This is a genomic window from Paractinoplanes aksuensis (genome assembly GCF_024137025.1).
GTDB classification, from domain to species: domain Bacteria; phylum Actinomycetota; class Actinomycetes; order Mycobacteriales; family Micromonosporaceae; genus Actinoplanes; species Actinoplanes aksuensis.
In genome coordinates this window covers 56,725-111,038 of record NZ_JAMYJR010000017.1, presented here as the reverse complement: position 1 = coordinate 111,038, position 54,314 = coordinate 56,725, and the positions used below count along the sequence as shown (strand labels likewise).

Genomic DNA, 54,314 nt, shown 5'->3' with positions numbered 1-54,314 from the left:
GCCCGGCCACCGTGCCGGCCACCGCGAACCCGCTCATCACGAGCGCCGTGACCAGCCGGGGCAGCCGGATGCGATGGGGCATGAGCAGCACCAGACCGCCGGCCGCGAGGACCGCGCCGACCGCGGCGTCGAGCGCCGCGGTCGCGACGTGCAGGTTGAGCAGGGCCCAGGTGAGCCCGCCGACCAGCGACAACGCGCCCAGGACGAACCGCAGGGCCCGCCCGGTGACCACCCACCACGGCGCCAGTTCGACCGTCTTGTCCCGCTGCTCCTCGTCAAGCATCCGACGAGTATCCCGAGCGGCCGCCGTCCGGTCGAGCCCCGTGTGCGTAGCCTGTGGATGACCCGCTGTGGCCCATATCGCAGCCCGGGCCGCGTGGGCCGGGGCCACGTACGATGGCCGGGTGAGCGATCCTCGGAAGCGTGTCCTGCTGGCCAAGCCGCGCGGCTACTGCGCGGGTGTCGACCGTGCGGTCCAGACCGTCGAAGAGGCGCTGAAGCTCTACGGCGCCCCGGTCTATGTCCGTAAGCAGATCGTGCACAACAAACACGTGGTCAACACGCTCGAGGGCCTGGGCGCGATCTTCGTGGAAGAGAACGAAGAGGTGCCCGAGGGCTCGACCGTGGTCTTCTCGGCCCACGGCGTCGCGCCCGAGGTGCACGAGCAGGCCAAGGCCCGCAACCTCAAGGCCATCGACGCCACCTGCCCGCTGGTCACCAAGGTTCACCACGAGGCCAAGCGCTTCGCCAAGGACGACTACGACATCCTGCTCATCGGTCACGAGGGTCACGAAGAGGTCATCGGCACCTCCGGCGAGGCGCCCGCGCACATCCAGCTCGTCGACGGCCCCGACTCGGTCGACAGCGTCGTCGTGCGCGACCCGTCCAAGGTGGTCTGGTTGTCGCAGACCACGCTCTCGGTCGACGAGACGATGGAGACCGTGGCCCGCCTCAAGACCCGGCTGCCGCTGCTCCAGTCGCCGCCGAGCGACGACATCTGCTACGCCACGTCGAACCGCCAGCACGTGGTCAAAGAGATCGCGCCCGAGTGCGACGTCGTGATCGTCGTCGGCTCGACCAACTCCTCCAATTCCGTCCGCCTGGTCGAGGTCGCGCTCAGCGCCGGTGCCCGCGCCGGCCACCTGGTCGACTACGCCTCCGAGATCCAGGACGAGTGGCTCGAGGGCGCGACCACGGTCGGTGTCTCGTCCGGCGCCAGCGTCCCCGAAGACCTGGTCATGGAGGTTCTGGGACACCTGGCCACCCGCGGCTTCGGCGAGGTCACCGAGTTCACCACCGCCGAGGAGCGCCTGACCTTCTCCCTGCCGCAAGAGCTGCGCCGCGACATGAAGAAGGCCCAAGCGGCCAAGGCCTAACGGGGTTCCAACAGCTCAGGGGCCTGGGGCTGACGCGGGGCGACCTCGAGTTGGGCCGGGGTGGGGATGTCGTCGTCCGAGACGCCCATTTCGGCCAGCCGGCGCGCGCTCACCAGCACGCGTGATTCCAAAGACCCCACTGCTTTGTTGTACGCGGTGACGGCCCCACCCAGCGACGCGCCGAGCTTGCCGACGTGGTCGCCGAGGGTGGACAGCCGGGCATAGAGCTCGCGCGCGACGCTGTGCACCTCGACCGCGTTGCGGGCCAGCTCCTCTTGCCGCCACGAGAAGGCCACCGTGCGCAGCAGCGCGATCAGCGTGGCCGGGGTGGCCAGCACGACGTTGCGGCGGAAGGCGTGCTCCATCAGCGTCGGGTCGTGCCGCAGGGCGACGTCGAGGAACGGGTCGGCCGGCACGAACAGCACCACGAAGTCCGGGGCCAGGTCGAACGCGGTCCAGTACTGCTTGGCCGCCAGCGCCTCGATGTGGGCCCGCAGGTGGCGGGCGTGTTGGTCGAGGAAGCCGTCGCGGCTGCGCTCGTCCCGGGCCTCCAGGGCCGAGAGATAGGCCTCCAGCGGCGCCTTCGCATCGACCACGACCGTGCGTCCGCCGTGCAGACGGACGATCAGATCGGGGCGTACGCCGGAATTGTCGGTTGCCGCCGTGACCTGTTCAGCAAAGTCACAGTGTTCCAGCAGGCCGGCCGCTTCGACGATGCGACGCAGTTGATGTTCGCCCCACCGGCCCCTCGTCTGCGGTGTGCGCAGGGCCGCCACCAGCTGTTTGGTCTCGGTGCGGAGCTCGCCCGAGACGGCACTCATGGCCCGCACCTGCTCGCGCAGCTCGGCGTAGGCGTCGACCCGCTCCCGCTCCAGCTCGGCCACTCTTTCCTCGTAGCGGCGCAGGGTCTCGTGCAGCGGCGCCACGGCTCGGGCCACGGCCTCTTGCGACTGGGCGGTGGCCTCGTACGTCAGCGAACGCAGCGACTGCTCGAGGCGCTCCTCACCGTCGGCCCGGGCCTGGATGGTGGCCTCGAGCCGGGCGATATCGGCCGCCGCCCGCAACCTGGCTGTGAGCCAGCCGAGAGCGCCCCCGGCAGCGAGGCAGACAAGCACTACGACCAGCGTCGAAACAGTCACATACCGGAGATTGCCAGACCGGGCTTTCGTGAATCACGAGGGTACCGTTGAAACATGAGCGTGTTGCTGATCCTGGGCATCGTCATCGTCGTCCTCCTCGTGATCGTCCTGGCCCGGCGCAACGGCGCCGCGTCCCAGCAGACCAAGCTGGAAGACGCGCGGGCCGAGGCCCAGCGGTGGTACGAGCGGCTCGGCGGTCAGCTGATGAACCTGCACGGCAACGACGAGGCGGCCCGCCAGGCGCTGTCCGACGCCGGTGAGCGTTACAACGCCGCCGGCGGCCAGTTGCAGCAGGCCAACACCGTGCGCCAGTTCGAGCTGGCCCGCGAGTCGGCGCTCGAGGGCCTGCAGTACGTGCGGGCCGCCCGCCTCGCCATGGGCATCGACCCCGGGCCCGACCTGCCCGCGCTCGCCTCGGCCCAGGGCGTGGGCCAGCTGACCAAGGAACGCGAGGTCAGCGTGCAGGGCCACAGCTACAAGGCGGGCCCGCAGCCCGGCAACGACACGCCCTACTACTACCCCGGCGGCCGGGTCCAAGGCCGTCCGGTGCCAGCGGGCTGGTATTCGACCCCGGTCTGGAAGACGGCGCTCGGCGCCGGCGCCGGTGTGCTCGGCGGCATGCTGATCTTCGACGCGCTGCTCTCGCCCGGCTTCGGCGACATGGGCTACGGCGACGGCTTCTCCGACGGCTACGCCGACGCCGCGCAAGACTTCGGCGGCAACGACATGGGCGGCGGCGACATGGGCGGGGACATGGGCGGCAGCGACTTCGGCGGCGACGGCGGCTGGGGCGGCGGCGACTTCGACTTCTAGGCCGCGGTGGCCTCGTCCGGTGGCAGGTGTTTGGCCAGCTCGCGGCGTAGGCGGCGCGGGCTGGGCCAGACCTCGCTGAGGTCGGCGGTGAACGACTGCCCGTCCGGGGTCTCGGCCAGGGGTGGCGGGCCGGCCTCCTCGCCCTGCACCGGGTGCACGCGGTCCATGTCGACCGGGGTCACCTCGAGCAGGTTCTTCAGGCCGTCCCGGCGCACGGTCACGTGTTTGATGTCGGCCCAGGCCAGCATGATCGGGTCGCTCTCTTGCGCGGCCAGTTCCAGCCCGCCCGAAGAGACCCGCACCCACGTGCGCAGCGACCCCCGCGTCGAGAAGACGTAGGCGCCGGACGCGAGCGCCGCGATCACCGCCGCCTGGCCCGCGGTCACCCACCAGCGGCTTCCGGAACCGGTGGAACCGAGCAGCGCGGCCAGCGGCGCCACCAGGGCGAACGAGATCATCAACAGCAGGAAGAGCGCGAGGAACGTCCGCACCGGCGACGACTTGAACAGCACGGCGTCGCGGGCGGGCGCCTCGACCTGCTCGGGCGCGATCGACATGCCTACATGCTGCCCTGCCGGCGGCCCCGGCTCCGGCGATTTCGCCAGAGCCGAGGCCCGCCGAGCATTCCCGCACCGGCCCGCCAGGCCCGTCGGCCCGCGCCAGGCCCGTCGGCCCGCGCCGGGCCCGCCGGTCTGCGCCGGGCCGCCGGTTCGTGCCGGCGGGTGGGTCGGCTCAGAAGGCGCTGGCGATCACCAGTTCGGGCGTGCGGCCGGGCAGGGTGTCGAGCTTGGCGATACGACCGGCTGCCTTGAGGTCACCCTCGACCAGGGCCAGCCTTTCCAGCACGTCGGCCGGGCCCAGCGCCTCGGCCAGCGGCACCTCGGCCTTCATCGACAGCTTGCGGTCGGACTTGGCCCGCCGGACCTGGCGCAGCGCGTCACCGGCCAGGTCGAGCAGCGTGGCGTCACCCTCGCCGGCCACCCGCGTCAGCTCGTAGGTGGTCGGCCACGTCGCCTGGTGCACCGAGCCGTACCGCCACCACGACCAGACTTCTTCGGTCACGTACGGCACGAACGGCGCGAACAGCCGCAGCAGCACCGACAGCCCGGAGGCCAGGGCCGCCCGGGCCGAATCGGCCGCCGGCCCGGTCGCGTACGCCCTCTCCTTGACCAACTCGATGTAGTCGTCGCAGAACGTCCAGAAGAACGCCTCGGTCGCCTGCAGCGCGTCGGTGTGGTCGTAGCGGTCGAACGCCTCGGTGGCCGTGGTGACGACGGTGGCCAGCCGGGCCAGCATCGCCCGGTCGAGCGGCTCGGTGACCGGCTGCCGCAGCGAGTCGGCCGCGCCCAGCCCGAGCGCGAACTTCGACGCGTTCAGGATCTTGGTCGCCAGCCGCCGGCCGACCTTGATCTGGGCCGGGTCGAAGGCCAGGTCGGCGCCGGGCCGGCCGTTCGCGGCCCAGTAGCGGACGGCGTCGGACCCGTTCTGCACCAGCAGGTCCATCGGGGTGACGACGTTGCCCTTGGACTTCGACATCTTCTTGCGGTCGGGGTCGAGGATCCAGCCCGACAGGACCGCCGTCTTCCACGGCAGGACATCGCTCTCGAGGTCGGCCCGCAGGACGGTCGAGAACAACCAGGTGCGGATGATCTCTTGCCCCTGCGGCCGCAGGTCCATCGGGAAGACTCGCCTGAACAAGTCTTCAGTCTGGTTTTGGGTGGCGGGCGGGGCGGTTGGATGGGCATCGTCGCCCTGCCAGCCGCCGACGATCTGCGGGGTCAGCGACGAGGTGGCCCATGTGTCCATCACGTCGGGGTCGGCCGTGAAGCCGCCCGGGACGTCCCGCTGGGATTCGTCGTAGCCCGGCGGGCACTCCGAGGACGGGTCGACCGGTAGGGCTGATTCATCCGGTATGAGAAGCTTGTCGTAATCCGGCTCGCCAGCGTCGTCGAGCCGGTACCAGATCGGGACCGGCACGCCGAAGAAACGCTGACGACTGACCAGCCAGTCCCCGGTCAGACCGGTGACCCAATGCTCGTAGCGGTGCCGCATGTGCTCGGGGAACCACTGCAGCTCACGGCCCCGGGCCAGCAGCCGGTCGCGCAGCTCGGGCTCGCGCCCGCCGTTGCGCAGGAACCACTGCCGGCTGGTGACGATCTCGAGCGGCGAGTCGCCCCGCTCGTAGAACTTGACCGGGTGGGTGATCGGCTTCGGCTCGCCCAGCAGGTCGCCGGTCTCGGTGAGGATCCGGACGATCTCGCGGCGGGCCGCGTTGACGGTCAGGCCGGCGAAGTCGCGGTAGGCCGCGTCGGAGACCCCGGCCGGGCGGTCGGGCAGGAACCGGCCGTCGCGCCCGAGCACCACCCGCGTCTCGAGCTGCAGGTCGCGCCACCAGGTGACGTCGGTGATGTCGCCGAACGTGCAGACCATGGCGATGCCGGTGCCCTTGTCCTTCGCGGCCATCGGATGGGCCAGGACAGGAACTTCGACATCGAAGTACGGCGTACGGACCGTGCTCAGGCCCTCGTAGCGCTCGTCACCCGGGTGGTAGACCAGCGCGACACAGGCCGGCAGCAGCTCGGGCCGGGTGGTGTCGACCTCGACCGGGCCGTCGGGGCCGTGGAAGCGCAGCCGGTGATAGGCGCCGGGACGTTCCCGGTCTTCCAGCTCGGCCTGGGCGACCGCGGTGCGGAACCCGATATCCCACAGCGTCGGCGCCTCGGCCGTGTAAGCCTCGCCGCGGGCCAGATTGTTGAGGAAGGCCCGCTGCGAGACGGCCTGGGAGCGCTGCCCGATCGTCGTGTACTGCAACGCCCAGTCGACTGAGAGCCCGAGCCGCCGCCACAGCGCCTCGAACACCTTCTCGTCCTCGGCGGTCAGCCGGCCGCAGAGCTCGACGAAGTTGCGGCGGCTGATCGACAGGGGCTGCTTGGGCGCGGTGGCCGGCGGCTCCCACTGCGGGTCGTACGGCAGCGCCGGGTCGCAGCGGACGCCGTACACGTTCTGGACCCGGCGCTCGGTCGGCAGGCCGTTGTCGTCCCAGCCCATCGGATAGAAGACGGTCTTGCCCCGCATGCGCTGGAAGCGCGCGACAGTATCGGTGTGGGTGTACGAGAAGACGTGCCCCATGTGCAGCTCGCCCGATACGGTCGGTGGAGGCGTGTCGATCGCGTATACATCCGCCCGCTCCTTCGAGCGGTCGAACGCATACGTGCCCTCCTCCTGCCAGGTGCGCGCCCACTTGTCCTCGAGGCCGTCGAGCGACGGCCGCTCGGGCAGACCGGCGCGCCCGGTCGTTCCCGTATCAGTCATGGCTGAATGCTACGGCGACGATCGGGCGACGACCGCTTAATAATGCTCACGCCAGGGCAGCCTCGTGGTCGAGCAGGAACCGCTTGACCGACAGACCCCAGCGGTACCCACCGAGCGAACCGTCGAGCCGCAGCACCCGATGGCACGGCGTGAAGGGCGCGACCGCGTTGCGGGCACAGGCGGAGGCCGCGGCCCGGATCGCGGCCGGGCGACCACTGAGCCGGGCGAACTCCGAATAGGTCACCGGTGCACCTGGCTTGATCTCGCGCATGACCTGCCAGGCGTGGCGCATGTATTCGCCGCCGTTGTGCTGCTCGACCACGACAGCCTCGAGCGCGGACCGGTCACCGTCGAAGTAGGACCGCACATGATCGGTCACCGGGCCGACGTCGTCGTTCGGCTCGAGCGGCTCCCGCAGGCTCGGGTGGATCAGATCGGTGAGGTCGGCCACGTCGGCCGTGAAACCGGCGGCGCGGACGGCGCCGGTGCCGGTGACGACCACGGTGAGCGGGCCGGCCTGGGTGTCGAGGGTTCGGTACTTCAACATCGCGTCCTCCAGGGGGTGCGGCACAGCCTGACCCGTCGTGGGCGGCCGTGGGAAAGATCTTGCTGAGCTGTGGAAAACTACGCCGCGCGCCACAGCCGGATGAGGGCGTAGCTGCGCCACGGGCGCCACCTCTCGGCGTACGCGGAAAGGGTTTTGACCTGGTCGGGCAGCCCCAGAGCGCGGGCGCCGCGGCGGACGGCCAGGTCGGTCGCGAGGAAGACGTCGGGGTCGCCGATCGCGCGCATCGCGACGTAGCCGGCTGTCCACAGGCCTATCCCCGGAATGTCGGTGAGGCGCGCTACGGTCTCCTCGCGATCGGCACCGGGATTCAGGTCGAGCTTCCCGTCGGCCACCGCGTCCGCCAGTTGCCGGATGGTCTCGCGCCGGGCCGTCGGCATACCGAACGCGCTGTCCGGCAGGTCGGCGACCTCGGCCGCCGTGGGGAAGCCGACCAACGTGTCCGACCGAGAGAAAGGACGGATCAAGCGGCTCAGTGTCGTCCGCGCGCCCGACACGCTGACCTGCTGCCCGACGATCGCGCGCACGGCCATCTCGAAGCCGTCCACGGCCCGGGGCACCCGCACGCCCGGCTCGGCCCGCACCATCGCGGCCAGCGCCGGGTCCGCGCCCAGCGTCGTGTCGACCGCCTCGGGATCCGCGTCGAGGTCGAACAGCCGCCGGCAGCGGGCCACGGCCGGGGCGAGGTCGCGCACGTCGCTCAGCCGCAGGGTGGCCGAGACCCAGCGGTCGGCCGGGCTGAGCGAGACGGTCGCGCTCCCGTGGGGCAGGGTCAGACCCCGGCGGTACGTGGTCCCGTCGCGTTCCTCGACCCCCGGCAGCGCCCTCGTGCCGAGGAAGTCGAGCAGCGCCGGCGCGTGCAGCGGCGACCGGTAGGCCAGCCGCAGGCTGATCGTGCCCGGCTCGCCGACAGTGACCGTCCGGCGTTCGCGCAGCGTGCTCGGCGCCTGCGCGTAGACCTCGAGGATCGTGTCGTTGAACTGCCGCACGCTGCCGAACCCGGCGGCGAACGCGATCTCGGCCAGGCCCAGGTCGGTGGTCTCGATCAGGATGCGGGCGGTCTGTGCGCGCTGGGCCCGGGCCAGGGCCAGCGGCCCGGCGCCGAGTTCCGCGGTCAGCAGCCGGCCGAGGTGCCGCTCGGTGTAGCCGAGACGACTGGCCAGGCCGGGCACGCCCTCGCGGTCGACGACGCCGTCGCCGATCAGGCGCATGGCCCGGCCGACCAGGTCGGCCCGCACGTCCCACTCGGGGGAGCCGGGCGCGGCGTCGGGCCGGCAGCGCTTGCAGGCGCGGAAGCCGGCCCGCTGGGCGGCGGCCGCGCTCGGGTAGAAGCGGACGTTCTCCCGCTTCGGGGTCATCGCCGGGCAGGACGGCCGGCAGTAGATGCCGGTGCTGGTCACGGCGGTGCAGAACCAGCCGTCGAAACGCTGGTCCCGGCTGTCCACGGCGCGATAGCACCGTTCGAAGTCCAGTTCCATGCCCAGAAGTCTGCCCGCCGGGGCGCGGCAATTGCTGGCGGGATTCGGACATGGCCATGCGCTGTCAACTTTGGTTGACGATGACCGACGTGTCAACTACGGTTGACGCATGGAGACCTCGACGGTAACGGAGATCCGCTATCGCACGTTCGGGTCGGGCGGTCCCAAGGTCGTGCTGCTGCACGGCGGGATGCAGACCTCGGCCAACTTCACCCGGCTCGCCACGGCGCTGGCGAGCACCTTCACCGTGTACGTGCCGGACCGCCGCCGCCAGGGCCTGCGCTCCGAGATCAGCGACCTCGCGGCGGTGCTCGACGAGACCGGCGCGGGCAACGTGTTCGGGCTGAGCTCGGGTGCGGTCGTCGCCTTGCACGGCGCCCTCGAACTGCCGCGGATCGAACGGCTCGCGCTCTACGAACCGCCGTTGCGCTACGGCGGCTTCGACCCGCTGGGCTGGCGGCCGCGCTTCGAGAAAGAGCTGGCGAAGGGGCATACGGCCCGAGCGATGGTCACGGTCAGCAAGGGCACCGGCGATTTCCCGTACGTGCCGAGGGCGGCCCTCGTCCCGTTCGTCCGGCTCTGGATGCGGTCCGACCCGCGGGTGCGCGAGCTGGTGCCGACCATGCGCGGTGACGCGGCCGTGGTCGAGCAGGCCGGCGGGCCGCTCGACCGCTACGCGGCGGTCACGGCCGAGACGCTCCTGCTCGGGGGCGAGCGCTCCCCGGCGTACCTGATCAGGGTTTTGAACGGTTTGGAGCCTGTGCTGCCGAACGTGCGGCGCGTGACCCTGGACGGTGTGGGTCACGTCGCGGCCGACAACAGCGGCCAGCCCGAACGGGTTGCGGAGGAACTGCGGAAGTTCTTCCGGTAGCCGCTGCGTAGACTAGCGTTCCGTGAGCCTCACCATCGGAATCGTCGGCCTGCCCAACGTGGGCAAGAGCACCCTGTTCAACGCCCTGACCAAGAACGACGTGCTCGCCGCGAACTACCCGTTCGCGACGATCGAGCCGAACGTCGGCGTGGTCGGGCTGCCCGACGAGCGGCTGGGCAAACTCGCTGAGCTGTTCAGCAGCGAAAAGATCATCCCGGCCCCGGTGAGCTTCGTCGACATCGCCGGCCTGGTCCGCGGCGCGTCCAAGGGCCAGGGCCGCGGCAACGCGTTCCTCGCCAACATCCGCGACGCCTCGGCCATCTGCCAGGTCGTGCGCGCCTTCAGCGACCCCAACGTGCTGCACGTCGACGGCAAGGTCAGCCCGTCCGACGACATCGAGACGATCAACACCGAGCTGATCCTGGCCGACCTGCAGACGGTCGAGAAGGCGCTGCCCCGCCTGCAGAAAGAGGCCAAGCTCAAGAAGGACAAGGCCCCCGTCGTGGCCGCCGCCGAGGGCGCGTTCAAGCTGCTCAACGACGGTGTCACCCTGCACGCCGGGGCGAAGGCGGCGGGCGTCGACGTCGAGCTGCTGGGCGAGCTGCACCTGCTGACGACCAAGCCCTTCCTGTACGTCTTCAACGTCGACGAGGCCGAGCTGAACAACGCCGCCTTCCTCGACGAGCTGCGCGCCCTGGTCGCCCCGGCCGAGGCCGTCTTCATGGACGCGAAGATCGAGTCCGAGCTGATCGACCTGCCGCCGGACGAGGCGCAGGAGCTGCTCGAGTCCACCGGCCAGACCGAGCCCGGCCTCGACCAGCTGATCCGCATCGGCTTCAACACGCTGGGCCTGCAGACCTACCTGACGGCCGGCCCGAAAGAGGCGCGGGCCTGGGTCATCCCGACCGGCGCCACCGCCCCCGAGGCCGCGGGCGTCATCCACAGCGACTTCCAGCGCGGCTTCATCAAGGCCGAGATCGTCAGCTTCGACGACCTGATGACCGCGGGCTCCATGTCCGCCGCCAAGTCAGCCGGCAAGGTCCGCATGGAAGGCAAGGACTACATCATGAAAGACGGCGACGTCGTCGAGTTCCGCTTCAACGTCTGACGGGCATCCTGGGCCCGGCTCAGCCTTTGCGGCCGGGCACCAGTTTGCTCAGGTCGAGTTCCATCGCGAAGGGCACGGCTGTATGCAGCCGGTCACGGTGGATTCCGGTCGGTGCGTACGACCGGGTGACGCCATCAAGTTCGTAGGTGTGGATGACGGGTGTCTCGTCGTCCTGTTCCACCCGCCAGTGATGCGGGATGCCGGCTTCCGCGTACTTGCGGAGCTTGACCGTCCGGTCGCGGTGCGCCGACTCTGGCGAGACCACCTCGATGACCAGCAACACTTGGTCAGGCATGTAGAAGGTGCGCTGCGGGTCGTAGACGGGAGCTCTTGTGGCGAGAAGGTCGGGCTCGGGACGATTGCGTTCGTCGAGACGAATGGTCATCTCGCGTTCGACCTCGACGTTCGCCGGTGCTTGGTCCGTGAGGGCGAAGAGAAGGGCGGAAACGGCCCGGCCGTGCCAAGCCCGCTGGGGAGACATCATGAAGACGAGGGCTCCATCGATCAATTCCGTATGACGGGGCGCCTCGGGCAGGTGGTCGAGGTCGTCGGCGAACCAGCCCTCGGGGCGGGGCGGATGCATCCACTCGGGCACCGTCGTCATGGCTGTCACGGTAGCAACGCCTCACCGATCGTGACGATGGAGCGAGCGCCTTCACCTCGGGACATGCGGTCGAAGGCGTCGGGGACGTCGGCCAGGGTTATGCGGTTGGTGATCAGGTGGTTGAGGGACAGGCGGCCGGAGAGGACGTCGTCGGCCAGGCGGGGGATCTCGATGTCGGGGTCGGCGGAGCCGTAGACCGAGGAGCGCAGGATGCGCGCCGACGAGAAGATGTCCAAGGCGGACAGTTGCACCTGGTCGTCGTTGGAGCCCATGCCGACGACGGTGACCTGGCCGCCGCGGCGGGTGGCGCGCCAGGCGGCTCGGATTGTCGCGGCGCGGCCCACGCACTCGAAGGCGTGGTCGGCGCCGCGGCCCGAGGTGCGGCCGCGGATCTCTTTCGACAGGGTGTCGGACGAGACCACGAAGTCGGTGGCCCCGGCCGCCTCGGCCAGGCCTTTCTTGGCCTCGGAGATGTCGACCGCGATCACGTCGGAGGCGCCGGCGGCCCGGGCCGCCGCGACCACCGACAGGCCGACGCCGCCGAGACCGATCACCACCACCGACTGGCCGGGCTGCACCTGGGCCGTGTTGCGGACCGCGCCCGCGCCGGTCAGCACACCGCAGCTGAGCAGGGCGGCGACCTCGAACTCGAGCGCCGGGGGCACCCTGATGACGGCGTTCTCGGGCGCGACCACCTGGTCGGCGAAGGCGCCCAGGCCCAGCGCCACGTGCACCGGCCCGCCGTCGAGGGTGACGCCGTTCTCGAGCGAGGCCACGCCGGACGACGTCGAGCACAGCCACGGCTCGTCGTTCTCGCAGAACCAGCACGTGCGGCAGGCGGGCTGCCAGTTGAGCACCACGTGGTCGCCGACTGCGGCCCGGGTCACGTTCGCGCCGACCTCGACGACCTCGCCCGCCGCCTCGTGCCCGAGGACCAGCGGGAAGGACGGGCGGATGGTGCCGTTGACCATGGACAGGTCGGAGTGGCAGACGCCGGCCGCGCGCACCTTGACCCGCACCTGGCCCGGCCCGACCTCGGGCAGTCGCAGCTCGGCGACCGTGGGGCGGCCGGCGGTTTCGGTGAGGACCAGGCCGTTGAAGTAGGAAGTCATCGCTGGATCGCCTTCACCTGCTGGAACTCGGCCAGGCCGAACTCGCCCAGTTCACGGCCGACACCGGACTGCTTGTAGCCGCCGAACGGCGCGGCCGGGTTGAACGAGCCACCGTTGACATCGACCTGACCCGTGCGCATTCGCCGTGCCACCGCCAGCGCCCGCTCCTCCGAGCCCCAGACGCCGCCGGCCAGCCCGTACCTAGAGTTGTTGGCGATCGTCACCGCCTCGTCGTCGGACGAGAACGGGATGATTGACAGCACCGGGCCGAAGATCTCTTCCTGCGCCAGCTCGGAGGCCGGGTCGACATCGGCGAAGACAGTCGGCGCAACGAAATGTCCCGATTGCGGCAACGGTGAATCCAATCCGCCGGCCACGAGCCGAGCCGACGCACGCGAAATGAAGCCACGCACGCGATCACGCTGCGCCCCCGACACCAACGGGCCCAGCCTGGTCTCCGGGTCGAAAGGATCACCGACCTTATAGCCGCCGGCCGTCTTGGCGGCCAGCGAAACAGCCTCGTCGTAGTGGCTGCGGTGGACCAGCATGCGGGTCCAGGCCGTGCACGTCTGGCCCGAGTTGAGGAAGGCGTTGCCGACCCCCACCTTCACGGCCCGGGTCACGTCGGCGTCCTCGAGGATGACATTGGCCGATTTGCCACCGAGCTCGAGGGCCACGCGTGCGATCCGGTCGGCCGCCGCGTGGGTGATGGCCCGGCCGGTCGCGGTCGAGCCGGTGAACGAGACCATGTCGACGTCGGGGTGCCCGGCGATAGCGGCCCCGACGATCGGGCCGGTCCCGGTCACCACGTTGAGCACGCCGGCCGGGACGCCCGCCTCTTCGGCCGCGTCGACCAGCAGGAACGCCACCAGCGGGGTGAGCTCGCTGGGCTTGAGCACGACCGTGCAGCCGGCCGCCAGGGCCGCGGCCACCTTGGCCACCACCTGATGCAGCGGGTAGTTCCACGGAGTGATCGCACCGACGACACCGACGGGCTCGTGCTCGATCAGGGAGTTGCCGATGGTGCGCGCGGCCACCGGCTGCGCGGCCAGATCGGCGTACGAACGAAGGACCGCAAGCGGAAGGCCGGCCTGGACGGCCTTGGCGATCTTGAGGGGCGCGCCCAGCTCGAGACCCACCACGCGAGCGATGTCGGCGGCGCGCTTCGAGAGCGAAGTGTGCAGGCGATCCAGAACCTCGGCCCGGTCAGGCGCGACCGACCAGGAAGAGAAGGCCGCCCGAGCCGCCGCCACCGCGCGTTCGACGTCGGCCGCAGTGCCCGCCGGCACGTGGCCCAGCACCTCTTCGGTGGCGGGATTTTCCACCGCGATGGTCTCGGCGGAGGCGGGTGGGACCCACTCCCCGCCGATGTAGAGGTGTGGCCGGTCGAGCGATGTCATCAGCGGGTCCCCATCTCGTATCGGGCCGTGAGGCCGGTGATCAGCAGGTCCAGTCCGAGTTCGAAGGCGCCCTCGTCCACGGCTACATGATGCTCCGCCAGACGGGGTGCGTGCCCCAGGTGTGGATAACGTTCGTACAGATCGGGGTCGACGTCGAAGCCGAGCGCGAACGACCCCAGCGACGAGCCCGTGACCAGGTATCTCATGAGCGCGCCGATGTGCGTGGCCTGTGCATAACTCCACCCCGCGTCGACCAGCGCCCCGTACACAGCCTCGGCCATGGCCAGCGACGCGGGCCGGCGCCCGGGGCCCTGGGCCAGCACCGGCACGACGTTCGGGTGTTCGCTGAGCACCTTCCGATAGGAGTGAGCCCAGCGACGCAAAGCGTCGGGCCAGTCGCAGACCTGAAAACCGGACAAATCAACTTGGGAGATCACGGCGTCGGCGACCGCGTCCACAATGTCGCTTTTGGTGGCGAAGTGGTTGTAGAGCGAGGGCCCTTGGACACCCAACTCGGTGGCGAGCCGCCTGGTCGAGAGCGCATCCAGCCCTTCCGCGTCGACCAGGGCCGCGGCCGCCTCGACGATCCGCTCCCGGGTCAGCAACGCCTGCCGCGGCCGGGCCATGGAATTCCCCCATCGAAAAATCTGCACTGGACGCGCTAAAACTTACACCGCTAGTTTAACGGCATGGACTTCTCGCTCACCGACGAGGAACGCGCGATTCGCGACACGGCCCGCCAGTTCATCACCCGCGAGGTCATGCCGCTCGAACAAGAGGCGCTGCTGCGCGAGCGCCGCCACGAGCCCGGCCTCGACCGCAGCGAGTTGCGCGAGCTGCAACAGAAGGCCAAGAAGTTCGGCTTCTGGGGCTTGTCCACACCGGAGGCGTACGGCGGCATGGATCTTCCGGCCGTGCTGCAGTCACTGATCTGGACCGAGGTCGGCCGCACGTTCGTGCAGTTCAAGTTTGGCGGCGAGGCCGACAACATTCTGTATTACGCCAATGAGCAGCAGAAGCAGGAGTTCCTGGTCCCCACCATCGAGGGCGACCGGATCTCGTGCTTCGCGATCACCGAGCCCGGCGCCGGCTCCGACGCGGCCAACATCAAGCTCAGCGCGCGTCCGGACGGCGACGACTGGATCCTCAACGGCGAGAAGACGTTCATCACCAACGGCAACGACGCCGACTTCGTCATCGTGGTCGCGGTGACCGATCGCGAGAAGGGCGTGCGCGGTGGCGGCACCACGGCCTTCCTGGTCGACCGGGAGATGGGCTGGCGCTCCGAGTTCATCCAGACCATGGGCGAGGGCGGCCCGGCCTCGCTGATCTTCGACGACGTCCGCGTCCCGGCCCGCAACATCCTGGGCGAGATCGGTCAGGGTTTCGAGCTCGGCATGAAGTGGATCGGCAAGGGCCGCTACCTCATCCCGTCCAACGCTCTGGGCATCGCCGAGCGGTCGCTGGGCATGGCGATTGAGTACGCCAACACGCGTGAGACGTTCGGCCGGAAGATCGGTGAGAACCAGGCCATCCAGTGGATGATCGCCGACTCCGAGGTCGAGCTGGAGGCGGCCCGCTGGCTCATCCTGCGCGCGGCCTGGACGGTCGACCAGGGTGAAGATCCGCGGCACGCGTCCTCGATGGCCAAGCTCTACGGCGCCCAGATGGTGAACAACGTGGTAGACCGGGTCATGCAGATCCACGGAGGAATGGGCTACACCCGCGAGCTTCCGATCGAACGGTGGTACCGCCAGGTGCGACTCATGCGTATCTATGAAGGTACCGACGAGATGCAGCGTCTGATCATCTCGCGCGACCTGCTCCGCGGGTACACCAAGATCGGAGGGCACTTGGCATGACGCAGTTGTCGCTCGCCACCGTCCTGGCCGAGTCGGCCCGGAAGTATCCCGACAAAATTGCGGTGATCGATAGCCTGACCACTGAGCGCATCACGTACAAAGACCTTTGGCAACAGACCTTGGCGTACGCGGGCGGGCTCGACATCAACCCTGGTGACGTGGTGGCCGTCCAGATCCCCAACCTGGCCGACTTCCCCCGCGTTTACTACGCCGTACTGGCGGCCGGCGGCACGATCGTCCCGATGCACCTGCTCCTCACCCCTGAGGAGAACGCGTACGTCCTGAAGGACAGCGGCGCGAAGCTGCTGGTGGCCCACTCCAGCCAGCTCGAGAACGCGGTCGCCGCGGCCAAGCTGGCCGACGTCCCGGTCGTATCGGTCGGTCCGGCTGTGCCCGGGATCGACCGGCTGGAGGAGGCCGGCAAGAAGCCCCTGCGGACCTACGTGAGCCGCGAAGCTGAAGACGTAGCGGTCGTCTTCTACACGAGCGGCACCACCGGCAAACCCAAGGGGGCCCTGCTCACCCATCTCAACCTCGTGATGAACACGATGGTCAACGTCTTCGACATCCACGACTTGAACGACGACGACATCGTGATGGGCTGCCTGCCGCTGTTCCACACGTTCGGCCAGACCGTGGGCATGAACGGCACGTTCCGGCTGGGCGGCACCATCGTGCTCATGGCCCGCTTCACCGGCGAGGCCGCGATCCAGCTCATGGTCCGCGAGAACGTCACGATCTTCCATGGCGTGCCGACGATGTACATCGGTCTGCTCGAAGCTGCGGCCAAGGCCGACCAGCTGCCCCGTTTGCGGCTGTGCGTCTCGGGCGGCGCGTCGTTGCCGGTGGCGGTGCTCGAGAAGTTCAACGAGGCGTTCGGTGCCACGATCTACGAGGGCTACGGCCTATCGGAGACCTCGCCCACCGCCACGACCAACCAGCCCGCGTTCGGCGCGAAGCCGGGCACGATCGGCCACCCGATCTGGGGTGTCGAGGTCGAGATCGCCCGGCCCGAGATCGACGAGCGGATCGAGCTCATGGACGACGGCGAGCTGGGCGAGATCGTCATCCGCGGGCACAACGTCTTCGCCGGCTACCTCAACAACCCGGCCGCGACGGCCGAGGCGATGGTGGACGGCTGGTTCCGTACGGGTGATCTCGGCACCAAGGACGCGGACGGCTTCATCACGATCGTCGACCGCAAGAAAGACCTGGTCATCCGGGGTGGCTTCAACGTCTATCCGCGTGAGGTGGAGGAGGCGCTGGCCCGCCACCCGGCCGTGCTGCAGGTGGCGGTGATCGGTGTGCCCGACCCGGTGCACGGCGAGGAGATCTGCGCGGTGGTGGTGCCCGACCCGGGTGGCATCACGGCCGACGAGCTGATCGAGTGGTCGCGCGAGAAGCTCGGCAAGCACAAGTACCCGCGGCAGATCCGGTTCGCCGAGCAGCTCCCGCTCGGGCCGAGCTTCAAGGTGCTCAAGCGGGAACTGCGCAAGACGTACGGGGCCGAGTCAGGCCAGTAGGGCCGGGAGCTCGGCGACGATCGGTTTGTCCGCGGGCAGCCAGTGCACGCTGTCCAGCTCGTCCTTGGCGAGCCAGCGCATGGACGTGTGCTCCAGCGCCCGCGGCACGTCGCCCTCCAGCAGGCGTACGGCGAAGACGCGCAGCACGGCGCGGCCGTGGGCCAGCGAGACGTCCGGCCCGACCCGGTCGCCGACCTCGACGCGTACGCCCAGTTCCTCGGCGCATTCGCGCGCCAGCGCCTGCTGGTCGGTCTCGCCCGGTTCGACCTTTCCGCCCGGAAACTCCCAACGGCCGGCGACCTCGACCGGTGCCGAGCGCTCGCACGCCAGAACCCGTCCATCGGTGATGATCACCGCAGCCACGATTACCCTTCGTGACTTCTGTTCCTTGACGTGCTGTTTCGGCGGCATGAATCAAGAGCTTCCCACAAAAGTTTACCGATCAGGTTGCCCGAGGCGTCCCGATCGTCACGCAAACACGGATATGTGGGCGTGGACATGATTGCCGCGGGAAGCAACACTTGTGGCACCGACCATGACGACACGGCGACAGTTTGGCCACAAGCCGGCAACGACGCCTAGGGGGTGCGGCGATGCGGGCCAGAAGACAACGGGTGAACCGCTCGGACTACCTCAGCGACGCTTTGACGCTGCTGAGCGGCTGGACGCAGGACGGCGTACAGCTCAAACGAGAACTTGTCTGCGACGACAGTCAGCATGCCGCATTGACCGAGCGGATCAAGGTGGCGGCGGACACACTGCGCATACGCCCCTCCATCCGGCGAACCGAGGGTCACACACAGATCTGTCTGGGTGACCGGGACGGCGAGACCCTCACGGACGGTGAGGTCGCCCTCGCGGCCCGGATCGAGGACTTCTATCGCACGGTCACGGCCCCGCATAGCCCTTGATCGCTACCCTCGCCCTATGAGCGAAGTGATTTACGACAGCAAGGGCCAGCTCCAGCAGATCGAGAGCGGCCTGCTGGACGGCGAGCAGATCATCGCGGTCTACGACGCGGTCGGCGCCGGGACGGGCTTCATCGGGCTGACCAACCGGCGCGTCATCATCCAGGACAAGTCGTTCGTCGGTAAGCGCGTCGCGATCACCAGCATCCCGTACTCCAAGGTCAGCAGCGTCAGCGTGGTCAGCAACAAGAGCTGGGCCGGGCAGTTCTTCTCGACCGGCACGATCGCCATCACGGTCGGCACGCACATCTACGAGGTCGAGTTCCGCGGATCCGAGAAGACTCACCACGTACACAACGTGATCTTGCATTACGCCAGCTAGAGCACCCGCGTTGGGAGCGGCGTCTCGGTCACCGAGCCGTCGGCCGCGCGACTGAGCTGATAGCCCAGCGGGCCGGGCCGGTCGGCCACCACCTCGCTCAACGTGGTGCCGCGATAGACCAGCCCGGCGCCGTCGTCGGTCGCATACCCGTCGCCCAGCGTGCCGTCGCCGATCAGCTCGTGCATCCTGGGCCGCCGCTGCGCCTCGGCGTCGTAGTGCACACCGTTCGAGTACGGCAGCAAGCCCAGCCCGTCGGTGAAGCCGCGCAGGTCGGGCCCGTAGCTGTCGGTGGTGCCACCCTGATGCCAGCAGATCGAGCCGGCCGACACGCCGCCGAGCACCACGCCCGCCTGCCACGCCTCGTGCAGGATCGTGTCGACGCCGTGGGCCCGCCACACCGCGCACAGGTTGGCCACGCTGCCGCCGTGGACCCAGATGATGTCCTGTTCGAGCAGGTGGGCGCGGATGTCGGCCACGTTCGGCATCGGGAAGAGCTGCAGGTGCGAGGGGACGAACTCGGTGCCGGCGAAGGCGGCGTAGTGCGCGCCGATGGTGGCCGGCGGGTCGCCGCTGGCCTGGGTCAGGAAGCAGATCCGGGGCCGGGACACCTGGGCCAGCTCGGCCGCGAACCGGTGGATGGGACCGGGCCGCCAGGCGAAGTCGCCGAACCGGCCGACCTCGAAGAACGCGCTGGTGGCCAGGATCGTGGGCTGGTCGGCGGTCACCGCATCATCATCGTGCACGCGTCGGTCGTGTCGAGCGCGAGGTCGGCCGCGACGTCGATGGCCAGCCGCAACCGCAGCGGGTCGCCCTCGACGGCGGCGAAGGCCTGGTCGACCCGCTCGGCGAACCGTTCGGGCGCACCGGGCAGGGCGGCCGTCGCGGCCACGGCGCCCTTCTCGTTGATCAGCCAGCGGCCGGCCGCGCCGTGCAGGGCGTGCGCGCACACGCCGACCAGCCGGAACAGGCAGCCGGCGACGAAGGCGGTGTCGGCGCGGGGCAGGCCTTTGCGCGCGATCGCGACGAGGAAGTCGGCCTCCCACAGCCCGGCCACCAGGGCCCGGGACAGCGCCGGCGGGTAGGGCTGCAGGCTGCTCCGCAGGCGGGCCAGCTCGCCCGTCGGGTCGCTCAGGAGCCTGCCGAGAGCCAGTTCCCCCGCGTACGCGTGATCGGCGAACCCGAGTGGGTGGCCACCCTGCTGATGGAAGGCGTAGCGGCCGCGCCCGACGTCGGCGCAGATCCCGCGGACGCGGTCGAGGTCGCGATAGATGAAGTCGAGCGCACCCCCGTCGACCTCGAGCCACCCGCCGCCGTCCACCCACGGCCCCCAGCCGCCGGGCGCGGTGACCTGGGCCGATGGCCCGGCGAAGGAACGGGCGACCGCGCCCAGCCGGTCCAGGTCGAGCGGGCCGCGGTAATAGAGCCCCAAGTCGGTGTCGGACTCGGGGGTGTGCGTGCCGCGGGCCCGGCTGCCGCCCAGCACCACGGCGACCACCCCGGGCACCTGGACCAGCTCGGCGGCGAGCTCGGCCAGCCGAGCGTCGCTGAGGGTCACCGGCGGGCCTCGATCAGGACGCGGGTGGCGTGGGAGACGAACATGCCTTTCACGGTGATCTCGTCGTGGACCGCTCGCAACCGGGTTCGATACTTTTCGATCGTGAAACCGGGCACTGTCCACACGACCTTGCGCAAGAAGTGCGCCACCGCGGCTATGTCGTAGAACTCGGCCCGCAGCCTTTCCCCGCGCACCTGCAGCACTTCGAGACCGGCCGCCTCGGCCGCCGCCGCGATCTGCTCGGGATGCTGGTGGTCCGGCGGTGGGAGCGGGCCCAGCATGGCCTCGGAGAGCTCCCGGTTGCTGCCCGGGCCGATCTGCTGGGACAGGAAGATGCCGCCCGGGGTGAGAACGCGCGCGATGCCGGCCCAGTCGGTGGTGACCGGGTGCCGGCTCACGACCAGGTCGAACGAGCCGGCGCGGAACGGCAGCCCGTCGGTCGCGACCACATTGCCGATCCGGCTGCGGGCCACGGGGACGTTCGGCGGCCAGGCCTCGGTCGCGACGTGCGGGCCGCGGCTGCCGGATCTGGCTATGGCGTACGCGAAGACCTCGCCACCCCCGGTCTGCAGATCGAGCGCGGCGCCGGCCCGGGTGAGCCGCTCGGCCACCAGGTCGCCGTACCCCCACGAGGGCCGCTGCTCGGTCGCCCGGCCCGCGAACCACGAGAAGTCCCAGCCCGCGAGCGGCACGGCCGCGGCCTCGTCGAGCAGAGTGTCGAAGTCCGTCACTGCGGCAGTCTGGGGATCTCCGGCTCCACGGCGCAATCCATTTGCGCCGGTTCGGCGGCCGGCACGTCCAGGTCCAGGTCAAGGTCCAGATCCAGCAGTTCGATGTCCTGGTCGAGCACACTCAACTCATCGGCCTCCGGCTCCTCGTCGGGGCACTGCGGCTGGGCCACGCGACCCAGTGGCAGGCAGAAGTCCAGCTTCCGGCCGCATTCATCGCGCCCTCGACGGGGCCGGTCACCGAAGCCCCAGCGGGAGCCGAGGGCGATCACCCGGTGCTGGGGCTCGCGGGTGACGGTGATGTCCAACAGCTTGCGGTCGGTCTCCTGGCCGTCGGTCAGCGTCACCAGGTAGCGCAGGGACTCCTCGCCGGGCACGCCGGCCACGGTGACCTTGCGGGCGCCGCGCGGCAGCGACGGGTCGCGCACGAAGCGGGTCTGGAACGGCACCTCACGCGTGTCGACGTCGGTGCGGGTGGTGATCGAGGGCGCGGCCGGGGGCCGGCTGTCCGGGACCTGGGGCTTGGCGGGAGCGGGCTTAGCCGGGCCGGGCTTGGCGGGACCAGGCTTGGCGGGACCGGGCCGGGCCGGGGCGGGCTTGGCCGGACGGGGCGGGGCCGGGACCGGTTTGGCCGGAGCGGCCGCCTGGGCCGTGGTGGTGGCGACGGGCGCGGGCGGGACCTCGGCCGGGCCGTGGGGGTCGCGCGGGCCGGTCCGGTCGGCCTGTCCGGTCGTACGGGAAAGGGTCGCCACCGGGTCGAGGCCGGGCTCGGCCGACAGGTGCGGGGGCGGCGCCGGGGCCGGGGGCTCGGCGCCGAGCACCGGGGCGGCGGCCTGGCCGATCGCGGTGACGATCCGCGGGGCGTCCGGGTTGTCCTGGGTCAGCACGGCGACGCCGGTCACCCCGGCGCCGAGCACGAGAAGCAGCGCGCTGGTGCCGGCCGTCATGCGGACGCCGAAGGGCAGCCGGGCCCACCAAGACTTTCGTGGCATTTCGAGCAATTGCTGCAATGAGTCACTAGTTGTCTGGTTTTGCACCCATGAATTGTGCGGCGCGAGGCCCCGGATGCAAGCATCCGAGGCCTCGTGGCGTTTTTGATCTTCAGCCCGCTCAGGCGGTGGCGCGCACCGGCTCGAGCGCCTTGCTCCAGGTCACGGTCTGGTCGAGGACCGCGCCGAGGGCCTGCTCCTGGCGCTCGCTGGGCAGGAACTTGCTGTAGTTCTCGAAGTCGGTCGCGAGCGACAGCAGAACCTGCGCGCGCACGTCGGCCAGCATGAGCTCGCCGGCGATCAGACGCAGGTGCTCGACGGCGCGGGCGCCACCGACCGAGCCGTAGCCGACGAAGCCGACGGCCTTGTTGTTCCACTCCTTGAAGAGGAAGTCGATGGCGTTCTTGAGCGCGCCCGAGGTGGAGTGGTTGTACTCCGGGGTCACGAAGATGAAGCCGTCGAACGAGTCGATCTTCTTCGCCCACTCGATCGTGTGCGGCTGGCTGTACTGGCCCATCGACGGCGGGATCGCCTCGTCGAGGTGGGGCAGGTTGTAGTCGAGCAGGTCGACGAGCTCGAACTCGGCGTCGGTGCGCTTGGCCGCGACGTCGTAGACCCACTTGGCCACGGCTTCGCCGTTGCGGCCGGGGCGGGTGCTGCCGAGGATGATTCCGATCTTGGTCATCGCTTTTTCTTCCTTAGCCTGGCGCTGGTCGGTGTGTCCTCGCGCTCTAACTTGCTTCGTCAAGCAACTATTCCTGCATCCTCGGCCTACGATCAACGTCATGTCCGCCACATCACCCGTTCCGCTGACCCCCCAGGAGGAGTCGGTCATGCGGGCGCTCGGCCGGCTCCTGCTCGTGCTGCCCCGGGCGATGAACGCCGACCTCGAGGCTGATCAGCGCATGACGCTCAGCGAATACAGCGTGCTGCGCCACCTCTCCGAGTCTGCCCATGGCCGCATGCGCATGAGCGAACTCGCGCAGTCGTGTGACATGTCCCTCAGCGGGATGACCCGCCTGGCCGCCAAGCTGGAATCCCTCGGCTACCTCAACCGGGTCAAGTGCGACGAGGACGCCCGCGGCTGGAACGCCGTGCTGACCGAGAAGGGCCTGGCCCGCCTGCGCGAGGCCTGGCCCACCCACCTGACCAGCGTCCGCCGCCACATCTTCGACCACCTCGACGCCCTCGACCTCGACGACCTGGCCGCCGCCCTCAACAAGATGGCCACCAGCGATGACGACCATTGACGTACGCCCCTGGGAGGATCCCGCGGGCGTGACTCTGCGCGCTGCCCAGCGGGCCGAACTCGACGCCCGCTACGGCAGCGACGATCACGAGCCCGGCGCGCCCCCGTCGGCCGCCGACATCGACGTGTTCCTGGTCGCCTCGGCCCCCGACGGCACACCCGTGGCCTGTGGCGGCCTCCGCGGCCTCGACGGCACCCACGCGGAGATCAAGCGCATGTACGTCGTCCCGTCCAGCCGGGGCAGCGGCGTGGCTACCGCAGTGCTGCGCGCTTTGGAGGCGGCCGCCGTCACCCGCGGCTGGACGACGCTGCGCCTGGAGACCGGCACGGAACAGCCCGAGGCGATCCGTTTCTACGAGCGCGAGGGCTACCGCGGGATTCCGCTCTATGGCCAGTACGTGGGCTCGGAGATCTCCCTCTGCTACGAGCGGACGTTGTAGACGGTGGATCCGCTCACCTGGGGTGTGGTGGCGAACGTCAGCCGGTACGCCTTCATCAGCCAGGGCCCGACGAAGCGGCCGGGCACGCGCCACTTCGTACCCGGGGCGAAGGTCTGGGTCATGCCGACGCTGTGGGGCGACGGCGGCGACCAGCGCTACGTGGTCGGCACCCGCCGCCGCACCGGCGGCCGCAGCCTGATCCGGCTCGTGATCAACACCGAGAACCTGGTCAACTATCGGGTGCGGCCGGTCCACAGCCCATCGGTGTACGCGGCCATGGGCCAGCCGTCGATGGCCGGCCACGAGCCGAGGCTGTATCCGTCGCGCGAAGCGGCCCAGGAGACCGCCGACTCATGGAAGTGGCAGCGGACCCGCGTGCCGCACCTGGCCCTGAACGAATGGCCGCGGGCCATGCACAACGCGGACGAGCCCTGCGAGTTCTGCGACGGCCGCGACGCCGCCATGACGGGCGGCGGGCTCGACACCAACCCGCACGAGCTCCCCGAATCGGAGCCACCGGCCACCATCGCCTGGTGGGGCACCAACCACGGATTGTGGCGGGCCGGCTGGCTCACCGAGACCAACATCAAGATCCCGGACCGGCTGGCCGACCTGGCCCTGCTGCACCTCGCCCTGGCCCGCCGCACCCAACGCAGCCGCGCCGACTGGCTGGCCCGCACGGTCAAAGGCAAAACCCTGGCCGACCTCCACGACGAGGGCGTAGGCCGCGACCGAATCAGATTCCTCCGCGGCGACCACGACCCCCGCCAACTCGACGGCATCGTCCACGCCTGGCTCGACACAGACAACCGCGTCATCCGAACCAAGTCCGGCTGACGGCCTTGCTTCACACCCTCACAAGACTGATGCGACCGCCACACAGCTTGATCATGCCGTTGGAATCGGAGGTCAGCATCACCACGGGGCGGCGCTGGCGCAGCGCCGCCCCGGCGACCGCCGCATCGATCGCATACTTGTGGCCATGCAGACCGGCGTCCATCAGTAATTTCGAGGCTGCCCTTGCCTCTTCCTCGCCCACCGGGATCACCCGCACGCCGGAGAGCACCCAGTTCAGGCGGGACTTGTTCGTGCGGGCGGGAACGGCCTCGACGATGGTGAGCGCGCTGATCACGGCTTCCATGCCACGGGCGCGGGCCGCGGCCACCAGAGCCACGACCTGCTCGTCGTCGGCGAGCAACTTCGAAAGCCCCTCGCTGTCGAGCACCAACGTTCCCTCGTGGCTCGGGCGGCGGCGGGTCACTCGACCTCAGCCTCGGTGAACACGTCGTCGAAGACCTGCCGTGCCCGCTCGCGGGCCTGCTCGGAAACCGGCCCCCGACGGCTCTCGTAGTCGGCCAGATACTCGTCGAGCACTTGCCCCCGCAACTCCCGTTCCACCGCCTCGGCGATGTAGGCGGAGAATTCGCGCTTGCCCACGCGGGCCCGGATCGCGTCGGCGGTCCCCTCCAGCAGCGAAAGGCTCACTCGTGTCGCTGGCCCCTCGCCGATGCTGAATCCCATGACGCCAGTGTCAAACGAGTAGGAAAGCGTTTATGCATTGCGGCCCGACGCGACCGGGCTGGGAGACTGCAGGGATGCGTCCACGGGCTGGGGAAGTGCTGCACTTCAGTGAGGATCCGGGTATCGCGCGGTTCGTGCCGCACGTGGCGGTGACGTCGCGGGAGGCTGAGGCGTACGTGTGGGCGGTCGGGGCCGATCGGGCGCCCGACTACTGGTTTCCGCGGCAATGTCCGCGGGCGATGGCGTGGGTGGTCGACGGCACGTCCGATGTGGATCGGGATCGTATTGTCGGGGCCGGCAGCGGGGTGCGGGTGCATGCCATCGAGTACGGGTGGCTCGAGGCGATCCGCACGGCCCGGCTCTACGCCTACCGGCTTCCGGCGGGGCCGTTCCAGCCGATCGCCTCGCCGGGCGCCGAGCCGCACGCGATGGTGGCCACCGAGGTGGTCGAGCCGCTCGGGCCGGCCGAAGAGGTGGGCGATCTGTTCGCCTGCCACGCCTCGGCTGGCATCCAGCTGCGTGTGCTCGACAACCTGTGGCCCTTCTGGGATCAGGTTGTCGAGAGCACGCTCGACTTCAGCGGCATCCGATTGCGCAACGCTAAGCCGCGCCCAGCAGGGCCGTGATTGTTCTCGACAGCGTCGACCTGGCCGCCGTTACCGACAGGTCCATGTTTTCGCGCCAGGTGGCCCAGGTCGGCCACATGCTCACCGCGGTCAGGGCGTCGAGCAGTTCGTCGTTGCCGTCGACCTCGGGGGCGAACAGGGTGGCCAGCTCTTCGCGGACCCGTTTGACGTGCATGCGGCGGTAGCGGCGCAGCGTGTCGCTGAACGGCTCTTTTATCGCCGCCGCCTTGGCCGTCGGGCCGATCTGTTCGAGCAGACGGGCCCGCTGCCGGCAGTAGGCCTCGATGCGCTCGGCCAGCGGCAGGTCGGGCGAGATGGGCCGGTGCGAGGCGTCGCGCAGTTCGAGGACCCGCTTGCCGCTCGCGGTGAACAGGGCCTCCATGTCGGCGAAGTGGCTCCACAGCGCGCGCAGCGACACGCCCGCCGTCCTGGCGATGCGGTCGGCGGTCGGGCGCAGGTCACCCTCGCCGATGAGCTGCAGGTGGGCGTCGACGATGGCGTTGCGGGTGCGTTCGGACCGGGCGGTGCGCCCGTCGACACGCTGCTGGGCTGGGCTCACGAGGCGGCGCTCCGGTAGCGGTTCAACTCCCGCCGGGCCAGCGAGCGCTTGTGCACCTCGTCCGGTCCGTCGGCCAGCCGCAGCGTACGCGCTGCCGCCCATAGTGCCGCGAGCGGCGTGTCCTGTCCGACGCCGGCGGCGCCGTGGGTCTGGATGGCCTTGTCGACGATCCATTCGACCGTCGCGGGCACGATGATTTTGATGGCCTGGATCTCGGTGTGGGCGCCCTTGTTGCCGACCGTGTCCATCAGCCAGGCCGCCTTGAGCACCAGCAGCCGGGCCTGCTCGATGCGCACGCGGGACTCCGCGATCCAGTCCTGCACGACGCCCTGCTCGGCCAGCGGTTTGCCGAACGGGGTGCGGCTCAGCGCCCGCGTGCACATCAGTTCCAGGGCACGTTCGGCCATCCCGATCAGCCGCATGCAGTGGTGGATGCGGCCCGGGCCCAGGCGCGCCTGTGAGATGGCGAAGCCGCCGCCCTCCTCGCCGATGAGGTTCGACACCGGCACCCGTACGCCCTCGAACAGCACCTCGGCGTGGCCGCCGTGATCGCCGTCGGTGTAGCCGAAGACCGTCATGCCCCGCTTGACGGTCACGCCCGGCGTGTCGCGGGGGACCAGCACCATGCTTTGCTGCACGTGCCGGGCCGCGTCGGGGTCGGTCTTGCCCATCACGATGAAGATGCGGCAGTTCGGGTTCATGGCGCCGGTGATGTAGAACTTGCGCCCGGTGATGACGTAGTGGTCGCCGTCGCGCTCGATCCGGGTGCCGATGTTGGTGGCGTCGGACGAGGCGACCTGCGGCTCGGTCATCGCGAAAGCGGAACGGATCGTGCCGTCGAGCAACGGCTGCAACCACTGCTGCTTCTGCTCCTCGGTGCCGAACTCGGCCAGCACCTCCATGTTGCCGGTGTCGGGCGCGGCGCAGTTCAGCGCGGGTGGCGCGATGTGCGGGCTGCGGCCGGTGATCTCGGCCAGCGGCGCGTACTGCAGGTTGCTCAAGCCGGCGCCGTGCTCGCCGGGCAGGAACAGGTTCCACAGACCCGCGCTTTTCGCAGCGGCTTTGAGGTCGTCCAGCAGGGGCGGCGGCGACCAGGAGTCGCTGTGGAAGCCGGCCTCGGCCGGATAGACGTGGTCGTCCATGAAGGACAGAAGCCGCTTGCGGTAGTCCTCGGTCCGCTCGTCGAAGGCGAAGTCCATCAGTGTCCCTCCAGCGCCTCGTGGCCGCGCATGACCAGTGGGCCGACCATCTGACCGATCGACTCGAAGCCCTCGCCCACGGTCTGCCCCTGAACGTATCGGTAGTGCACGCCCTCGAGAATGACGGCGAGCTTGAACGCGGCAAATCCCACATACCAGTGCAGATCGCTGACGTCGCGCCGGCTGCGTTCGGCGTAGCGAGCGCCCAGTTCGGCCAGGCTCGGGTGCCCGGGCACGCGCAGCGGCGCGGTCGGCCGGCCGCCCGCGCCCGGGTTGAGCGGCAGGTCGGCATAGATGAGCATCAGGGCGACGTCACTGAGCGGGTCGCCCAGCGTCGACATCTCCCAGTCGAGGACGGCGTTGACCTGCAGCGCGTCGCCGATCAGCACGTTGTCGAGGCGGAAGTCGCCGTGCACCACCGTGCCCGGGCCGCCGGCCGGGATGTCGACCGCGAGCCGGGCGTGCAGCTCCTCGATGCCGGCCACCTCGCGGCTGCGGGACGCGTCGAGCTGCTTCTTCCACCGCACGACTTGGCGCTGGTTGAAGCCCTCGGGGCGGCCGAAGCCCTCCAGCCCGATCGCCGCCGGGTCGAGCGCGTGCAGGTCGGCCAGAGTGTCCACGAGCGACAGCGTCAGCGCCCGCATCTGGTCGGGCCCGAGCGCTTCGAGGGCGGCGATGTCGCGATAGATGGTGCCGTCGACGTGTTCCATCAGATAGAAGGGCGCGCCGATCACCTCGGTGTCGGTGCACAGCAGCACCGGCCGAGGCGCGGGGAAGCCTGCCTTCGACAGGGCTTCGAGTACGCGATGTTCGCGCGCCATGTCGTGGGCCGTGGGCAGCACGTGGCCGAGTGGGGGACGGCGCAGCACCCAGCGCTGCTCGCCGTCGGTCACCGCGTACGTCAAATTCGACCGGCCGCCGGCGAACATGCGACCTGTCAGTTCCCGCTCGCTCTTGAGGTACGCCCGCAGGCGTTCGAGGTCGAGTCCCCTCATCGGGCCTCGCCCTCGAAGGCGCGCTGCATCTTGTTCATGCCACCCAGCCAGCGGTCGGGGTCGGCCGCCCGCAGCTGGTAGAACTCGGCCACCTCGGCGTGGGGCAGGATCAGGAAGCTGTCGCCCTGCAACGCCTCGCCGACCTTGGCCGCGACCACGTCGGGCTCCAGAGCGCTCTCGGCCAGCAGGGCGGCGCTGGCGCTGCCGCGCGCGCTGCCCCGGGTCAGCATGTCGGTGCGAACGCCCTGCGGGCACAAGGCCTGCACCGTGATGCCGCGGTGGTGGTAGGTGGCGCGCAGCCATTCCGCGTAGGCGAGGGCAGCGTGTTTGGTGACCGCGTAGGGCGCGCTGCCGAGCAGCGAGAGCAGCCCGGCCGCGCTCACGGTGATGACCAGCCGCTTCGGTTCACCCTGGTCGAGCCACCGCGGCAGCAACGCCCGCGTGACGTAGACGTGGGACATCACGTTCACGGCGAAGTCGCGCGTCCAGACGTCGTCGGGGGTGTTCTCGTCGCCCGCGGTCAGCACCCCGGCGTTGGCGCAGAACAGGTCGATGCCGCCCAGTTCGGCCCAGGCGGTGTCGATCAGGCGCTGGGTGTCCTGTTCGTTCGCCGCGTCCCCGGGCACCGGCAGGCCGCCGATCTCGCTGGCCACCGCCTCGGCCGCGGCCGGGTCGACGTCGTTGACGACGACCTCGGCCCCCTCGGCCGCGAACCGGCGGGCCAGCGCCGCGCCGATCCCGCCGCCGGCGCCGGTGACGACGACCCGCTTCACTGCATCTTCCCGGTCAGGGTGACGCCGCCGTCGAGGACGAGGGTCTGGCCGGTGATCCAGCCGGCGTCGGCCGAGCTGAGGAACGCGACCGCGCCGGCCACGTCCTCGGGGACGCCCAGCCGGGCCAGCGGATAGCCGGCCGACACCTGTTCCTCCCGGCCCTCGAACAGCGCGGACGCGAACTTGGTCTTGACCACGGCCGGGGCGACCGCGTTGACCCGCACCTTGGGCGCCAGCTCGACGGCCAGCTCCTCGGTGAGGTGGATCAGCGCGGCCTTGGTGACGCCGTAGAAGCCGATGCCGGGCGCCGGTCGGACGCCCGAGACCGACGAGATGTTGACGATCGAGCCGCCCTCGGCCAGCCCGCCGCGCAGGGCCTCTTGCACCCAGCCGACCGTGCCGAGCACGTTGACCTCGAAGATCTTGCGCGCCGCGCCCAGGTCGAGCGAGGCCAGCGGCCCGTAGACGGGGTTGATGCCGATGTTGTTGACCAGGGCTGTGACCGGGCCGAACTGCCCGAGCACGGTGTCGACGACGGCGGAGCGGTGATCGGGGTCGTCACCCTTGCCGGCCACCCCGATCGCCACCTCGGCCCCGCCCAGATCCTTGGCCGCCGAGTCGAGCGCGGCCGCGTCCCGCCCGGTGATGCAGACCTTGTATCCGTCGGCCACGAAGCGTTGCGCGATGGCGAACCCGATCCCTCTGCTGGCTCCCGTAACGATCGCCACTTGGTCCGCCATCAACACTCCCTCGTCAGTTCTGATCATGTAGTCCCGAAGCCCACCTTAGGCAGCGGGGATGCCGTTCGCTGGCGGGGCCACCGCCGCCTGCTCGTAAACCTCGACCGCGCCGTCGCCGTCGTCGGTGCGGAACGGCTTGCCGATCCACTTGGCCTGGCCGCCCTCGATGGTGGTGAGCTGCTCGCCGCCGTAGCCGGAGTGGTCGGTGGCCGAGTAGCGCGTCGGCACCAGGCCGGGCCCGGTGAAGCCACCCTTCTTGACCGCCTCGATGATGCCGTCACGGGTCAGGTCCTTGCCCGCGGCCTGCAGCGACTGGACGAACAGGTACGCGACGGACATGCCGTACACGACGTTGTTGTCCATCTCGGCACCGGAGTTGTACTCCTTGTTGACCTTCGTGTACAGCTGGATCCACGGGTTCGCGGTGTCGTTGACCAGCGGCAGGTAGTTCGCCGCCACGACGCCCTCCAGCAGCGGTGCGGCCGCCCCCAGCGTCTTGGCCAGGGTGGTCGGGTCGGAGCCGACGTTGCTCACCACGAACTGCGGCTTGAACCCGATCTTGGCGGCGGTGCCGATCGAGAGCGCGGTGAAGCCGGGCACGGTGGCCAGCATGACGACCTGGCAGCCGGCCGCCTTGAGCGCGCCGATCTGCGGCCCGACGTTGGGGTTGCTGGTCACGTACGACTGCTTGGCCGCGACCGGACCCAGGATCTTCTCGATGCCGGCCAGGCTGTCCCGCCCGAAGTCGTCGTCCTGGCCCAGGAAGCAGACCTTCTTGCCGGCGTGCTCGGTCTTGACGTGGGTGGCCAGGATCTTGCCCTCGACGGTGTAGTCCGGGTTGAAGCCGAACGTGCCGGGATACTTGTCGGGCTGGTTCCAGCTGCGGCTGCCGCTGGCCACGAACAGGTCGGGCACCCGGTTGGTCTTGAGGAAGTCGAGCACGCCGCTGTGCGTGGGCGTGCCCAGGCCGTTCAGGATGGCGAAGACCTTGTCCTGCAACACCAATTGCCGTACGACCTGCTGGGTGTTGGCCGGGTTGTAGCCGTCGTCCATGATCTTGTATGTGATCTTGCGGCCGTGCACGCCGCCGTTCGCGTTCACGTAGTCGAAGTAGGCCTTGGTGGCCGGGGCGATCTTGGAATAGCCGGCGGCCGCCGGGCCGGTGAGGGGCATGTGCGTGCCGACGACGATCTCGGTGTCGGTCACGCCCGGGGTGTCGGCGCTGCTACTGCTGCCGCCGCCGTCGGAGTTGCTGCAGCCGGAGACGGCCAGCAGCACTGCGGCGGTGAGAGCGGTCGCGGTGCGTTTCATCGGTGGCCTTTCTTCTTGAAGGGGCGCAGTGAAGCGAGCCCACCAGGCGCGGCGAGCATGACGACGACGAGAACGACGCCGAAGAAGGTGAGCGCGAGGTTGCCCTCGAGCCGTTGCGAGCCGGCCGCCTCGCCGATCTCGTGCGCGACCGCGGGCAGCGCCACCAGCAGCACCGCGCCGATCAGGGCGCCGGTGAGCCGGCCGAGCCCGCCGATGACGATCGCCATCAGCAGGAACAGCGAGAGGGTGAGCGGGAAGGCGCCGGGCGAGACACTCTGCGCGATGACCGCGAAGAGGGCGCCGGCCAGACCGGCGCAGGCCGCCGAGACGACGAACGCGGCGACCTGCGTGCGGGCGACGCTGATGCCGGCGAGACGGGCTGCTGTCTCGTCGTCACGCACGGCCCGCATGTCCCGGCCGAACCGGCCCCGGGTGAGCAGGGCCAGCGCCAGCACGGTGATCAGGGCGCCACCCCAGCAGACCCAGGCCTGCCACTGCTCGTTCGTCATGGACTCGGGCGGCGGGTTCAACATCACCGACAGGCCCTGGTCGCTGTTGAAGGTCTCGTCGAATGTGCTGGTGATCGAGGGCACGACCACGGCCACGGCCAGGGTGAGGCCGGCCAGGTAGGGCCCGCGCAGCCGGGCCGCGGCCAGGCCGATGACGGCGCCGACGGCGGTGGTGACCAGGATCGCCACGATGATGCCGACGACGAGCAGGTTGAACTTGTTCTGCCAGAGCGCCAACGTGTAGGCCCCGGTGGCCATCAACGCGCCGTGGCCGAGCGACAGCTGTCCATTGAGGCCGGTCAGCACGGTCAGGCCCGCGGTGACACAGAGGTATGCCCCCACGGTCGCCAACTGGTAGGTGCGGAACGGCGGCAGCGTGTACGTCAGGGCCACGACGATCGCGGCCCCGATCATGACGACGAGCAGGGGACTGAACCTTCTCCGCATCGGCGGCGAGGCGATGCGTGTGGCGACGCGATCCCGGACCACAGTCATGCCGTCCTCGCTTTCGATCGGGAGAAGAGACCGTCGGGACGGCTCAGCAGGACGACGACGAGCAGGGCCAGGACGGCCATCGGGGCGACCGTGGCGCCGAGGTAACCGCTGATGTACGAGAGCAGCAGGCCGACGATCAGGCCGCCGAGCACCGCGCCGATCGGGCTGTCGAGCCCGCCCAGCACGGCCGCCGTGAAGGCGGAGATGAAGACGATGTCCATCGCCGTCGGATGCAGGCCCAGCTCGGTGGGGATGACGAGCATGCCGGCCAGCGAGCCCACGGCCGCGGCGAGCGCCCAGCCCAGCGTCAGCATGCCGCCGACCGGCACGCCGAGCAGCCGGGACACGTCGGGCGCGAAGGCGGCCGCCCGCATGCGCAGCCCGGTGGGCGTACGGGTGAAAAGCAGCGTGAGCAGCACGACCACCGCGCCCACGGCGGCGAACACGAACAGGTCGTAGCGGGAGAGCAGGGCCACCCCGCCGATGTTGAAGGCGTCGCGGCTGAACGGGGCCGGGGCCGGCCGGAACTCGTTGCCGTAGATCATGCCGAGCACGCCCTGGATGATCAGCACCAGGCCGAGCGCGACGACGACGCCGTTGAGCGGGGACGAGTGGTCGACGAAGCGCATCACCACACGCTCGACGCCGGCGCCGATCAGCAGGCCGGCGACCAGCGCGACGATGAAGCCGAGCCAGTAGGAGCCGGTCGCGTCGGCCACCGAGTAGGCCACGTAGGCCGTGGCCACCGCCATCGCGCCCTGGGCGAAGTTGACGATGCGGGTGGCCCGCCAGATCAGCACCAGGGCCAGCGCGAACGCGGCGTAGACGGCGCCCCGGCTCAGGCCGTCGAAGGTGAGGAAGAGAAATCGGTCCATGTCAGAACCCCAGGTAGGCGTGCCGGAGGTCGGCGTCGTCGACGAGCGTCGCCGCGTCGTGCCGGGTGACGATGCGGCCCAGCGACAGCACGACCCCCTGGTCGGCGATCGAGAGCGCGCTGCGGACGTTCTGCTCGACCAGCAGGACGGCCAGCCCGGTGCGGTCGCGCAGGTCGCGCAGCAGAGCCATGATCTGCGCGGTGATCTTGGGGGCGAGGCCCAGCGAGGGCTCGTCGAGCAGCAGGAGCCGGGGCTGGGCGGCCAGCGCGCGGCCGATCGCGAGCATCTGGCGCTCGCCGCCCGAGAGCTGGTGACCCAGGTGGCCGCGGCGCTCGGCGAGCCGGGGGAACAGCTCGTAGATCGGCTCGAGCGGGGGCTGCGGTTTGCGCCAGAGCCCGCCGAGACGCAGGTTTTCGTCGACGGTCAGCTCGGTGACGACACCGCGGCCCTCGGGCACGTGGGCGATGCCGTGGTGCACCATCCGTTCGACCTTGATGCCGCGCAGGTCTTGCCCGTCGAAGGTGACGCGTCCGCTGGTGGCGGGCAGCAAGCCCGACAGGGTGCGCAGCAAAGTCGACTTGCCCGCGCCGTTGGCCCCCAGGACGGCCACGATCTGTCCGGGTTCGACGGTCAGGCTGACGTCGTGCAGCACGGGCGCGGCGCCGTAGCCGGCGGTCAGCCCCTCGACCTCGAGCAGCGCGCTCATGCCGCCGCCCCCAGGTAGGCCTCGGCGACCTTGTCGTTGGTGCGGATCTCGCCCGGGGTGCCGAGCGCGATCGGCTTGCCGAAGTCGAGGACCAGGATCTCGTCGCAGACCGACATGACCAGTTCCATGTGGTGCTCGACGAGCAGCACCGTGGTCTGCGCGCCCTGGATCAGCTCGGCCAGCCAGCGGATCTCGTCGGCGTCGAGGCCACCGGCGGGCTCGTCGAGCATGAGAATGCGGGGCTTCGCGGCCAGGGCGCGGGCCAGCTCGACCCGTTTGCGTTTCGCGTAGGGCAGCGAGCCCGGCAGCGCGCCGGCGTGCTCGGCGACGCCGCAGCGCTCGAGCGCCGCCCACGCGTCCGCCTCGGGCTTGCGCGACCGCGCCCCGACCAGCACGTTCTCGAGGACGGTCATGCCGCTGAACTGGCCGACCCCCTGCAACGTGCGGGCGATGCCGCGCCGCGTGAGGTGGTGCGGCTTGGGCCGGAACGCCTTGCCGTCGAGGGTGAGGGCGCCGGACTGGGGGCCCACGAACCCGCAGATGACGTTGAAGAGGGTGGTCTTGCCCGCGCCGTTGGGTCCGATGATCCCGACGATGCGACCCGGCGCGACCCGCAGGGAGACGTCGTCGAGGGCGAGCAAGCCTCCGAAACGGACGGTTATGTGGTGCAGGGCCAGGCCCTGATCGTCGTCGGGGAGCGGTTCCGCTGACATGGTCACCTCGGCTCGGAAGAACGGCGCGGCCGTCCTCTGTGGAGCGATCCCGGCAAACTATTTACACTTGCAGTGTAACTTTCTCGGCGCGCACGTCAACCGCCTGTTTCCAAGTTGTTTCCATCGACGTTTATCGCACGCCGCAGGGCGTTGCGGGCGGTCTCGGCGTCCGCTTTGCGAGGGGTGCGGAACTTGGCCCGCCGCCTTGTGTCAGGCGACGTCGACCGGGCGGAACTGGACGCTGATGCGCGGGCCGACCGGTCGGGCCGTCTTGAGGATCGCGTGTTCCCAGGTGCGCTGGCACGAGCCGCCCATGACGATCAGGTCGCCGTGGCCGAGTGGGAAGCGCACCGTGTCGTGGCCGCCGGCCCGCGGGCGCAGGGAAAGGTGGCGCGGGGAGCCCAGCGAGACGATGGCCACCATCGTGTCGTGGCGGGCCGAGCGGCCCAGCGTGTCGCCGTGCCAGGCGACGCTGTCGCGCCCGTCGCGATAGAGGCACATGCCGGCGGTGACGAACTCTTCGCGCAGCTCGGCCTCGTAGTGGGTGTTGAGCTGGGCCTTGGCCTCGGTCAGGGCGGGGTGGGGCAGTGTCTCGTCGGCGCCGAACCAGCGCAGCAGGCGGGGGACGTCGACGACCGTGTCGTACATCTGGCGGCGGTCGGCCCGCCAGTCGATGCCCAGCAGGGCCTCGAAGACGGCGTCGGAGCCGTGGAGCCAGCCGGGCAGCACGTCGACCCACGCGCCGGCGGTGAGGTGGTGGCGCTGGATGTGACCCGCGAGCGCGCCGACGCCGGGGGCGTCGGGGCCCCCGGCGTCGCCGCCCAGGTCGAACATCGATGGCTGATAGGTGCTGGTCATGCGGCCATGTTAGTACGGCTGTTCGAAGATCAGCTCGTCAGTTGCGACTCCGGCTCCTGCGGCGCAGTCTCTTCGGACGCCGGGGGCGGGGTCGGGCGCAGCACGGCGATGGCGACCACTGCCGCCACCGCGCCGCCGACGACGCCGATCAGCGAGGTCGAGGCGATGGCCGAGACGAAGGAGTCCTGGGCGACCCGGGCCAGAGCCGCGTCACCGGTGGTGGCGGCGACGCGCAGGGCGTCGCCGATCGAGTCGCGGGCCGCGCCGGTCACGTCGGCCGGCATCGCGGACCGATAGGTGGCGGTGAGCACGGTGCCGAGCACGGCCACGCTCAGCGCCGTGCCGACCTGCTGCACGGTGTCGTTCACGGCGGAGCCGACACCAACCCGCTCGGGCGGCAGCGCGCTCATCAGGGTTCCGTACGCCGCGGGCCCGGCCGTGCCGCTGCCCATGCCCATGACGACCAGCGCGAACGCCAGCTTGAGATAACCGTCGCCGGGCGTCAGCGTGGCCAGGATGCTGAAGCCGCCGGCCATGAGCAGCAGGCCCGCGGCCAGGGCGGTGCGAGTGCCGAACTTCTTGTCGACGACCACGCCCACGCCGTTGAAGACCATGGCCGTCACCAGCATCGGGATGAACGCCGTACCGGCCTTGAGGGGTTCGTAGCCGAGCACGAACTGCAGATACTGCGTCAGTGCGAGCAGCACGCCGCCGGCCGAGAACGAGAGCAGCACGATCGAGAGGCTGGCCCCGGCGAAGTTGCGGTTGCGGAACAGCTTCAGCGGCAGCATCGGCTCGGCGACCTTGCGCTCCCACAGGGCGAAGGCGGTCAGGGCGATCGCCGCGACGGCGAAACCGCCGAGGACGGAGACCGAGCCGAGACCGGCCTGGGCCGAGTGGATCACGCCCCAGACCAGGGCGGTCATGCCGATCATGGAGAGCAGCGCGCCGAGCAGGTCGGGCTTGCTGGCGTGGCCGCGCGACTCGGGAATGCTGGCCAGTGCCGCGATGATGCCGAGGATCGCGATCGGCACGTTGAGCAGGAAGATCGAGCCCCACCAGAAGTGCTCGAGCAGCAGGCCGCCGAGGCTGGGGCCGCCCAGCGCGCCGAGCATGAGCACCGAGCTCCAGATGGCGATCGCCTTCTTGCGCTCGTCCTCGGCGAAGACCGTGGTCAGGATCGACAGCGTGCCCGGCATGAGGAAGGCCGCACCGACACCCATCAGACCGCGTACGGCGATCAGTTGTTCCGGGGTGCGGCAGAGCGTGGCCAGCACCGAGGCGCCGCCGAAGACGATCAGCCCGATCACCAGCCCCCGGCGGCGGCCGTGGCGGTCCGACAGGCTGCCCGCGGTGAGCAGCAGACCGGCGAAGACCAGGATGTACGCGTCGATGATCCACTGGATCTGGGCCGTGCTCGCGCCCAGGTCGCGGATCAGCGACGGGATCGCGATGTTGAGCACCATGTTGTCGACGACGACGACCAGCAGGCTCAGGCAGAGCACGCCGAGGATCAACCAGCGCCGAGGGTTGCGCTCCGTCATGACAGCTTCTCTCTCGTACGGCGTTCGATTGACTCGCACACCGTACCAGTCGGCTCGAACAGTGTGCGAGACCCTTTAGAATGGGCTGGTGAGAAGCTCCGAGGGGTTCACCGGCTCCGTCTGGCTCCGGCCGCCGCGGGCCCAGACCGGTCAGCCCGCGCTGAGCCGTGAGCAGATCGTCCGCGCGGCGATGGAGTTGCTCGACGCCGAGGGCCCGAGCGGGCTCAGCATGCGCCGGCTCGGAACCAAGCTCGGTTCGGGCGCGACTTCGCTCTACTGGCACGTGGCGAACAAGGACGAGCTGCTCGAACTGGCCGTCGACGAGGTGCTGGGCGAGATCTACGTGCCCGAGCCGGGCGACACCACGTGGCGGGTCGGCGCGTCGATCAGCGCCAACGGCATGCGGGCGGCCCTGCTGCGGCACCCGTGGGTGATCGGCCTGCTCGGGCTGCACCCTACGCTCGGGCCCAACGCGATGCGGCTCGGGGAACGGCTCGTGGCGCTGTTCACGGCGGCGGGTTTCACCGGCATGCCGCTGTCGCACGCAACCGCGCTGCTGAACTCCCACGCCATCGGGTCGGCGACCTCCGAGGCGGCGGTCCGGTCAGCGTTGAAGCGCACGGGCAAGACCTGGGAAGAGGTGGCGCAGGACGTCGAGCCCTACCTGGAACGGCTCGCGCCCGACAATCCGAACTACGAGAAGTGGCGCCAAGAGACCGGACCCATGCGCAAAGACCCGGACCAGGTGCTCGACGAGACGTACGCATTCGGCTTGGAACGGCTGCTCGACGGGCTGGAGATGTGGTTGCGGGACGACGGCGCGCCGGCCGCCGACGGTGACATCGGCGACCGGCGCGGCTGATCAGTGGTCGTTGTCCGGCGGCTGTGCGGGCTGCTGGTAGGACACCCGGTCGGACGGCAACGGGAACTGCTGGTCGCCGAACGGTGACGGACCACCCTGGGTGGGCAGCGTGACCTCGGTGACGTCCATCTTGCCGTCCTCGCGCACCTCGGGGCCCTCGGGACCCCGGTGGGCCGAGAAGGCCCCGCCCTGGGCCGAGTCGGTGACACCGACCGAGGAGCTCGGCGCCATGCTCACGCCCCGCGCGCCGTGGGAGCCGTTGTGGCCGTCGAGCTCGTCGCGCCGGAAGATCTTGCGGCCGAGCCAGACCAGCGGATCGTAGCGGCGGTCGACGACGCGTTCCTTCATCGGGATGATCGCGTTGTCGGTGATCTTGATGTGCTCGGGGCAGACCTCGGTGCAGCACTTGGTGATGTTGCAGAAGCCCATGCCCTGGTGGGACTGCGCGTACTCCTTGCGGTCCTCGCGGTCGTCGAGCGGGTGCATGTCGAGCTCGGCGGCCCGGATGAAGTAGCGCGGACCGGAGAACGCGGCCTTGTTCTCTTCATGGTCGCGGACCACGTGACACGTGTTCTGGCAGAGGAAGCACTCGATGCACTTGCGGAACTCTTGGCTGCGCTCGACGTCGATCTGTTGCATGCGGTAGTCGCCCGGGGCCACGCCCGGCGGCGGCGCGAAGGCCGGGGTCTCGCGCGCCTTGTCGTAGTTGAAGGAGACGTCGGTGACCAGGTCGCGGATGACCGGGAACGTGCGCAGCGGCGTGATCGTGACCGTCTCGTCCTCTTCGAACGTCGACATGCGGGTCATGCAGCCCAGCCGCGGCTTGCCGTTGATCTCCATCGAGCACGAGCCGCACTTGCCCGCCTTGCAGTTCCACCGGCAGGCCAGGTCGGGGGTCTGGGTCGCCTGCAGCCGGTGGATGATGTCGAGCACGACCTCACCCTCGTTGACCTCGACGTCGAAGTCCTCGATGTCGCCGCCGGCCGAATCGCCCCGCCAGACGCGGAAGTGGCGCTTGGTGCCCATTACTTCGCCTCCGTCTTGCTGATCGCGTCGAACTGGGTGATCTCGCCCTCGGTCAGGTATTTCGAGAGCTCGGTGCGCTCGAACAGCTGGATCAGCTCGTCACGCATGCGGGGCACCGGCTTGCGCTCGAGGTGCACGTCGCCGCTGCCGTCGACCGAGCAGACCAGGTTGATCAGCCGCCACTCCGGGTTCATCTGCGGGAAGTCCTCGCGGGTGTGACCGCCGCGGGACTCCTCGCGTTCGAGCGCCGCCTTGGCCGTGCACTCCGAGACGATCAGCATGTTGCGCAGGTCGAGCGCGAGGTGCCAGCCCGGGTTGTAGCGCCGGCCGCCGACCGCCCCGACCTGGGCCACGCGCAGCTTGAGCTCCTGGATCCGCTTCAGCGCGTCGGTCAGTTCGCCGGCCCGCCGGATGATGCCGACCAGGTCGCCCATCACGGCCTGAAGATCCTGCTGCAGGGTGTACGGGTTTTCGCCGCCCTGCCGCTCGAGCGGGGCCAGCGCCGTGATCACCGCGGACTGAACGTCGGACGTGGCGACCTTGGGCCGCTTGGCCAGCGCGTCGGTGTAGGCCGCGGCGTGCTCACCGGCCCGCTTGCCGAAGACCAGCAGGTCGGACAGCGAGTTGCCGCCGAGCCGGTTCGAGCCGTGCATGCCGCCGGACACCTCGCCCGCGGCGAACAGGCCCTCGACCGTGCCCATGGCGGCCGTGCTGTCGGGTTCGACCTCGACCCCGCCCATCACGTAGTGACAGGTCGGGCCGACCTCCATCGGCTCCTTGGTGATGTCGACGTCGGCCAGCTCTTTGAACTGGTGGTACATCGACGGGAGGCGCTTGGTGATCGTCTCGGCCGGCATGCGGGTCGAGACGTCGAGCAGGACGCCGCCGGCCTTGGTGCCCCGGCCCGCCTTGACCTCGGAGTTGATCGCGCGGGCGACCTCGTCGCGTGGCAGCAGCTCGGGTGGGCGGCGGTTGTTGTCGGGGTCGGTGTACCAGCGGTCGGCCTCTTCCTCGGTGTCCGCGTACTGCTTGCGGAACACGTCGGGCACGTAGTCGAACATGAAGCGCTTGCCGTCGCTGTTGCGCAGCACGCCGCCGTCGCCGCGCACCGACTCGGTGACCAGGATGCCCTTGACGCTGGGGGGCCAGACCATGCCGGTCGGGTGGAACTGCAGGAACTCCATGTTGATCAGCGTCGCGCCCGCCCGCAGGGCCAGGGCGTGGCCGTCGCCGGTGTACTCCCAGCTGTTCGAGGTGACCTTGTAGCTGCGGCCGACACCGCCGGTCGCCAGGATCACCGCGGGCGCCTCGAGCAGCAGGAACTCGCCCGACTCGCGGTAGTAGCCGAACGCGCCCGCGACCTTGTTGCCGTCGAGCAGCAGCTCGGTGATCGTGGTCTCGGAGAACACCCGGATGCGCGAGTCGTAGTTGCCGGTCTCGGCGAAGTCCTCTTGCTGCAGCGAGACGATCTTTTGCTGCAGGGTGCGGATCAGCTCGAGGCCGGTGCGGTCTCCGACGTGCGCGAGCCGCGGATATTCGTGGCCGCCGAAGTTGCGCTGGGAGATCTTGCCGTCCTTCGTACGGTCGAAGAGCGCCCCGTACGTCTCCAGCTCCCAGATGCGTTCCGGTGCTTCCTTGGCGTGCAGTTCGGCCATGCGGAAGTTGTTGAGGAACTTGCCGCCGCGCATGGTGTCGCGGAAGTGGACCATCCAGTTGTCGCGCGAGTTGACGTTGCCCATGGCGGCGGCCGCGCCGCCCTCGGCCATCACCGTGTGGGCCTTGCCGAACAGCGACTTCGAGATGATCGCCGTCCGCTTGCCGGCCAGCCGGGCCTCGATGGCCGCGCGCAGACCGGCGCCGCCGGCCCCGATCACGACGACGTCGTAGTGGTGTCGTTCGATTCGTGCAGTGGTCATTTTGTGCGCCGCCCCCTAGCCGACGAACCGAAGATCGGAGAACCAGCCGGCTTCCAGCGCCATGATGTAGAAGTCGGTCAGGGCCAGCGTGCCGAGCGTGATCCAGGCCAGCTGCATGTGGCGGACGTTCAGCTTCGACACGAAGGTCCAGACGCGGTAACGCACCGGGTGCTTCGAGAAGTGCTTGAGCCGGCCGCCGGTGATGTGGCGGCACGAGTGGCACGACAACGTGTAGAGCCAGAGCATGACCACGTTGCCGACCAGGATGATGTTGCCGAGCCCGAAACCGAACGAGTCGCCGCTGCGGAACGCGATCACCGCGTCGTACGTGTTGATCAGCGAGATGACCATGGCGGCGTAGAACGCGTAGCGGTGGGCGTTCTGGAAGATCAGCGGGAACCGGGTCTCGCCGGAGTACTTCTCGTGCCCGTCGGGGACCGCGCAGGCCGGCGGCGACAACCAGAAGGCCCGGTAGTACGCCTTGCGGTAGTAGTAGCAGGTCAGCCGGAAGAGCAGCAGGAACGGCAGCGTGAAGGCCGCCTCGGGCAGGATCCACCAGCTCGGCAGCGGTGTGCCGAACAGCGCTGAGCCCTCGACGCACCGATCGGTGATGCACGGCGAGTAGAACGGCGTGAGGTAGTGGTATTCCTCGACGAAATACCACTTGTGCATGAAGACGCGGACGGTCGCGTAGGCGACCCATGCCCCGAGCCCGACGAAGGTGATGAGTGGGGCGAGCCACCACCGGTCGGTGCGCAGCGTCTTGGCTGTGATGGCGGCGCGTGGTTGGTGCGGACCCTCGGGTCCCACGCCCGGCCTCGTTGCCGTCGTCGTCATTCGCTCTCCTGACGTGCCTGTCCCATGTGACCCGGCCGCCGGGCGAGGGGGAGCCCGCAGCCGCCATGCTTGCGTGATGTGGGGCACACGTTACGCCGAGGGTCGGACAGTTTCGCGCTCAGGGATGGGGTATGGATCACAAAGTTCGACCCTCATCGCACCGATACGCTCGCACACGCTAGTGGATCTTGGTGGCGCTGATCCAAAACGGACGCTGAGGTAGCAGCCGGACAGCCCGGCCGGGCCGGCTCAGAGATCGGGCGCGGCCAGCCGGCGCAGGGGACCGGCGCAGGCGGCGGGTGACCACTCGACGAGGTCGTCGGCCACCGGTTTGTTGTCGCCGTTCTTCGGGGGCACGTAGAAGGCCGGGGTGCGGGACTTGGCCTGGCGGTCGAGGGCATCGGCGTACACGGCGCGGGCGTCGAGCAACTGGCGCCAGCCGTCCTGGGCCCGGGTGTCGCTGATCTCGCCGACATAGATGCGGACGGCCGAGTTCTCATCGCGGACGGCCACCGCGCGGCCGGCCGGATTCGCGGCGGCGCCGGGCGGGTTGAGGCGGTTGAGGCGTTGTTCCAGCTCGAGGCAGTTCCGGTCGCGGAGTTCGCGCGCCTCGCGAGCATCGGACGCGGTGTCGCGCACGTCCGAGACGGCGTCGACCACGGCCAGGGCGCCCGCGCAGAGCGCGATCACGATCACCGCGGCGCCGATCGAGATGCCCGCCACGAACCACTGGCGGCGGCGCCGCTGCTTCGGCTCGCCCGCGGCCGGCGTCCCGCCGAGGCTGACCATCCGCCGCCACCCGGGCCGCGCCGCCGATCCGGTCGCCGCCGCTGGCTGGTCGCCCGGCTTGGCTGCCGAGCCGGTGGAAGGTGAGGCGGTGGCCGGGGCGGGGCTGGTCGGCGTGGTCGCGGCCGACCCGTCCACGGGTGAGGCGGCGCGATCGGATCGGGGCAGACGCGTGGTGGCGTCGTCGTCCTGGTCAGGGTCGCGCGGCGTATCGCTCACCGGCTCAGTGAAGCACGCCGGTCAATGCTCCGCCTCGGGTCGGAAACCTCATGATCACCCGCAACGGCGAGCCCGCCCTCCTCAGGGGGAGCCCCCGCTGGTCATTATCGAGTAGTTGGGCGTGATCGTGTGGTGGGGATGTGGACAACTCGCCGTTGTGGATAACCAGGACGGTCAGCCGGAGGCGTTGCCGGTGAGGTTCCAGCTGGCCAGGTGCAGGGCCGGGGCCGCGAATCGAGTGCCCGACCACCGGTCGGGAAGCAGGATCGACTCGCGGCCGATGCCCAGCACCATGCCGGCGCCCAGCGCCTGCGGATAGGACTGGGTGAAGCGCATGTTGCCGACCGCCGCGGTCACCTCGCCGTTCTCGACCAGCCAGACGCCGTTGCGGGTCAGGCCGGTGATGACCAGCGTCTTCTGGTCGAGCACCCGGGTGTACCAGAGGTCGGTGATCAGCAGGCCGCGTTCCATGCGGGCCACCAGCGGACGGGCCGACGCGGCCACCGGATCGGCCGGGTCGCCGGCGGGCGCGGCGGCCGGGGCGGGCGAGGCCTCCAGCCGTACGTGGGTGGCGTAGGGACCCCACGTGCGCGACGAACCCGAAGCGTGGCCGGTGGACACCGTGCCCGCCTCGGCGGCCGACGTGCGGTCGTGGGCCACCGCCTTGGTCACGCCCTCGCGCACCAGCACCAGCGACTCGCGGGGCGTGCCCTCGTCGTCGAACGGCAGGCCCGCAGCGTGCTCGTCGCGGCTGCCCAGCGGCTCGTCGATCAGGGTCACCGACGGGTCGAACTGGTCGGCCCCGAGCTCGGCGAACGACTGCTTCTGGGCGTACGCCTTGCCGTTGAACCCGAAGACGGAGAAGTTGTCGAGCAGGTCGGCCACCGCCTCGGGCTCGAGCACGACCTCGTAGCGGCCGGGCGTTAGCTCGACCGGATTCCGCGCAGCACGGGCCTTGGCCGCCGCTCGCGCCCCGAGGGCCGTGCCGTCGAGGTCAGCCAGGCGGCCACTGGCCAGCCGAGCCACCCCGTCGGCGCCGTCGGCGCGGGCGATGCCGTCCATCGCCGCCTCGGCTGTGCGCCCCTCGGCCGACTGCCCGGCGCTGTTGGCGAAAGCGGCCGACGTGTAGACCGTGCGGCAGTAACCGGCCGTTTCCAGGCCCTCGGCGGCCCGGACGAAATCGCGGACACGGTCGGCCCGTTCGGCCGGGGTGGCCCGCGCGGTCGCCTCGTCGAAGCCGAAGTCGAGCCGGGAGTGCTCGCCCGAACCGTGGTAGCCGGCCGAGTGGTGCAGCGGGCTGGGCGGGGTGAGCCCGGGCCAGGTGCCGTCGGGCGGGCTCAGCCGGGCCGCCGCGACCGTCCGCTCGACCAGGCCCCGCAGCCCGTCGGCGTCGACGATCGTGGTGGCGCCGGACGCGGTGCGCCCGTCGAGGTGCAGCCGCAGGCCGACGGTGGTGACCGCGTCGGCCACGTTCTGGTGGATCATCGACACGGCGAACCGGGTCAGCGCCTGGGCGTCGTGACGCACCATGACCTCGGCCTCGGCCGACGGGCCCGCCGCCTGCCGCACCAGGTCGACGACCCGGGCCGCGAGATCGAGCTCGACGGAGGATCGAATGCTCTCGAGACTCATCCCCGCACCCCCACACGGACGTCGGTGAACCTGGCCGGCGCGGCCGGATGACCCGTATGACCCACCTGGCCGGGCTGGCCCTTGCCGCAGTTGGGCGTGCCCCAGGCGACGGTCTCGGACGACAGCATGTCCATCGACTGCCAGAACTTGGGGCCGATGCCGGTGTAGGTCGGGTTGCGCAGCATGCGGCCGCGCTTACCGTTCTTGATCTCGTAGCCGATCTCGCAGCCGAACTGGAAGTTGAGCCGGCGGTCGTCGATCGACCACGAGCGGTTGACGTCCATGAACACGCCGTCGTCGGTGGCCGCGATGATCTCGTCGAGCGTGTGCGGGCCGGGTTCGAGGCCCACATTGGTCATGCGGACCATCGGCAGCCGGGCCCAGCCGTCGGAGCGCACGCTGCCCGCGTAGTCGAGCCCGGCCACGGCGGCCGAGTCACGCCCGGCCAGCACGCCGACCCAGACGCCGTCGCGCACGGCGTCGCGTTTGGTGGCCGGGGTGCCCTCGTCGTCGAAGCCGAAGCTGCCCAGCGCGCCCGGCAGGCTGGGGTCGATCGTGATGTTCATGAGCTCGGAGCCGTAGCGCAGCGAGCCCAGCTTGCGCAGGTCGAGCCAGCTGGTGCCGGCGAACGCGGCCTCCCAGCCGAGGATGCGGTCGAGCTCGATGGCGTGGCCGACCGACTCGTGGATCTGCAGGGCGAGTTGTTCGCCGCCGAGCACCAGCGTCGTCTCGCCGGTGGGGCAGAGCGGGGCGGTGAGCAGGGCGCGGGCCTCTTCGGCCATGCGCGGCGCGTTACCGATCAGGTCTAGGCTGTCGACGAGTTCCCAGCCACGGGTGCCGTACTGGCCGCCGTACGAGGGCCAGGAGCGCCGCTGGATCTCACCGTCGCCGAACGCGCTGGCCCAGACCCCGGCGCCGCACTCGCGGGTGTGCTGGTCGATGCGGTGGCCCTCGCTCGAGACGAACCACTTGCGCGTGTCCCACACCGTGACCGAGCCCTGGGCGAGATCGGCGCCGGCCGCCTTGGCCGCGGCGGTGGCCGCCACCAGCAGATCGCCCTTGGTCGACAGGGGCACGCCGAGCGGGTCGATCTCGCACTCGTTGGCCCAGCTCGCCTCGACCGCGGCCGAGGACACCAGATCGACCGGCGGCCCGGGCACGGTGGCGCTGGCCGCGGCGATCTGCGCGGCCCGGCGCCCGGCCGCGCGGGCGGCCGAATCGGAGAGATCGGGCACGGCGTAGAAACCCCACGACGACCCGACCAGGGCCCGGACACCGAGGCCGGCGCTCTCGTCGGAGTAGACCTCTTCGACGTCACCGTCGCGGGCGGACATCGACTCGGTGCGCCGCACCATGACGCGGCAGTCGGCATAGCGCGCCCCGGCCTCGAGAGCGGCCTGCACCGCCGCCGAAGCCTCATCGAAGTGACTCATGGCCCGACCCTAGGCGACGGGTACGACTATTTCAGTCCGGCAGCAGCGCCGCGGGATCCAGATCGACAGCCATCGGTTCGGTGAGCCGCAGGATCTCGCCCACCTTGGTCACCGAGTGCTCCTTGTAAGCGGCCCCGGCCAACTCGTAAAGGGTGAAGGTCCCAGCCTCGGGATCGACCATCAGGTACCACGGGATGCCGGCCACGGCGTAGTAGTGCTTCTTGAGCACCTTGTCGGTGGTGGCGTTGGAGGGGGAGTGGATCTCGCAGACCAGAACCACGAACGCCGAATCGATGATCAGGTCGTCGACCTCATCGTCGGCTGCGAATACGACGACGTCCGGGATCACCATCCGGTCCGGCCCGAGCTGGACGTTCACCGCGTTGCCGACCTCGAGGTGGGCCGGATCGGCGTTCGCTTCCAGAGTGTTGGCGAGATGCCGGGCGATCCTCTGATGGGCGCGAGTGGGGTTGGGGGTCACGAGCAAGCTCCCGTCGAGGAGTTCGACTCGGGGGGAGGTCACGCCGAGCGCCAGGTAGTCGTCGCCGGTCATCGGCTGACCATCGGCGAAAATCATCCCGTTCGCAGACGGTTTGTCCGCAGTGAACACTGTGGTCATGGCGTCTCCCGAGCTGTCGGGGTCGGACTCTCCCACAAAGACTAGTCTCATGACAACTCTCCTCGCGACTACCGCTTCGACTAGCGGGCAGCCGTGCCACGTCCCTGCAGGAAGGCTAGCTCCTCGTCAAGGGTGGCGGCCTCGGCTGACGGGAGGCCGGGGGCGGTGGCGCCGATCAGGAGGATGGTGTCGGTGGGGTCGGCTTCGAGGAGGGTGTGGTGGGCGTAGATGTCGGCTGAGTCGCGGGGGTCGCCCAGGTAGCGCTCGGCCAGCGGCAGCGGCGCGTCGTGCCAGTCGATGATCGGGTTGCGGGCGGTGGCTCGGTGGAAGACGTCGGGGCGGCGCAGCACCGCCATCGCGGCCAGCCAGCCGCCGGTGCCTGTGCCTCGTACGGAAACCGCGTTGAGATCCAGGTCGGGGTGTTTGCCGACCAGGGCCTGGAGCGCGTCGGCCTGGTCGGACAGGGCCACGTCGACCAGGCGGCGGTGCACCACCTTTTCGAAGCTGGGGGCCACCCCGGGTGTGCCCCGGCCGTCGATCGAGACGACCGCGAAGCCGGCGTCGGCCCACCACTGTCTTTCCTGCCAGGCCGCGCGGCAGTTCACCACCTGCTGGCTGCCCGGGCCTTCGCCCAATGCCACCAGCACCGGCAGCTTGGTGCCGGTGACGAAGCCGTCGGGATAAAGAACAGCGGCCGGCAACCGGCGGTCGGTGACCCGCTCGAACACCGGGCGCGGGGTGTACGGCAGCGGCGCCGACTGGTTGCCCAGGGCGGCCACCCGGGCCTCGCCCCGCCACACCACGTCGTCGACGACCAGCACGTCGCCGCCGGCGACGGCCCGGTGCCAGCCCCAGGCCCCGGTGGTTTCGGTGATCTTGCGGGCTTCGGCGCCGCCACCGCCTAGCGAGGTGCGGACGCGGAAGACGTCCTGGGTGGCCGGGTCGTCCTCGGTGCCCTCGACGATCAGGTCGGGGGAGCCGCTCGGGCCGCCGGGCCGGGGCGCCGTGCCGACCACCCGCCGCACGTAGAGGCTGGGTGGGGTGAGCAGGCTGCCGTCGGCGAACAGGCATCGCGCGTCGAAGCCGTCGTGGGCGAGTTCGCCGCCGACCAGCACCCGGCCGTCGGGCAGGTGACGGGGTGTGCCGGCCACCGGTTCGACCCAGCGGGCGTCGGCCAGTTCCGCATGGACCTGGGTTTCCCCCGTACGCGGATCGACCGCCAGCACCAGGCCGTGCTGCTGCATCCGGCGCAGCACGGTGATCAGCGGCCCGCCCCCGTCGGCCCAGCGCACCCCGACCACGTGGGGGTACGTCTCGCGGTCCCAGTGCACGTCGACCCAGCCGAAGTCGAGGTCGAGCAGGTGCAGGCTGGTCGACGCGGCCGTGCGGGCGGCCAGGATCTGGCTGCCGTCGGGCGCCCACCACCAGCCGCGGTCGCGCCCGAACCGGCGGGCCGGCTCGTCGGGCAGCCCCCAGCCGATGGATCCGCCCTGTTCACGCCACGCGTTGCCCGATTCGCCGGCCAGCAGGCGGTCGCCGTCGGGGCCGACCACCCGCAGCGAGGGCGAGCCGCCGACCCGGCTGACGTAGCCGATGTTGACGCCGTCGGGGTCGGGTCGCGGGTCCTCGGCCGGCTCGTCGGTCGGCACCTCGGTCAGCGTGCCCCGGGCCAGTTCGGCCCGGTACAGACGGCCCTCGCGGGTGAAGGCGGCCACGCAGGCGTCGCGGTCGGTGGCGTACGCGTCGATGGGCCCGGCCGCGACCAGGGACTCGGTCGCGGTGGCCACGTTGAGCACCCAGAGCGACGAGATCGGGTCCTCGGGGCCGGCCGAGCGCAGGAAGACCACACGCCGGCCGTCCGCGCCGACCGTCACCGTGTGCGGCGCGCCGTGACGGAAGTGACCGGTGCGTTCCGCGAGTCCCGGAAAGTCCACCCCGACAGCATCGCTGATCAAGCCCCTCCCGCGCGCCCCAAACCGGGCACGGCGTACCGGAAGTCTGTCGGGGTCCCCGCGTACAGTTGCCGCGTGACTGACGCCCTGCCCGCCCGCCGGCTCCTGCTGGTGCACGCCCACCCCGACGACGAGGTCACCGGCACCGGCGCCACCATGGCCCACTACGCGGCCTCCGGCGCCCACGTGACGCTCGTGACCTGCACTCTCGGCGAAGAGGGCGAGATCCATGTCCCCGCCCTGGCCCAGCTCGAGGCGGCCCAGGCCGACCAGCTCGGCGGCTACCGCCTGGTCGAGCTGTCCCGCGCGTGCGCCGCGCTGGGCGTCACCGACCACCGGTTCCTCGGCGGGGCCGGCCGCTTCCGCGACTCCGGCATGATGGGCCTGCCCACCAACGACCACGAGCGCGCGTTCTGGCGGGCCGACGTCGACGCCGCGGCCGCCCTGCTGCTCGAGGTCATCCGCGAGGTCAAGCCCCAGGTCATGATCACGTACGACCCCAACGGCTTCTACGGTCATCCCGACCACATCCAGGCCCACCGGGTCGCCATGCGCGCGGCCGAGCTGGCCGGCCCCGACGGCCCGCAGAAGATCTACTGGACGGCGATGCCGCTGAGCGTGCTGCGCGACGGCATGGAGGCGTTCCGCGAGCTCTCCGACAACCCGTTCGCCGACGTGGAAAAGGTGGAAGATCTGCCGTTCGGCCACCCCGACGACGAGATCGCCGCCCGCATCGACGGCACCGACTACTACCAGCAAAAGGTCGCGGCCATGAAGGCCCACGCCACCCAGATCCCCGACGACTCGTGGCTCTACGGCATCGCCGGCGACTTCGGCGGCGAGTTCATGGGCGTCGAATACTTCACCATCGCCCAGGGCTCCCGCGGCCCCGGCGAGGGCCCCCACAACTGGGAGAGCGACCTGTTCGGCGGGCTCGACCTGGAGCAACCGGCGATATCCGACGCGGCCTCGCGATGACGGTCGACGTGCAGCCCGAGCCCGAGACGTACGAGCAGAAGGCCCGCCAGCCGTGGGCCGGCTGGGACAAGCTGATCCGCGTCGGCGGGGTGACCGTGGCGGTGGTGGCCGCGCTGGTCACCGGCCTGCTCGAGATCTTCCTGAGCACCCTGCGGGCCGGTGACGTGGTGTCGATCTGGCGCGGCGACGCGATCGGTTCGGGCGGCGGCCCGCTGCTGTGGCTGTCCGTCCCGCTGTCGATGCTGTTCAACTGGGCCATCGCCTGGTTCGCGGTCAGCACCACCCGCCGGCGCTGGTCGCTGGCCCCGCCGTGGGGCCTGTGGACGCTGCTGATGCTGTTCGCGGCGGGCGTCCGCTCCGACGAGGGCGACTATCTGCTGGGCGGCGAGAACTGGGTCGCGCTGGTCACGATCCTGGCCGGCAGCCTCACCTACGCCGTCTACTCCTATCGCCTGATCCTGAAGCGCACGTTGCCCTAGCGGCGTTCCCCGACCGATGAGGTGAGCACGTGACTGCCAGGCCCGAGGGCGCGAGACCGGACGACACCGTCATCCTCAACGCCGGTCCGGACGGCAGCGTTACGGTCCCCGATGAGGCCGATGCCACAGTCCCGCTGCCGATGAGCTCGAACACGGTCGTGATGCCGGCCCAACGGGACGTTCCGCCGCAAGAACAGCTGCCGCCGCCGCCACCGCCCGCCGAGAAGAAGTCCCGGCGTGGGGTGCTGGTCGCGACGGCGGTGGCCGGTCTGCTGGTGGTGGGTGCCGGTGGCGCCGGGGCCTACGTCACGGCCGGTGACATTCCGCGTGGCACCGAGGTGCTGGGGCTCGACCTGGGCGCGCTGAGCCGGTCCGAGGCCGAGAAGGCGCTGGGCGACCATGTGGCGGCGCGGTCGGCCCAACCGGCCCGGGTCCGCCTCGACGGCAAGGACGTGACGGTCAAGCCCGAGGCGGTCGGTCTCGCGTTCGACGTGCCGGCGACTGTCGACGCCGCGGCCGGGAGCGGCCGCCGGCTCTTCGGGGTCAAGATCGTTCCCCCGGTCGTACGCCTGGAGGCGGCCAAGCTCGAGGCGGCGCTCCGCCCGCACGTGAACCCGAAGCGCGTCACCGTGCGCAAGCCGGCGATCACGTTCAAGGGCGTCACGCCCGTGGCGACGTACCCGCAAGCCGGTCTTGATCTGGACGGCGCGGTCGCCGCCGAGCGCGTGACCGGCGCGTGGCCGACCGGTCAGGTGGCCGACGTGCCGCTGACCACGCGCCCGCCGGCGATGACCAAGGCGCAGGTCGACGCGCTGGTCACCGATGTCGCCAAGCCCGCCGTGGCCGCGCCGGTGACGGTCGAGGTCGGCGCCGAGTCGTTCCAGCTGTCCCCGGCCGCAGTGGCCAAGGGGCTGGTCTTCCGGGCCGACTCCGCCGGTGTGCTGGCCCCGGCGATCGACGGCAAGCGGCTGCGGGCGGCCGGAAAGGCCCAGTTCGGCCGGGTCGAGACAGCGGCCAAGCCGGCCACCGTGCGACTGAGCGGCGGCAAGCCGCAGATCGTGGCCGGGGCGCCGGGCCGTGTGGTCGACGTGACCAAGCTCGGCCCGGAACTGCTCGGCGTGCTGGCCGGTCCGGCTCCGCGTGCGGTCACCGGCGTGCTGGCCGCGGCCGAGTCCGAGACCAGCCAGGCCGACGTGGCCGAGCTCGGCATCAAAGAGAAGGTGTCGACCTTCACCACCTACTTCACCGGCGGGCGCAGTTCGCCGCGCAGCCAGAACATCATCACGGTGGCCAAGGCGGTCGACGGCGCGCTCGTGCGCCCGGGCGCGACGTTCTCGCTCAACGGGCACACGGGCGAGCGCAACTACGCCAAGGGCTACAAGGACGCGCCGGTCATCGTGAACGGGGTGCTCGAGCCGGGCGTCGGCGGTGGCGCCTCGCAGTTCACCACCACGCTGTTCAACGCCGCCTACTACGCGGGTCTCGAGGACGTCGAGCACAAGCCGCACTCGTTCTACTTCTCGCGCTACCCGTCGGTCATCGAGTCGACGATCTTCTATCCCACCCTGGATCTGAAGTTCAAGAACACCACGCCGTACGGGATTCTGATCGACACCGCCACGACCGGGCGCTCGGTGACCGTCACGATGTGGAGCACCAAGGTCTACGACAGCGTCAAGACCGTCTACGGGCCCCGGCGCAACGTCACGAGCCCGCGCACCGTGCAGCGCGAGCCCGGCCCGAAGTGCATTTCTTCCAGCGGACTACCAGGCTTCACCCAGGACGCGTGGCGCGTCATCCGCAAGGATGGCCAGGAGGTCGAGCGCAAGAAGTTCACTTGGCGCTACGATCCCGAGCCACGGTTCGTCTGCGGCGGTGACTGACCCCCGCTCAGTAAGCCCCGGGGAGGGCACATGAGGCAGCAGCGCTGGTTCCCGATCGCGGCGCTCGCGGTCGGCCTGTTCGCGATCAACGTGGTGGCCCGCCTGGTCACCCGGTTCGCGTTCACCGACAACGACGCGGCCGAGACGCGCACCACGATCGTCATGTTCGCGGTCATCGGTGTCGTGCTCGCCGTCTATGCGTTCATGGTGTCGCACAACCGTCGCCCGTCGGAGTGGCTCGTTCCCGACTGGGTGCTCGGCGTGGCCGGGGCCATGCTGCTGACCCTCCTGGTGGGACCGTTCGTCAGCGGCGACCAGCCGTTCGGCAACGGCTCCGACAGCTTCTTCGCCCAGCTCGCGCTGTACCTGGCCTTCGCCGGCGGCGGCACCCTGGTCGGTTACTGGATCTCGGTGGCCATGGCCCGCGACTACCGCTCGCGCTCGCTCAAGGCCTACTCGCAGCAGCGTCAGGCCAAGCCGCGCAAGATCGTGCGTCGCTAGCCGGCCGGGGCCTCCCGGGTCAGGTACGTGTGGTGGGTGGTGAAGCCCACCCGGCCGTAGAGCGCGACCGCGCTCGTGTTGCGCTCCTCGACCTGCAGGTAGGCGCGGGTGCTGCCGTGCTGGGCGCCCCACTGCGCCAGTTCGCGCAGCACGTGCTGGGCCAGGCCTCGGCGGCGGGCCGACGGGGCGGTCTGCAGCAGTGCGACGCCCAGCCAGTGGTCGGGGCCGGTCACCGCGCCCCGGCCGACCGCCAGCAGCTCGCCGTCGGCGTCGCGGACCTGGGCGAACGCCACCTCGGCGGGCCCGGTGAGGATGCGGACAGCGGTGGCCGGCAGCGTGCCCTTGTGCTCGGCGACCATGGCGTACCAGTCGTCACCGGGTGAGTCGGCCAGCTCGACCGGCGGCAGGTCCCGCTTGGCCAGGCCGTCGAGCAGGGTGGGTACGACGGCGGTCTGCACCAGCGTGAGCGGCCGGGCGCCCCAGCCCCGGTCGTCGAGGGCGGCGTTGACCGGCGCCGCCAGCGGGAGCGGCGCGTTGATCAGCGCCCGCTGGCCGTGTGCCGAATACCACTCGGTGACCGCGTCGATGGCCGCCTCGAGCGGGCGGTCCGGATCGCCCACGGCCAGGGCCGAATTCGCCCGCCCGGTCCAGTTCTCGGCCGCGCGCAGGATCCAGTGGCCGAGGCGGCCCTGGGTCGGGGCCGGCCAGGCGTCGTTCGCGGCCAGCTCGAGCGCGATGACCTCGGCCGCGGGCGGACGGCGGGCGGCGGGCACCCGTTTGGCCCGGTGCACCTCGCGCAACGGCACCCGGAGCGTGCCCTTGGCGGTCGCGATGGTGAGATCGGTCTCCGTGAGGTCGACCAGCTCACCCAGGGCATCCGTGTAGAGAGTGCGATTCTGGGCAACGCCTACAATTCGGCGTACCACCACCCGGTGTCCCACATCCTGCCGACGGAGCACGTGTCACCTCCTCCGACGGGGATACTAGGCTCTGCAACTGTCGCCGGCGGTCCCCGCAGGCGTGGCTTTGGAGGGAAAGACCCGTGACCTACATCATCGCTGAGCCATGCGTCGATGTGCTCGACAAGGCGTGCATCGAGGAATGCCCCGTCGACTGCATCTACGAAGGCAACCGGATGCTCTACATCCACCCCGATGAGTGCGTCGACTGCGGTGCGTGCGAACCGGTCTGCCCGGTCGAGGCGATCTTCTACGAGGACGACGTCCCCGACCAGTGGAAGGACTACACCACCGCGAACTACGAGTTCTTCGAAGACCTCGGTTCGCCCGGTGGTGCGGCCAAGGTCGGCAAGATCGAAAAGGACACGCCGTTCATCGCGGGCCAGCCGCCCCGGGGCGAGAGCTGAACGTGCTCTCCTCGGTCCTGCCGGACTTCCCGTGGGATCTGCTGGAGCCGGCCAAGGCCCGGGCCGCCGCGCATCCCGACGGCATCGTCGACCTCTCGGTCGGCACCCCGGTCGACCCCGTGTCGCCGGTGATCCGGCAGGCGCTGGCCGACGCTTCCGACGCGCCCGGCTACCCGCAGACCGCGGGTACGCCGGCGCTGCGGGCCGCCCTCGCGCAGTGGATCGCCCGGTCCTGCGGGGCCTCGGGCGAGCTCGGTGTGCTGCCGACCATCGGCTCCAAAGAGATGGTGGCCTGGCTGCCCACGCTGCTCGGCCTCGGCGCCGGCGACAAGGTCGTGATCCCGCTGGTCTGCTACCCGACCTACGAGGTCGGCGTGCGCCTGTCCGGCGCGACGGCCGTGCGGTCGGATTCGCTGACGGCTGTGGGGCCCGATTCCCGCGTACGCATGGTGTGGATCAACTCGCCGTCCAACCCCACGGGCCGGGTGCTGCCGGTCGAGCACCTGCGCAAGGTCGTGGCCTGGGCCCGCGAGCGGGGCGCGATCGTGGTCAGCGACGAGTGCTACCTGTCGCTGGGATGGGAGACGCAACCCGTCTCGGTGCTCGACGACCGGGTCACCGGGGGCGACTACACCGGCGTGCTCGCCGTGCACTCGCTGTCGAAGCGGTCCAACCTGGCCGGCTACCGCGCCGGCTTCGTCGGTGGGGACCCGGCTCTGGTGCGGGAGCTTCTGGCCGTACGCAAGCACGCGGGCATGATCGTGCCGGCTCCCGTGCAGGCGGCGATGATCGCCGCGCTCGGCGACGAGGAACACGTGACCGCCCAGCGCTCGCGCTACGCGGCGCGACGTGAGCAGTTGCGAACGGCTCTGACCGGGGCGGGCTTCGAAATCACTCACTCCGAGGCCGGCCTGTACCTGTGGTCGTCGCGCGGTGAGGACAGCTGGAAGACCGTCGACTGGCTGGCCGACCGCGGCATCCTGGCTG

General features: G+C 70.3%; 59 protein-coding genes (2 of these 59 only partly in view). 19 read left to right on the top strand and 40 right to left on the bottom strand.

Features of this window, described 5'->3' with window-relative positions:
* Positions 1-283, bottom strand: partial view of a hypothetical protein gene (locus M1L60_RS17430; RefSeq protein WP_253238484.1) — the 5' portion only. It extends 272 nt beyond the left edge of the window; only the first 283 of its 555 coding nucleotides appear in the window; the start codon lies at positions 281-283; the stop codon falls past the left edge of the window.
* A 121-nt stretch (positions 284-404) separates the two neighbouring features.
* On the opposite strand from M1L60_RS17430, the gene M1L60_RS17425 reads away from it, so the two are divergent.
* Positions 405-1,376 (top strand): 4-hydroxy-3-methylbut-2-enyl diphosphate reductase, encoded by a 972-nt coding sequence (locus M1L60_RS17425; protein WP_308208501.1) that lies wholly within the window; start codon positions 405-407, stop codon positions 1,374-1,376.
* Here the strand turns inward: M1L60_RS17425 and M1L60_RS17420 are convergent.
* Positions 1,373-2,515, bottom strand: a complete 1,143-nt coding sequence (locus tag M1L60_RS17420) for a DNA recombination protein RmuC (RefSeq protein WP_253238483.1) — start codon at positions 2,513-2,515, stop codon at positions 1,373-1,375. The genes M1L60_RS17425 and M1L60_RS17420 overlap by 4 nt on opposite strands.
* Before the next feature lie 54 nt (positions 2,516-2,569).
* On the opposite strand from M1L60_RS17420, the gene M1L60_RS17415 reads away from it, so the two are divergent.
* Positions 2,570-3,328, top strand: a complete 759-nt coding sequence (locus M1L60_RS17415) for a hypothetical protein (RefSeq protein WP_253238482.1) — start codon at positions 2,570-2,572, stop codon at positions 3,326-3,328.
* On the opposite strand, the gene M1L60_RS17410 is transcribed toward M1L60_RS17415, so the two are convergent.
* From M1L60_RS17410 to M1L60_RS17395, 4 genes are all read right to left on the bottom strand, one after another.
* A complete protein-coding gene (locus tag M1L60_RS17410; RefSeq protein ID WP_253238481.1) occupies positions 3,325-3,885 on the bottom strand; it encodes a hypothetical protein in 561 nt (186 codons plus the stop codon). The genes M1L60_RS17415 and M1L60_RS17410 overlap by 4 nt on opposite strands.
* Positions 3,886-4,060: 175 nt before the next feature.
* On the bottom strand, positions 4,061-6,640 hold the full coding sequence (gene valS / locus M1L60_RS17405; protein WP_253238480.1) for a valine--tRNA ligase: 2,580 nt from the start codon (positions 6,638-6,640) through the stop codon (positions 4,061-4,063).
* A gap of 46 nt (positions 6,641-6,686) precedes the next feature.
* Positions 6,687-7,187, bottom strand: coding sequence for a methylated-DNA--[protein]-cysteine S-methyltransferase (locus M1L60_RS17400; protein WP_253238479.1), 501 nt, complete (start codon positions 7,185-7,187; stop codon positions 6,687-6,689).
* A gap of 77 nt (positions 7,188-7,264) precedes the next feature.
* A complete protein-coding gene (locus tag M1L60_RS17395; RefSeq protein ID WP_253238478.1) occupies positions 7,265-8,683 on the bottom strand; it encodes a DNA-3-methyladenine glycosylase 2 family protein in 1,419 nt (472 codons plus the stop codon).
* A 109-nt stretch (positions 8,684-8,792) separates the two neighbouring features.
* On the opposite strand from M1L60_RS17395, the gene M1L60_RS17390 reads away from it, so the two are divergent.
* Together M1L60_RS17390 and ychF are read left to right on the top strand one after the other, a co-directional pair.
* Positions 8,793-9,554 carry an alpha/beta fold hydrolase gene (locus tag M1L60_RS17390; protein WP_253238477.1) on the top strand — a complete coding sequence of 254 codons (762 nt, stop codon included), beginning with the start codon at positions 8,793-8,795 and terminating at the stop codon, positions 9,552-9,554.
* Positions 9,555-9,576: 22 nt separating this feature from the next.
* Positions 9,577-10,662, top strand: coding sequence for a redox-regulated ATPase YchF (gene ychF / locus M1L60_RS17385; protein WP_253238476.1), 1,086 nt, complete (start codon positions 9,577-9,579; stop codon positions 10,660-10,662).
* Between the two features lie 19 nt (positions 10,663-10,681).
* Here ychF and M1L60_RS17380 read toward each other — a convergent pair whose 3' ends face one another.
* The 4 genes from M1L60_RS17380 to M1L60_RS17365 are packed head-to-tail and all read right to left on the bottom strand — an operon-like array spanning position 10,682 to position 14,404.
* Positions 10,682-11,266, bottom strand: a complete 585-nt coding sequence (locus tag M1L60_RS17380; RefSeq protein ID WP_253238475.1) for a Uma2 family endonuclease — start codon at positions 11,264-11,266, stop codon at positions 10,682-10,684.
* A 5-nt stretch (positions 11,267-11,271) separates the two neighbouring features.
* On the bottom strand, positions 11,272-12,378 hold the full coding sequence (locus M1L60_RS17375; RefSeq protein WP_253238474.1) for an alcohol dehydrogenase catalytic domain-containing protein: 1,107 nt from the start codon (positions 12,376-12,378) through the stop codon (positions 11,272-11,274).
* Positions 12,375-13,778: an aldehyde dehydrogenase family protein gene (locus M1L60_RS17370; protein WP_253238473.1), complete on the bottom strand. Its 1,404-nt coding sequence runs from the start codon at positions 13,776-13,778 to the stop codon at positions 12,375-12,377. The genes M1L60_RS17375 and M1L60_RS17370 overlap by 4 nt, the downstream gene beginning before the upstream one ends.
* Positions 13,778-14,404, bottom strand: coding sequence for a TetR/AcrR family transcriptional regulator (locus M1L60_RS17365; protein ID WP_253238472.1), 627 nt, complete (start codon positions 14,402-14,404; stop codon positions 13,778-13,780). The genes M1L60_RS17370 and M1L60_RS17365 overlap by 1 nt, the downstream gene beginning before the upstream one ends.
* Before the next feature lie 63 nt (positions 14,405-14,467).
* On the opposite strand from M1L60_RS17365, the gene M1L60_RS17360 reads away from it, so the two are divergent.
* Positions 14,468-15,640, top strand: a complete 1,173-nt coding sequence (locus M1L60_RS17360) for an acyl-CoA dehydrogenase family protein (protein WP_253238471.1) — start codon at positions 14,468-14,470, stop codon at positions 15,638-15,640.
* Positions 15,637-17,163: a long-chain-fatty-acid--CoA ligase gene (locus M1L60_RS17355; protein ID WP_253238470.1), complete on the top strand. Its 1,527-nt coding sequence runs from the start codon at positions 15,637-15,639 to the stop codon at positions 17,161-17,163. Before M1L60_RS17360 ends, M1L60_RS17355 begins: the two co-directional genes overlap by 4 nt.
* Here the strand turns inward: M1L60_RS17355 and M1L60_RS17350 are convergent.
* Positions 17,152-17,574 carry a (deoxy)nucleoside triphosphate pyrophosphohydrolase gene (locus tag M1L60_RS17350; protein WP_253238469.1) on the bottom strand — a complete coding sequence of 141 codons (423 nt, stop codon included), beginning with the start codon at positions 17,572-17,574 and terminating at the stop codon, positions 17,152-17,154. The genes M1L60_RS17355 and M1L60_RS17350 overlap by 12 nt on opposite strands.
* 182 nt (positions 17,575-17,756) lie before the next feature.
* Here M1L60_RS17350 and M1L60_RS17345 point away from each other — a divergent pair, with 182 nt between their 5' ends.
* Positions 17,757-18,074, top strand: coding sequence for a 4a-hydroxytetrahydrobiopterin dehydratase (locus tag M1L60_RS17345; RefSeq protein ID WP_253238468.1), 318 nt, complete (start codon positions 17,757-17,759; stop codon positions 18,072-18,074).
* Positions 18,075-18,090: 16 nt separating this feature from the next.
* Positions 18,091-18,453, top strand: a complete 363-nt coding sequence (locus tag M1L60_RS17340; RefSeq protein ID WP_253238467.1) for a PH domain-containing protein — start codon at positions 18,091-18,093, stop codon at positions 18,451-18,453.
* On the opposite strand, the gene M1L60_RS17335 is transcribed toward M1L60_RS17340, so the two are convergent.
* The 5 genes from M1L60_RS17335 to M1L60_RS17315 form a co-directional block, all read right to left on the bottom strand.
* Positions 18,450-19,178, bottom strand: coding sequence for a Type 1 glutamine amidotransferase-like domain-containing protein (locus M1L60_RS17335; protein ID WP_253238466.1), 729 nt, complete (start codon positions 19,176-19,178; stop codon positions 18,450-18,452). The genes M1L60_RS17340 and M1L60_RS17335 overlap by 4 nt on opposite strands.
* Positions 19,175-20,008: a nucleotidyltransferase domain-containing protein gene (locus tag M1L60_RS17330; RefSeq protein ID WP_253238465.1), complete on the bottom strand. Its 834-nt coding sequence runs from the start codon at positions 20,006-20,008 to the stop codon at positions 19,175-19,177. The genes M1L60_RS17335 and M1L60_RS17330 overlap by 4 nt, the downstream gene beginning before the upstream one ends.
* Entirely contained in the window at positions 20,005-20,739 is a 735-nt protein-coding gene (locus tag M1L60_RS17325; RefSeq protein WP_253238464.1) for a methyltransferase domain-containing protein, read from the bottom strand. The genes M1L60_RS17330 and M1L60_RS17325 overlap by 4 nt, the downstream gene beginning before the upstream one ends.
* Positions 20,736-21,728, bottom strand: a complete 993-nt coding sequence (locus M1L60_RS17320) for a G5 domain-containing protein (protein ID WP_253238463.1) — start codon at positions 21,726-21,728, stop codon at positions 20,736-20,738. Before M1L60_RS17320 ends, M1L60_RS17325 begins: the two co-directional genes overlap by 4 nt.
* A gap of 118 nt (positions 21,729-21,846) precedes the next feature.
* Complete coding sequence (locus M1L60_RS17315) at positions 21,847-22,410, bottom strand: NADPH-dependent FMN reductase (RefSeq protein ID WP_253238462.1); 564 nt, start codon at positions 22,408-22,410, stop codon at positions 21,847-21,849.
* Positions 22,411-22,510: 100 nt separating this feature from the next.
* Here M1L60_RS17315 and M1L60_RS17310 point away from each other — a divergent pair, with 100 nt between their 5' ends.
* Together M1L60_RS17310 and M1L60_RS17305 are read left to right on the top strand one after the other, a co-directional pair.
* Complete coding sequence (locus M1L60_RS17310; RefSeq protein ID WP_253238461.1) at positions 22,511-22,975, top strand: MarR family winged helix-turn-helix transcriptional regulator; 465 nt, start codon at positions 22,511-22,513, stop codon at positions 22,973-22,975.
* The gene (locus M1L60_RS17305) at positions 22,962-23,414 is read left to right on the top strand and encodes a GNAT family N-acetyltransferase (protein ID WP_253238460.1); all 453 of its coding nucleotides are present in this window, start codon (positions 22,962-22,964) and stop codon (positions 23,412-23,414) included. The genes M1L60_RS17310 and M1L60_RS17305 overlap by 14 nt, the downstream gene beginning before the upstream one ends.
* Here M1L60_RS17305 and M1L60_RS17300 read toward each other — a convergent pair.
* The gene (locus M1L60_RS17300; RefSeq protein ID WP_253238459.1) at positions 23,396-23,536 is read right to left on the bottom strand and encodes a hypothetical protein; all 141 of its coding nucleotides are present in this window, start codon (positions 23,534-23,536) and stop codon (positions 23,396-23,398) included. The two genes, M1L60_RS17305 and M1L60_RS17300, sit on opposite strands and share 19 nt — an antisense overlap.
* Between M1L60_RS17300 and M1L60_RS17295 the strand changes: the two genes are divergently transcribed.
* Entirely contained in the window at positions 23,535-24,251 is a 717-nt protein-coding gene (locus M1L60_RS17295; RefSeq protein WP_253238458.1) for a hypothetical protein, read from the top strand. The two genes, M1L60_RS17300 and M1L60_RS17295, sit on opposite strands and share 2 nt — an antisense overlap.
* A 10-nt stretch (positions 24,252-24,261) precedes the next feature.
* On the opposite strand, the gene M1L60_RS17290 is transcribed toward M1L60_RS17295, so the two are convergent.
* Together M1L60_RS17290 and M1L60_RS17285 are read right to left on the bottom strand one after the other, a co-directional pair.
* Positions 24,262-24,639 carry a hypothetical protein gene (locus M1L60_RS17290; RefSeq protein WP_253238457.1) on the bottom strand — a complete coding sequence of 126 codons (378 nt, stop codon included), beginning with the start codon at positions 24,637-24,639 and terminating at the stop codon, positions 24,262-24,264.
* 32 nt (positions 24,640-24,671) lie between these two features.
* Positions 24,672-24,935, bottom strand: a complete 264-nt coding sequence (locus M1L60_RS17285) for a hypothetical protein (protein ID WP_253238456.1) — start codon at positions 24,933-24,935, stop codon at positions 24,672-24,674.
* A gap of 74 nt (positions 24,936-25,009) precedes the next feature.
* Here M1L60_RS17285 and M1L60_RS17280 point away from each other — a divergent pair, with 74 nt between their 5' ends.
* Positions 25,010-25,561 (top strand): DUF6886 family protein, encoded by a 552-nt coding sequence (locus tag M1L60_RS17280; protein ID WP_253238455.1) that lies wholly within the window; start codon positions 25,010-25,012, stop codon positions 25,559-25,561.
* Here M1L60_RS17280 and M1L60_RS17275 read toward each other — a convergent pair.
* The 12 genes from M1L60_RS17275 to M1L60_RS17220 form a co-directional block, all read right to left on the bottom strand.
* Positions 25,536-26,120, bottom strand: coding sequence for a TetR/AcrR family transcriptional regulator (locus M1L60_RS17275; RefSeq protein ID WP_253238454.1), 585 nt, complete (start codon positions 26,118-26,120; stop codon positions 25,536-25,538). The two genes, M1L60_RS17280 and M1L60_RS17275, sit on opposite strands and share 26 nt — an antisense overlap.
* A complete protein-coding gene (locus M1L60_RS17270; RefSeq protein WP_253238453.1) occupies positions 26,117-27,319 on the bottom strand; it encodes an acyl-CoA dehydrogenase family protein in 1,203 nt (400 codons plus the stop codon). The genes M1L60_RS17275 and M1L60_RS17270 overlap by 4 nt, the downstream gene beginning before the upstream one ends.
* Positions 27,319-28,314 carry a phosphotransferase family protein gene (locus M1L60_RS17265; protein WP_253238452.1) on the bottom strand — a complete coding sequence of 332 codons (996 nt, stop codon included), beginning with the start codon at positions 28,312-28,314 and terminating at the stop codon, positions 27,319-27,321. The genes M1L60_RS17270 and M1L60_RS17265 overlap by 1 nt, the downstream gene beginning before the upstream one ends.
* Positions 28,311-29,087 carry an SDR family NAD(P)-dependent oxidoreductase gene (locus M1L60_RS17260; protein ID WP_253238451.1) on the bottom strand — a complete coding sequence of 259 codons (777 nt, stop codon included), beginning with the start codon at positions 29,085-29,087 and terminating at the stop codon, positions 28,311-28,313. Before M1L60_RS17260 ends, M1L60_RS17265 begins: the two co-directional genes overlap by 4 nt.
* Positions 29,084-29,827 carry an SDR family oxidoreductase gene (locus M1L60_RS17255; protein WP_253238450.1) on the bottom strand — a complete coding sequence of 248 codons (744 nt, stop codon included), beginning with the start codon at positions 29,825-29,827 and terminating at the stop codon, positions 29,084-29,086. Before M1L60_RS17255 ends, M1L60_RS17260 begins: the two co-directional genes overlap by 4 nt.
* A gap of 45 nt (positions 29,828-29,872) precedes the next feature.
* On the bottom strand, positions 29,873-31,138 hold the full coding sequence (locus M1L60_RS17250) for an ABC transporter substrate-binding protein (RefSeq protein WP_253238449.1): 1,266 nt from the start codon (positions 31,136-31,138) through the stop codon (positions 29,873-29,875).
* Positions 31,135-32,142 carry a branched-chain amino acid ABC transporter permease gene (locus M1L60_RS17245; RefSeq protein ID WP_253238448.1) on the bottom strand — a complete coding sequence of 336 codons (1,008 nt, stop codon included), beginning with the start codon at positions 32,140-32,142 and terminating at the stop codon, positions 31,135-31,137. Before M1L60_RS17245 ends, M1L60_RS17250 begins: the two co-directional genes overlap by 4 nt.
* Positions 32,139-33,017, bottom strand: coding sequence for a branched-chain amino acid ABC transporter permease (locus M1L60_RS17240; RefSeq protein WP_253238447.1), 879 nt, complete (start codon positions 33,015-33,017; stop codon positions 32,139-32,141). The genes M1L60_RS17245 and M1L60_RS17240 overlap by 4 nt, the downstream gene beginning before the upstream one ends.
* Before the next feature lies 1 nt (position 33,018).
* Entirely contained in the window at positions 33,019-33,723 is a 705-nt protein-coding gene (locus M1L60_RS17235; protein WP_253238446.1) for an ABC transporter ATP-binding protein, read from the bottom strand.
* A complete protein-coding gene (locus M1L60_RS17230; protein ID WP_253238445.1) occupies positions 33,720-34,436 on the bottom strand; it encodes an ABC transporter ATP-binding protein in 717 nt (238 codons plus the stop codon). The genes M1L60_RS17235 and M1L60_RS17230 overlap by 4 nt, the downstream gene beginning before the upstream one ends.
* 210 nt (positions 34,437-34,646) lie before the next feature.
* Positions 34,647-35,294 (bottom strand): alpha-ketoglutarate-dependent dioxygenase AlkB, encoded by a 648-nt coding sequence (locus M1L60_RS17225; RefSeq protein WP_253238444.1) that lies wholly within the window; start codon positions 35,292-35,294, stop codon positions 34,647-34,649.
* Positions 35,295-35,323: 29 nt separating this feature from the next.
* Positions 35,324-36,838: an MFS transporter gene (locus M1L60_RS17220; protein ID WP_253238443.1), complete on the bottom strand. Its 1,515-nt coding sequence runs from the start codon at positions 36,836-36,838 to the stop codon at positions 35,324-35,326.
* 88 nt (positions 36,839-36,926) lie between these two features.
* Between M1L60_RS17220 and M1L60_RS17215 the strand changes: the two genes are divergently transcribed.
* Positions 36,927-37,700, top strand: coding sequence for a TetR/AcrR family transcriptional regulator C-terminal domain-containing protein (locus M1L60_RS17215; RefSeq protein ID WP_253238442.1), 774 nt, complete (start codon positions 36,927-36,929; stop codon positions 37,698-37,700).
* On the opposite strand, the gene M1L60_RS17210 is transcribed toward M1L60_RS17215, so the two are convergent.
* The 8 genes from M1L60_RS17210 to M1L60_RS17175 form a co-directional block, all read right to left on the bottom strand.
* Positions 37,701-38,726, bottom strand: a complete 1,026-nt coding sequence (locus M1L60_RS17210) for a succinate dehydrogenase/fumarate reductase iron-sulfur subunit (RefSeq protein ID WP_253238441.1) — start codon at positions 38,724-38,726, stop codon at positions 37,701-37,703.
* Positions 38,726-40,642, bottom strand: coding sequence for a fumarate reductase/succinate dehydrogenase flavoprotein subunit (locus M1L60_RS17205; protein WP_253238440.1), 1,917 nt, complete (start codon positions 40,640-40,642; stop codon positions 38,726-38,728). Before M1L60_RS17205 ends, M1L60_RS17210 begins: the two co-directional genes overlap by 1 nt.
* 15 nt (positions 40,643-40,657) lie before the next feature.
* Positions 40,658-41,479 carry a succinate dehydrogenase subunit SdhC gene (gene sdhC, locus M1L60_RS17200; RefSeq protein WP_253238439.1) on the bottom strand — a complete coding sequence of 274 codons (822 nt, stop codon included), beginning with the start codon at positions 41,477-41,479 and terminating at the stop codon, positions 40,658-40,660.
* 249 nt (positions 41,480-41,728) lie between these two features.
* A complete protein-coding gene (locus M1L60_RS17195) occupies positions 41,729-42,484 on the bottom strand; it encodes a hypothetical protein (RefSeq protein ID WP_253238438.1) in 756 nt (251 codons plus the stop codon).
* A gap of 174 nt (positions 42,485-42,658) precedes the next feature.
* On the bottom strand, positions 42,659-44,116 hold the full coding sequence (locus tag M1L60_RS17190; protein ID WP_253238437.1) for a TldD/PmbA family protein: 1,458 nt from the start codon (positions 44,114-44,116) through the stop codon (positions 42,659-42,661).
* On the bottom strand, positions 44,113-45,549 hold the full coding sequence (locus tag M1L60_RS17185) for a TldD/PmbA family protein (protein WP_253238436.1): 1,437 nt from the start codon (positions 45,547-45,549) through the stop codon (positions 44,113-44,115). Before M1L60_RS17185 ends, M1L60_RS17190 begins: the two co-directional genes overlap by 4 nt.
* 31 nt (positions 45,550-45,580) lie before the next feature.
* Positions 45,581-46,102 carry a Uma2 family endonuclease gene (locus tag M1L60_RS17180; RefSeq protein ID WP_253238435.1) on the bottom strand — a complete coding sequence of 174 codons (522 nt, stop codon included), beginning with the start codon at positions 46,100-46,102 and terminating at the stop codon, positions 45,581-45,583.
* A 146-nt stretch (positions 46,103-46,248) separates the two neighbouring features.
* Positions 46,249-48,042, bottom strand: coding sequence for a prolyl oligopeptidase family serine peptidase (locus M1L60_RS17175; RefSeq protein ID WP_438862120.1), 1,794 nt, complete (start codon positions 48,040-48,042; stop codon positions 46,249-46,251).
* Between the two features lie 153 nt (positions 48,043-48,195).
* On the opposite strand from M1L60_RS17175, the gene mshB reads away from it, so the two are divergent.
* Genes mshB through M1L60_RS17155 form a run of 4 tightly spaced genes read left to right on the top strand, consistent with a single transcriptional unit; the run spans position 48,196 to position 51,961 of the window.
* A complete protein-coding gene (gene mshB / locus M1L60_RS17170; protein ID WP_253238433.1) occupies positions 48,196-49,098 on the top strand; it encodes an N-acetyl-1-D-myo-inositol-2-amino-2-deoxy-alpha-D-glucopyranoside deacetylase in 903 nt (300 codons plus the stop codon).
* Complete coding sequence (locus tag M1L60_RS17165; RefSeq protein WP_253238432.1) at positions 49,095-49,577, top strand: hypothetical protein; 483 nt, start codon at positions 49,095-49,097, stop codon at positions 49,575-49,577. Before mshB ends, M1L60_RS17165 begins: the two co-directional genes overlap by 4 nt.
* Before the next feature lie 29 nt (positions 49,578-49,606).
* Positions 49,607-51,460 (top strand): VanW family protein, encoded by a 1,854-nt coding sequence (locus tag M1L60_RS47845; RefSeq protein WP_253238431.1) that lies wholly within the window; start codon positions 49,607-49,609, stop codon positions 51,458-51,460.
* A 30-nt stretch (positions 51,461-51,490) separates the two neighbouring features.
* Complete coding sequence (locus M1L60_RS17155) at positions 51,491-51,961, top strand: hypothetical protein (protein ID WP_253238430.1); 471 nt, start codon at positions 51,491-51,493, stop codon at positions 51,959-51,961.
* Here M1L60_RS17155 and M1L60_RS17150 read toward each other — a convergent pair.
* Positions 51,958-52,920, bottom strand: a complete 963-nt coding sequence (locus M1L60_RS17150; protein ID WP_253238429.1) for a GNAT family N-acetyltransferase — start codon at positions 52,918-52,920, stop codon at positions 51,958-51,960. The genes M1L60_RS17155 and M1L60_RS17150 overlap by 4 nt on opposite strands.
* Positions 52,921-53,003: 83 nt before the next feature.
* Here M1L60_RS17150 and fdxA point away from each other — a divergent pair, with 83 nt between their 5' ends.
* Both fdxA and dapC read left to right on the top strand, forming a co-directional pair.
* Positions 53,004-53,327, top strand: coding sequence for a ferredoxin (gene fdxA / locus M1L60_RS17145; protein ID WP_253238428.1), 324 nt, complete (start codon positions 53,004-53,006; stop codon positions 53,325-53,327).
* A 2-nt stretch (positions 53,328-53,329) separates the two neighbouring features.
* Positions 53,330-54,314: the 5' portion of a succinyldiaminopimelate transaminase gene (gene dapC, locus M1L60_RS17140; RefSeq protein WP_308208500.1), read on the top strand. 101 nt of this gene lie beyond the right edge of the window; 985 of the gene's 1,086 nt are visible here — the first part of the coding sequence; it begins with the start codon at positions 53,330-53,332; its stop codon lies beyond the right edge, outside the window.

Coding starts and splice junctions, on each gene's coding strand:
- M1L60_RS17190 (WP_253238437.1), bottom strand. CDS start 44,116: ATGAGTCTCGAGAGCATTCGATCCTCCGTCGAGCTCGATCTCGCGGCC.
- M1L60_RS17365 (WP_253238472.1), bottom strand. CDS start 14,404: ATGGCCCGGCCGCGGCAGGCGTTGCTGACCCGGGAGCGGATCGTCGAG.
- M1L60_RS17320 (WP_253238463.1), bottom strand. CDS start 21,728: ATGCCACGAAAGTCTTGGTGGGCCCGGCTGCCCTTCGGCGTCCGCATG.
- M1L60_RS17415 (WP_253238482.1), top strand. CDS start 2,570: ATGAGCGTGTTGCTGATCCTGGGCATCGTCATCGTCGTCCTCCTCGTG.
- M1L60_RS17295 (WP_253238458.1), top strand. CDS start 23,535: ATGCCGACGCTGTGGGGCGACGGCGGCGACCAGCGCTACGTGGTCGGC.
- M1L60_RS17390 (WP_253238477.1), top strand. CDS start 8,793: ATGGAGACCTCGACGGTAACGGAGATCCGCTATCGCACGTTCGGGTCG.
- M1L60_RS17250 (WP_253238449.1), bottom strand. CDS start 31,138: ATGAAACGCACCGCGACCGCTCTCACCGCCGCAGTGCTGCTGGCCGTC.
- M1L60_RS17185 (WP_253238436.1), bottom strand. CDS start 45,549: ATGAGTCACTTCGATGAGGCTTCGGCGGCGGTGCAGGCCGCTCTCGAG.
- M1L60_RS17255 (WP_253238450.1), bottom strand. CDS start 29,827: ATGGCGGACCAAGTGGCGATCGTTACGGGAGCCAGCAGAGGGATCGGG.
- M1L60_RS17340 (WP_253238467.1), top strand. CDS start 18,091: ATGAGCGAAGTGATTTACGACAGCAAGGGCCAGCTCCAGCAGATCGAG.
- M1L60_RS17360 (WP_253238471.1), top strand. CDS start 14,468: ATGGACTTCTCGCTCACCGACGAGGAACGCGCGATTCGCGACACGGCC.
- M1L60_RS17280 (WP_253238455.1), top strand. CDS start 25,010: ATGCGTCCACGGGCTGGGGAAGTGCTGCACTTCAGTGAGGATCCGGGT.
- M1L60_RS17210 (WP_253238441.1), bottom strand. CDS start 38,726: ATGGGCACCAAGCGCCACTTCCGCGTCTGGCGGGGCGATTCGGCCGGC.
- M1L60_RS17265 (WP_253238452.1), bottom strand. CDS start 28,314: ATGAGGGGACTCGACCTCGAACGCCTGCGGGCGTACCTCAAGAGCGAG.
- M1L60_RS17355 (WP_253238470.1), top strand. CDS start 15,637: ATGACGCAGTTGTCGCTCGCCACCGTCCTGGCCGAGTCGGCCCGGAAG.
- M1L60_RS17225 (WP_253238444.1), bottom strand. CDS start 35,294: ATGACCAGCACCTATCAGCCATCGATGTTCGACCTGGGCGGCGACGCC.
- M1L60_RS17270 (WP_253238453.1), bottom strand. CDS start 27,319: ATGGACTTCGCCTTCGACGAGCGGACCGAGGACTACCGCAAGCGGCTT.
- M1L60_RS17350 (WP_253238469.1), bottom strand. CDS start 17,574: ATGCCGCCGAAACAGCACGTCAAGGAACAGAAGTCACGAAGGGTAATC.
- M1L60_RS17240 (WP_253238447.1), bottom strand. CDS start 33,017: ATGGACCGATTTCTCTTCCTCACCTTCGACGGCCTGAGCCGGGGCGCC.
- M1L60_RS17305 (WP_253238460.1), top strand. CDS start 22,962: ATGACGACCATTGACGTACGCCCCTGGGAGGATCCCGCGGGCGTGACT.
- valS (WP_253238480.1), bottom strand. CDS start 6,640: ATGACTGATACGGGAACGACCGGGCGCGCCGGTCTGCCCGAGCGGCCG.
- M1L60_RS17205 (WP_253238440.1), bottom strand. CDS start 40,642: ATGACCACTGCACGAATCGAACGACACCACTACGACGTCGTCGTGATC.
- M1L60_RS17345 (WP_253238468.1), top strand. CDS start 17,757: ATGCGGGCCAGAAGACAACGGGTGAACCGCTCGGACTACCTCAGCGAC.
- M1L60_RS17370 (WP_253238473.1), bottom strand. CDS start 13,778: ATGACATCGCTCGACCGGCCACACCTCTACATCGGCGGGGAGTGGGTC.
- M1L60_RS17410 (WP_253238481.1), bottom strand. CDS start 3,885: ATGTCGATCGCGCCCGAGCAGGTCGAGGCGCCCGCCCGCGACGCCGTG.
- M1L60_RS17310 (WP_253238461.1), top strand. CDS start 22,511: ATGTCCGCCACATCACCCGTTCCGCTGACCCCCCAGGAGGAGTCGGTC.
- M1L60_RS17315 (WP_253238462.1), bottom strand. CDS start 22,410: ATGACCAAGATCGGAATCATCCTCGGCAGCACCCGCCCCGGCCGCAAC.
- M1L60_RS17285 (WP_253238456.1), bottom strand. CDS start 24,935: ATGGGATTCAGCATCGGCGAGGGGCCAGCGACACGAGTGAGCCTTTCG.
- M1L60_RS17165 (WP_253238432.1), top strand. CDS start 49,095: ATGACGGTCGACGTGCAGCCCGAGCCCGAGACGTACGAGCAGAAGGCC.
- M1L60_RS17395 (WP_253238478.1), bottom strand. CDS start 8,683: ATGGAACTGGACTTCGAACGGTGCTATCGCGCCGTGGACAGCCGGGAC.
- M1L60_RS17230 (WP_253238445.1), bottom strand. CDS start 34,436: ATGTCAGCGGAACCGCTCCCCGACGACGATCAGGGCCTGGCCCTGCAC.
- M1L60_RS17220 (WP_253238443.1), bottom strand. CDS start 36,838: ATGACGGAGCGCAACCCTCGGCGCTGGTTGATCCTCGGCGTGCTCTGC.
- sdhC (WP_253238439.1), bottom strand. CDS start 41,479: ATGACGACGACGGCAACGAGGCCGGGCGTGGGACCCGAGGGTCCGCAC.
- M1L60_RS17235 (WP_253238446.1), bottom strand. CDS start 33,723: ATGAGCGCGCTGCTCGAGGTCGAGGGGCTGACCGCCGGCTACGGCGCC.
- M1L60_RS17380 (WP_253238475.1), bottom strand. CDS start 11,266: ATGACGACGGTGCCCGAGTGGATGCATCCGCCCCGCCCCGAGGGCTGG.
- M1L60_RS17180 (WP_253238435.1), bottom strand. CDS start 46,102: ATGACCGGCGACGACTACCTGGCGCTCGGCGTGACCTCCCCCCGAGTC.
- M1L60_RS17300 (WP_253238459.1), bottom strand. CDS start 23,536: ATGACCCAGACCTTCGCCCCGGGTACGAAGTGGCGCGTGCCCGGCCGC.
- M1L60_RS17400 (WP_253238479.1), bottom strand. CDS start 7,187: ATGTTGAAGTACCGAACCCTCGACACCCAGGCCGGCCCGCTCACCGTG.
- M1L60_RS17245 (WP_253238448.1), bottom strand. CDS start 32,142: ATGACTGTGGTCCGGGATCGCGTCGCCACACGCATCGCCTCGCCGCCG.
- M1L60_RS17155 (WP_253238430.1), top strand. CDS start 51,491: ATGAGGCAGCAGCGCTGGTTCCCGATCGCGGCGCTCGCGGTCGGCCTG.
- M1L60_RS17375 (WP_253238474.1), bottom strand. CDS start 12,378: ATGACTTCCTACTTCAACGGCCTGGTCCTCACCGAAACCGCCGGCCGC.